Annotated in this window: 41 protein-coding genes, 3 pseudogenes and 1 riboswitch; of the genes and pseudogenes, 14 read left to right on the top strand and 30 right to left on the bottom strand. The window is 64.0% G+C overall.

The window, feature by feature from the left end; translation table 11 throughout:
• Positions 1-83: 83 nt before the first annotated feature.
• From ACK1U9_RS04895 to nfrB, 3 genes are read right to left on the bottom strand one after another with little or no spacing between them, the layout of a single operon-like run.
• The gene (locus ACK1U9_RS04895) at positions 84-923 is read right to left on the bottom strand and encodes a DUF4434 family protein (RefSeq protein ID WP_449109736.1); all 840 of its coding nucleotides are present in this window, start codon (positions 921-923) and stop codon (positions 84-86) included.
• Positions 923-3,928 (bottom strand): phage receptor, encoded by a 3,006-nt coding sequence (locus ACK1U9_RS04890; protein ID WP_449109735.1) that lies wholly within the window; start codon positions 3,926-3,928, stop codon positions 923-925. Before ACK1U9_RS04890 ends, ACK1U9_RS04895 begins: the two co-directional genes overlap by 1 nt.
• Positions 3,925-6,099 carry a cyclic di-3',5'-guanylate-activated glycosyltransferase NfrB gene (gene nfrB / locus ACK1U9_RS04885; protein WP_153670859.1) on the bottom strand — a complete coding sequence of 725 codons (2,175 nt, stop codon included), beginning with the start codon at positions 6,097-6,099 and terminating at the stop codon, positions 3,925-3,927. Before nfrB ends, ACK1U9_RS04890 begins: the two co-directional genes overlap by 4 nt.
• Positions 6,100-6,292: 193 nt before the next feature.
• Here nfrB and ACK1U9_RS04880 point away from each other — a divergent pair, with 193 nt between their 5' ends.
• Both ACK1U9_RS04880 and ilvA read left to right on the top strand, forming a co-directional pair.
• Positions 6,293-6,724, top strand: a complete 432-nt coding sequence (locus ACK1U9_RS04880) for a PACE efflux transporter (protein ID WP_003259966.1) — start codon at positions 6,293-6,295, stop codon at positions 6,722-6,724.
• A gap of 181 nt (positions 6,725-6,905) precedes the next feature.
• Positions 6,906-8,465 carry a threonine ammonia-lyase, biosynthetic gene (gene ilvA, locus ACK1U9_RS04875; RefSeq protein ID WP_449109734.1) on the top strand — a complete coding sequence of 520 codons (1,560 nt, stop codon included), beginning with the start codon at positions 6,906-6,908 and terminating at the stop codon, positions 8,463-8,465.
• A gap of 179 nt (positions 8,466-8,644) precedes the next feature.
• Here the strand turns inward: ilvA and ACK1U9_RS04870 are convergent, their stop codons facing one another.
• The 4 genes from ACK1U9_RS04870 to ACK1U9_RS04855 form a co-directional block, all read right to left on the bottom strand.
• Positions 8,645-9,826, bottom strand: coding sequence for a hypothetical protein (locus tag ACK1U9_RS04870; RefSeq protein ID WP_046614325.1), 1,182 nt, complete (start codon positions 9,824-9,826; stop codon positions 8,645-8,647).
• A gap of 63 nt (positions 9,827-9,889) precedes the next feature.
• On the bottom strand, positions 9,890-10,357 hold the full coding sequence (locus ACK1U9_RS04865) for a VOC family protein (RefSeq protein ID WP_449109733.1): 468 nt from the start codon (positions 10,355-10,357) through the stop codon (positions 9,890-9,892).
• Positions 10,358-10,466: 109 nt separating this feature from the next.
• Complete coding sequence (locus ACK1U9_RS04860; RefSeq protein ID WP_025339338.1) at positions 10,467-12,086, bottom strand: NADP-dependent glyceraldehyde-3-phosphate dehydrogenase; 1,620 nt, start codon at positions 12,084-12,086, stop codon at positions 10,467-10,469.
• Between the two features lie 148 nt (positions 12,087-12,234).
• Positions 12,235-16,062: a dermonecrotic toxin domain-containing protein gene (locus ACK1U9_RS04855; RefSeq protein WP_449109732.1), complete on the bottom strand. Its 3,828-nt coding sequence runs from the start codon at positions 16,060-16,062 to the stop codon at positions 12,235-12,237.
• Between the two features lie 161 nt (positions 16,063-16,223).
• On the opposite strand from ACK1U9_RS04855, the gene ACK1U9_RS04850 reads away from it, so the two are divergent.
• Positions 16,224-17,006 (top strand): AraC family transcriptional regulator, encoded by a 783-nt coding sequence (locus tag ACK1U9_RS04850; RefSeq protein ID WP_085600824.1) that lies wholly within the window; start codon positions 16,224-16,226, stop codon positions 17,004-17,006.
• Positions 17,007-17,125: 119 nt separating this feature from the next.
• Here the strand turns inward: ACK1U9_RS04850 and ACK1U9_RS04845 are convergent, their stop codons facing one another.
• On the bottom strand, positions 17,126-17,713 hold the full coding sequence (locus ACK1U9_RS04845; protein ID WP_135002916.1) for a LysE family translocator: 588 nt from the start codon (positions 17,711-17,713) through the stop codon (positions 17,126-17,128).
• Positions 17,714-17,995: 282 nt separating this feature from the next.
• Between ACK1U9_RS04845 and ACK1U9_RS04840 the strand changes: the two genes are divergently transcribed.
• A complete protein-coding gene (locus ACK1U9_RS04840; RefSeq protein ID WP_153670863.1) occupies positions 17,996-19,567 on the top strand; it encodes a TerC family protein in 1,572 nt (523 codons plus the stop codon).
• On the opposite strand, the gene rarD is transcribed toward ACK1U9_RS04840, so the two are convergent.
• Together rarD and ACK1U9_RS04830 are read right to left on the bottom strand one after the other, a co-directional pair.
• Positions 19,530-20,417, bottom strand: coding sequence for an EamA family transporter RarD (gene rarD, locus ACK1U9_RS04835; protein ID WP_046614319.1), 888 nt, complete (start codon positions 20,415-20,417; stop codon positions 19,530-19,532). The genes ACK1U9_RS04840 and rarD overlap by 38 nt on opposite strands.
• 32 nt (positions 20,418-20,449) lie before the next feature.
• Entirely contained in the window at positions 20,450-22,036 is a 1,587-nt protein-coding gene (locus ACK1U9_RS04830) for an EAL domain-containing protein (protein WP_108481332.1), read from the bottom strand.
• Between the two features lie 299 nt (positions 22,037-22,335).
• On the opposite strand from ACK1U9_RS04830, the gene hppD reads away from it, so the two are divergent.
• Positions 22,336-23,412 (top strand): 4-hydroxyphenylpyruvate dioxygenase, encoded by a 1,077-nt coding sequence (hppD, locus tag ACK1U9_RS04825; protein ID WP_025339331.1) that lies wholly within the window; start codon positions 22,336-22,338, stop codon positions 23,410-23,412.
• Positions 23,413-23,451: 39 nt separating this feature from the next.
• On the opposite strand, the gene ACK1U9_RS04820 is transcribed toward hppD, so the two are convergent.
• Together ACK1U9_RS04820 and ACK1U9_RS04815 are read right to left on the bottom strand one after the other, a co-directional pair.
• Complete coding sequence (locus tag ACK1U9_RS04820) at positions 23,452-24,144, bottom strand: CSS-motif domain-containing protein (protein WP_230384994.1); 693 nt, start codon at positions 24,142-24,144, stop codon at positions 23,452-23,454.
• Positions 24,145-24,363: 219 nt separating this feature from the next.
• On the bottom strand, positions 24,364-25,050 hold the full coding sequence (locus ACK1U9_RS04815) for a type 1 glutamine amidotransferase domain-containing protein (protein ID WP_108481331.1): 687 nt from the start codon (positions 25,048-25,050) through the stop codon (positions 24,364-24,366).
• 206 nt (positions 25,051-25,256) lie between these two features.
• On the opposite strand from ACK1U9_RS04815, the gene ACK1U9_RS04810 reads away from it, so the two are divergent.
• Positions 25,257-27,287, top strand: coding sequence for a hybrid sensor histidine kinase/response regulator (locus tag ACK1U9_RS04810; protein ID WP_153670931.1), 2,031 nt, complete (start codon positions 25,257-25,259; stop codon positions 27,285-27,287).
• Positions 27,288-27,293: 6 nt separating this feature from the next.
• On the opposite strand, the gene ACK1U9_RS04805 is transcribed toward ACK1U9_RS04810, so the two are convergent.
• The 6 genes and pseudogenes from ACK1U9_RS04805 to ACK1U9_RS04780 all read right to left on the bottom strand — a co-directional run.
• Entirely contained in the window at positions 27,294-28,910 is a 1,617-nt protein-coding gene (locus ACK1U9_RS04805) for a response regulator (RefSeq protein WP_449109731.1), read from the bottom strand.
• An 80-nt stretch (positions 28,911-28,990) separates the two neighbouring features.
• Positions 28,991-30,046, bottom strand: coding sequence for a tetratricopeptide repeat protein (locus ACK1U9_RS04800; protein WP_046614313.1), 1,056 nt, complete (start codon positions 30,044-30,046; stop codon positions 28,991-28,993).
• Between the two features lie 235 nt (positions 30,047-30,281).
• On the bottom strand, positions 30,282-31,697 hold the full coding sequence (locus tag ACK1U9_RS04795; RefSeq protein ID WP_449109730.1) for an efflux transporter outer membrane subunit: 1,416 nt from the start codon (positions 31,695-31,697) through the stop codon (positions 30,282-30,284).
• Positions 31,694-34,873 (bottom strand): efflux RND transporter permease subunit, encoded by a 3,180-nt coding sequence (locus ACK1U9_RS04790; RefSeq protein WP_039614707.1) that lies wholly within the window; start codon positions 34,871-34,873, stop codon positions 31,694-31,696. Before ACK1U9_RS04790 ends, ACK1U9_RS04795 begins: the two co-directional genes overlap by 4 nt.
• A gap of 12 nt (positions 34,874-34,885) precedes the next feature.
• Positions 34,886-36,127 carry a multidrug efflux RND transporter periplasmic adaptor subunit MexE gene (gene mexE / locus ACK1U9_RS04785; protein WP_046614310.1) on the bottom strand — a complete coding sequence of 414 codons (1,242 nt, stop codon included), beginning with the start codon at positions 36,125-36,127 and terminating at the stop codon, positions 34,886-34,888.
• 251 nt (positions 36,128-36,378) lie between these two features.
• A pseudogene (locus ACK1U9_RS04780) lies at positions 36,379-36,763 on the bottom strand (rhodanese-related sulfurtransferase); the annotation flags it as partial.
• 143 nt (positions 36,764-36,906) lie between these two features.
• On the opposite strand from ACK1U9_RS04780, the pseudogene ACK1U9_RS04775 reads away from it, so the two are divergent.
• A pseudogene (locus tag ACK1U9_RS04775) lies at positions 36,907-37,182 on the top strand (LLM class flavin-dependent oxidoreductase); the annotation flags it as partial.
• A gap of 107 nt (positions 37,183-37,289) precedes the next feature.
• On the opposite strand, the gene ACK1U9_RS04770 reads toward ACK1U9_RS04775, so the two are convergent.
• On the bottom strand, positions 37,290-38,480 hold the full coding sequence (locus ACK1U9_RS04770) for a type II secretion system F family protein (RefSeq protein WP_046614307.1): 1,191 nt from the start codon (positions 38,478-38,480) through the stop codon (positions 37,290-37,292).
• Between the two features lie 11 nt (positions 38,481-38,491).
• Positions 38,492-38,917, bottom strand: coding sequence for a type II secretion system major pseudopilin GspG (gspG, locus tag ACK1U9_RS04765; protein WP_046614306.1), 426 nt, complete (start codon positions 38,915-38,917; stop codon positions 38,492-38,494).
• A gap of 185 nt (positions 38,918-39,102) precedes the next feature.
• Here gspG and ACK1U9_RS04760 point away from each other — a divergent pair, with 185 nt between their 5' ends.
• From ACK1U9_RS04760 to ACK1U9_RS04745, 4 genes are all read left to right on the top strand, one after another.
• Complete coding sequence (locus tag ACK1U9_RS04760) at positions 39,103-39,687, top strand: lytic transglycosylase domain-containing protein (RefSeq protein WP_046614305.1); 585 nt, start codon at positions 39,103-39,105, stop codon at positions 39,685-39,687.
• 151 nt (positions 39,688-39,838) lie between these two features.
• Positions 39,839-41,296, top strand: a complete 1,458-nt coding sequence (locus ACK1U9_RS04755; RefSeq protein WP_108481098.1) for a sensor histidine kinase — start codon at positions 39,839-39,841, stop codon at positions 41,294-41,296.
• 300 nt (positions 41,297-41,596) lie between these two features.
• Complete coding sequence (locus ACK1U9_RS04750; RefSeq protein WP_108481097.1) at positions 41,597-43,090, top strand: sensor histidine kinase; 1,494 nt, start codon at positions 41,597-41,599, stop codon at positions 43,088-43,090.
• Positions 43,059-44,486: a sigma-54-dependent transcriptional regulator gene (locus ACK1U9_RS04745; RefSeq protein WP_046614302.1), complete on the top strand. Its 1,428-nt coding sequence runs from the start codon at positions 43,059-43,061 to the stop codon at positions 44,484-44,486. The genes ACK1U9_RS04750 and ACK1U9_RS04745 overlap by 32 nt, the downstream gene beginning before the upstream one ends.
• 178 nt (positions 44,487-44,664) lie before the next feature.
• Here ACK1U9_RS04745 and ACK1U9_RS04740 read toward each other — a convergent pair whose 3' ends face one another.
• The 3 genes from ACK1U9_RS04740 to ACK1U9_RS04730 all read right to left on the bottom strand — a co-directional run bounded on the left by ACK1U9_RS04740 (position 44,665) and on the right by ACK1U9_RS04730 (position 47,045).
• A complete protein-coding gene (locus ACK1U9_RS04740) occupies positions 44,665-44,958 on the bottom strand; it encodes a hypothetical protein (protein WP_108481096.1) in 294 nt (97 codons plus the stop codon).
• Between the two features lie 84 nt (positions 44,959-45,042).
• A complete protein-coding gene (locus ACK1U9_RS04735) occupies positions 45,043-46,395 on the bottom strand; it encodes a GntP family permease (RefSeq protein WP_015270532.1) in 1,353 nt (450 codons plus the stop codon).
• 110 nt (positions 46,396-46,505) lie between these two features.
• The gene (locus tag ACK1U9_RS04730; protein WP_085600851.1) at positions 46,506-47,045 is read right to left on the bottom strand and encodes a gluconokinase; all 540 of its coding nucleotides are present in this window, start codon (positions 47,043-47,045) and stop codon (positions 46,506-46,508) included.
• A gap of 205 nt (positions 47,046-47,250) precedes the next feature.
• On the opposite strand from ACK1U9_RS04730, the gene ACK1U9_RS04725 reads away from it, so the two are divergent.
• The 3 genes and pseudogenes from ACK1U9_RS04725 to ACK1U9_RS04715 all read left to right on the top strand — a co-directional run bounded on the left by ACK1U9_RS04725 (position 47,251) and on the right by ACK1U9_RS04715 (position 49,711).
• Positions 47,251-48,270 carry an HTH-type transcriptional regulator GntR gene (locus ACK1U9_RS04725; protein WP_046614299.1) on the top strand — a complete coding sequence of 340 codons (1,020 nt, stop codon included), beginning with the start codon at positions 47,251-47,253 and terminating at the stop codon, positions 48,268-48,270.
• 85 nt (positions 48,271-48,355) lie between these two features.
• Positions 48,356-49,174: pseudogene (locus ACK1U9_RS04720) on the top strand (PAS domain-containing protein); the annotation flags it as partial.
• A 78-nt stretch (positions 49,175-49,252) separates the two neighbouring features.
• On the top strand, positions 49,253-49,711 hold the full coding sequence (locus tag ACK1U9_RS04715) for a methyl-accepting chemotaxis protein (RefSeq protein WP_258229936.1): 459 nt from the start codon (positions 49,253-49,255) through the stop codon (positions 49,709-49,711).
• On the opposite strand, the gene ACK1U9_RS04710 is transcribed toward ACK1U9_RS04715, so the two are convergent.
• The 7 genes from ACK1U9_RS04710 to ACK1U9_RS04680 all read right to left on the bottom strand — a co-directional run bounded on the left by ACK1U9_RS04710 (position 49,686) and on the right by ACK1U9_RS04680 (position 56,180).
• Positions 49,686-52,955: a transporter substrate-binding domain-containing protein gene (locus tag ACK1U9_RS04710; protein WP_153670932.1), complete on the bottom strand. Its 3,270-nt coding sequence runs from the start codon at positions 52,953-52,955 to the stop codon at positions 49,686-49,688. The genes ACK1U9_RS04715 and ACK1U9_RS04710 overlap by 26 nt on opposite strands.
• Before the next feature lie 13 nt (positions 52,956-52,968).
• Positions 52,969-53,583, bottom strand: a complete 615-nt coding sequence (locus tag ACK1U9_RS04705) for a response regulator transcription factor (protein ID WP_108481094.1) — start codon at positions 53,581-53,583, stop codon at positions 52,969-52,971.
• A 230-nt stretch (positions 53,584-53,813) separates the two neighbouring features.
• On the bottom strand, positions 53,814-54,056 hold the full coding sequence (locus tag ACK1U9_RS04700; RefSeq protein ID WP_046614295.1) for a DUF1272 domain-containing protein: 243 nt from the start codon (positions 54,054-54,056) through the stop codon (positions 53,814-53,816).
• A gap of 66 nt (positions 54,057-54,122) precedes the next feature.
• Entirely contained in the window at positions 54,123-54,875 is a 753-nt protein-coding gene (cobM, locus tag ACK1U9_RS04695) for a precorrin-4 C(11)-methyltransferase (RefSeq protein WP_108481093.1), read from the bottom strand.
• 34 nt (positions 54,876-54,909) lie between these two features.
• Positions 54,910-55,296, bottom strand: coding sequence for a cobalamin biosynthesis protein (locus ACK1U9_RS04690; RefSeq protein WP_108481092.1), 387 nt, complete (start codon positions 55,294-55,296; stop codon positions 54,910-54,912).
• Positions 55,296-55,982, bottom strand: a complete 687-nt coding sequence (locus ACK1U9_RS04685; protein WP_075045338.1) for a CbtA family protein — start codon at positions 55,980-55,982, stop codon at positions 55,296-55,298. Before ACK1U9_RS04685 ends, ACK1U9_RS04690 begins: the two co-directional genes overlap by 1 nt.
• A 9-nt stretch (positions 55,983-55,991) precedes the next feature.
• Positions 55,992-56,180, bottom strand: coding sequence for a CbtB domain-containing protein (locus ACK1U9_RS04680; protein WP_025339304.1), 189 nt, complete (start codon positions 56,178-56,180; stop codon positions 55,992-55,994).
• 93 nt (positions 56,181-56,273) lie between these two features.
• Positions 56,274-56,496, bottom strand: a riboswitch (cobalamin riboswitch).
• Positions 56,497-56,566: the final 70 nt, after the last annotated feature.

Genomic DNA, 56,566 nt, shown 5'->3' with positions numbered 1-56,566 from the left:
CTCCCACAGGGACCGCACAGGTTTCCGGTGCGGGGGGGACCTGTGGGAGCGGGCGTGCCCGCGAAGAGGCCAGGCCTGGAGACTCAATTGGTGGGCAGAACACCCCGGGCCCATGGCCGGTAACGCAGGTCGAACACCGCCTCGGCATGGCACCCGCCGCCCATCTTCGGCTGGGCAGGCTCAGCCCGAAACGCCTGCCCTGGCGCGCTCACCTGGCGGAACGCCTCGCGCACCACGCCCACCCGGCACGGCAAGGCCTGCTCGTAACCCTGGCGTACCAACGCGGGCAAGCGCCCGGTCCCGGCGCCATCCTGCCACCACACAGTCAAGCCCAACCCGGCCAGTTGATCCAGCCATTCGGCATTGACCCGCGGTGAGAGTTTGCCGGCGCTGAAAGCGCTGATATGCAAGGGTTTGTCCAGCTGCCGGTTGAAGGCCTGCAACTGGCTGTACAGGGCACCGCGGCGCTCGGCCTCGCGAAAATGATGGTCGTCCAGCTCCATGGGCAGGTACCAGCCATCCACCGGCAACTGCCACGTCTGGCGCAGTTGCTGGTACTGGCTGAGCGAGCGCCCCAGTTGCGCCTTCCAGTAACTGTTCAGGCCTTCACCGTCCAGTTCGTCGAGGCGTTGGTAATAGGCCGGGTCCATGTACAGCCCCAGCACCAGTTGCAGGCCTTGGGCGCGCGCGCTGCGCAGGCTGTCGGCCAGCCAGCCCTGGGCACCACCGAAATCGCTGTCGCCATAGGTGCTCCATTGCACGATCAGGGTCTTGCCGCCCTGGGCCACGGTGGCGTGCCACAGTTGCTGCCACTGGGCGGGTGTGACCTTGGAGTCGCGGTTGAGGGGTTGGTAGAACAGGCGCTGGTCGGCGCTGGCCGGCAGGCACAGGGCAAGCAGGCAGAGGGCCAGGAACGTACGCATCAGAAGGTCATCTCCGCACCGAGCAGCACGCCGTTGGCGCGCTCGTATAGATTGCCGCCCAGCGATTGCTGGTACTCGGCACGCACTTTCAGCGTACCGCGGTAGGCGTTGTAGCGGTCGTCATCGAACCACCATTGCCAGCGCACGCCAACCCCGGCCCGGGCGTCCTGGCGCCAGTCGTTGCTCGGGTCCTGGCTGGAAAACTCGACAAAGCCATAGGGCATGATGGTTTGCGGCGAGCTGCCCGGCAGTTTCCAGGCATGGCCCTGCTGGTAGCGCGACAGCCAGGCGTGGTCGCCGGCGCGGGTCCACCAGGCAGCGTCGAGGTAGAGGAAGCGCTCGTTCCAGTCGTCTTCATCGACCCGCCAGTCGTTGCGCCAGTCACCCTGGTCGAGGAACGATGCGGTGGCACGCAACAGCAGGTCGTTGCTCGATTCGGCGTGGTGACGCAGATCGCCCCAGTTGCCACCGACCTTGGCCGGGCTCAGCAGTTGGCCCAGGCTCAGCCCACGGTAGTGCTCTTCGTCGATCTGACGCTGGTGGTACAGCTCGGCATACAGGTTGAGGTTGGCCTGGCCGAATGGCTTGTAGCGCAGGCCGACGCCGGTACCCATGCTTTGTGCGTAGTCGGTGCGGCTTTGCCCACCGAACAGTACCCGGCCATACACCGACAGGGTGCTGCCGTTGCGACTGGGCTCTTCGCCCAAGGCGTGGTCCCACATGGCCAGTTGTACGTTCTGCGATTGCGCGCGGCGCGAAGTACCGCTGCGCTGGCCATTGTCGAGGAACTTGTCGTTGGTCGAGGTGCCGGCCGGCGACCAGGTGCTGGCCAGGGTGATGGTGTCGCGCCGCGACAGGCTTTCGTGGGCGCGGCGCTGGCGGTACTTGCGGGCTTCCAGGCTACCGTATTCGTCGTCGCCGTCGACCAGGTCCTGCTCCACATCGAGGATGCGGCGCAGTTCACGGCGTGCCGAAGCGCTGTCTTCGGCTTCGTCGTAGCGCAAGGCCAGCGTCTCGCCAAGGCGATAGTCCTCGGGGAAGTCCTGGGTAGCGCGCTCCAGGTAGGGGATCGACTGGCGGCGCTGGGCCTTGTCCATCGAGCCGGCCAGGCGCATGCCGTAGTCGGCGCGGTAGCGTGGCTGGTCGGGGGCCAGGCGCACCGCTTCGGCCAGCCAGGCGCTGCTCTGGGCACTGTCGCCAGCCAGTTGCGCAGTGCTGGAGGCGGCGTAGTAATGGTCGGCCCGCGGGTTGTGCGCCAGGGCCTGGCGCTGGAAGCCCAGCGCTGCCTGGTAATCGCCTTGGCGCTGGGCGATGGCGGCACCCAGGGCCCAGTCGTCGGCGCTATCGTGCGCGGCGGCGTCCCAATAGCGCCGGGCCGCTTGTGCGTCGCCGGCGTTCAGCGCACCACGGGCGGCGGTGAGGCGAGCGTTGTCGGTCCAGGCGCTGTCCGGCTGGGTGCGCCAGATGGGCAGGGCCGCTTCGGAGTCGCCAGCGGCTTCCAGGGCATAGGCCAGGGGCAAGCGACTCCCGCTGTCGTCCAGGCGCTCGGCGGCCTGGTAGTAGACCACCGCTTCGCCGGGCTGGTCGGGCATGGCGCAGCGGCCCAGGGCGCGGTACTGGCCTGGCTCGCTCGGGGTGGCCGGTACGGCCCGGCGCACGGCATCGCACTGGCCAGCCTCGGCCAGGCGGCCGAGCAGCTGGGCCCGGGTACTGGCGTCGACTCGAGGGATCAGGCCGAGCATTCGGCGGCTGTCCAGCGGCCCATCATTGCGCGCATACAGGTTGCCCAGGCGCTGCAGCAGCGACGGTGCAAGGCGGCCTTGGTGGCGGTCGTAGGCTTGCTCCAGCAGTTGCCGGGCGTGTTCACCGTGGCCCTGTTGCATCAGCAGGAAGGTGGCTTGCTCCAGTGCGGCCATATCGCCGCTCTGTCGATAGCGCTGCTCCCATTCGGCGGCGGTGCGTGGTTGTGGGGGCTGAGGCGGATCGCCGTACAGGCGTTGCTTGAGCACGGCGTAGGCCCTGGGGTCGGTGCTGGCGGTACAGCCCTTGAGCTGCTCGCGCGCCAGCTCCGGGTCGCGGCGCGACAGCCAGTCGACGGTTTCCAGGCAGGGGCGTTGCAGTTCGTTGCTCAGGCGCTGGACCAGTGGTGCGTCGTCACCTTCGCGGGCCAGCTCCCACAGCTGCTGGCGTTGCTCGGGCTGATTCAGTTGCGCGGCGGGCAGTGTCTGCAGCCAACGCTGGGCCTGCTGGTTCTGGCCGACAGCGATGGCACGGTTGGCCATGGCCAGGCGGGCCTGGTTGGCTGCTTCGGGGGAGGGGGCGCTGGACAGCAGTGCGTTCAGCCCTTTTTCATCCACCTGCTGGATATAGGCATTGGCCAGGCGCTGCCAGTCCTGCGCGGGCAATTGGCCTTGTTCGGCCAGCGGCTGCAGCTGTTCGATGGTTTCTTTCCAGTCGCGCAGCTGTTCGGCGAAGTTGGCCCGGGCCAGGCGCAGCACCTGGCCGTCCCTCTGTGGCGGCAACTGATTGAGCCAGTCCAGCGCCCTGGCGGCGCCACCGAATTTGGCCAGGCTAAGGCTGTAGGCCTGCCACAGGCGCACCCGGGTGGTGCCATCGCTGGTGGCCAGCCATTGTTCCACCTGGCTGGCTGGCGGCGGGTCTTGTTCGATCCAGGTCAGGCGCAGTTCAAGCAGGGCGTTGGCGTATTCGGAGCTGCCGTCCAGCTGTTCGGCCAGGGCTTCGGCCTCCTTGTAGCGGCGCTGGTGCGCCAGGGCCTCCACCAGTAGCGCACGGGCTTCGTCGTTGTTCGGCACCCGGCCCAGCACATGGCGGGTCAGGCGTTCCACCTCGGCCCAGTTGTCCTTTTTCGCTTCGCGGTAGCTGCGCTCCATGAACGGGTAGCTGGTAAACCGCTGGAAGTCGGTCATCGGCGTGGAAGCGGCGCAGGGCAGGGCGGTGGAGCACAGCAACAAGCCAGTGAAGGTGAGGGAAAAACGCGGCTTCATGCCACCTCCCGGGTCAGGTCAAAGGCGGCCTGCTGTTCGCTGGCCTGTTCGATCAGGGCCTGCTGCAGCACCTGCTCGGTGATGATGCCGCGGGCGATCAGGTGCTCGCCGAGGCTCTGGTGTTCCGGGTCGAAGTCGATCAGCGCCTGGTTGAACAGGGTGACCGGGACCATGCCGCGCACCTGCAGCAGGGCGCCCAACATCACCTGGTGGTGGCTGACTTGTTCCAGCAGCACTTCGTCGTCCTGGTGGCGCTCGAGGATGGCGAGCATCTCGCGGGTTTCCGGCTTCTGCCAGGGGCTTGGATAGTGGTAGCGCAGGCCCAGGGTCACCCGGCCCTGGGGCGCCAGGCGGGCGCTGACCGGCCGCTTAAGGTGGCGGCTGATCACCCCCAGCGACACCTGGCTCACCGGGCTTTCGCTGGCCAGCACCAGCGTATCGCCGTCTTCGGCCACTGGCAGCACGCCATAGTGCGTCGCCAGTTTGCGCGGCAGTTTGGCGATCAGCTGCGGGTCGAGCTTGAACGGGTTGAGCGGTGCCCAGGGCAGGTCCATCTGCTCGGCCAGGGTGGCGACCAGCTGTTCGCTGTTCAGCCAGCCGCGCAGCAGCAGCTCGCGCCCCAGGCGCCGGCGTACCGGGCTGGTGATCGCCTGTTGCAGCTGTTCGTCGCTGATCAGGCCCTTGGCCACCAGGCGCTGGCCCAGCGGCGTGCGGGCGGGGGCGGCGATGGCGGGGAATTCGTGGGTGGTCTTGTCCCAGGCCACGCGCCGCGAGTCACCCATTTCCATCACCTGGCGCAGGGCACGCAGGTTGGCGAAGAAGTTGACGAAGTTGCTCCACATCATCCGCGGTGCCGACAGAAGCCCTTCGCCGATGCCGTAGAAGCGGGTGACGAACCAGGCACGCTGGAACAGGCGGTTGAACAGCATCAGCCCGTTCAGCCACAGCAAGGTGGTCAGCAGCCAGCTGTCGCTGAGGATCGACATGAAGCGCCACGACTCCGGCGCAATCACCGTGACCAGCCACATGGCCAGCAACACCAGCAGCAACAGGTTGACCAGGAAACTCAGCAGGTAGGCGAACAGGCCGCGGCGGTCACGCCAGAGGAAGTAGTTGAGCGCGCCCTTGCGGCTCCAACCAAGGTTGCTGGTGCCCTGGAACACGATGCCGACGATCCACCGCGACTTTTGCCGGATGGCATGCTGCCAGTCGCGCGGGAAATGTTCGCGCACGCAGATCACCTGGGAGAATTCGCGGCTCATGCCCGGGCGCCATTCCTGCTTCAGGGTCAGCGCCGGGTCGGTGATGGAGTAGCGGGCGAAAATGCACTTCATGCCCTTCTGCTTAAGACGGAAGCCGATGTCGTAGTCTTCGGTGAGGCTCTGTACGTCGAAGGCGATGCCGTCGCCGTCCTCGAGCAGCGCACTGATGGCGCGGCGGCTGAAGCAGGTGCCGACCCCGGCGCTGGGCACCTGGCCGGTCAGGGCCTCGCGCACGATCACGTCCTTGCCGTGGTTTTCGGCGAACTCGTCGACATAGTGGCCGGCGGTGAAGCCTTTCCATTCCGGTGCGTAGGGGTACACCGGGATCTGGATCATGTCCTTGTTCGGCAACAGGTAGTTGAACAGGCGCAGCTCCATGGGCGAGATCACGTCTTCGGCGTCGTGCAGGATGAAACCGGCGAACTGGATACCGGCGTCCTGCTGGAAGCGCAGCAGCGCGTCGATGATGTTGTTCAGGCAGTCGGCCTTGCTGGTGGGGCCGGGGCGGGCGCAGACCACCTTGTGCACGTTGGGGTAGTGCAGGCACACCGCGTCGACGTCGGCCTGGGTCTGCGGGTCGTTGGGGTAGGTACCGACGAAGATCTGATAGTTCTCGTAGTCGATGGTCGAGGCAGCCAGGCGCGCCATCTCACCGACCACGCCCACTTCGTTCCAGGCGGGGACCATGATGGCCAGGGGCTTCTCCGGTACCTCGTACAGGCGTTTTTCGTCGGCTTTTTCGTATTTGTCGTAGATGCGAAAGCGCCGGATCAGCTTGCGGCCCCAGTAGCAAAGGTCGATGAACAGGTCATCCAGGCCCAGCAAGAACATCAGCGTGGCCAGGACGATCGCGAGTATCTTCAGGCCGAACAGCACATAGGTGAGAAAATCGATGAATGCCAGGCTCATGTGCCGGTCACCGGCAGGAAGGGGTGGGCCATCGTCTATATCCTCGTTCGATTCCCTGGACGAAGTTGTACGACTTGTCGCCGTTTGCACTGGATAGATACAAGCAGCCGAACGCGGGGTTGTCCAAATTTCAGGCTTTTTCTTGTGGGCCACTTCTTGTAGCTTTGCAGGTCGTTTACCCAGGGAGCTGAACATGCAAGGCAAGGCACGCAAGATCGTCCAGGCCATACTTTACGAAGCCATCGCCGTCGCCTGTGTGGCGCCCGCGCTGGAACTGGCGTTCGGTGCCGGCATGGCGCAGTCGACCGTGCTGTCGGTGCTGATGTCGGGTATCGCGATGAGCTGGAACATGGCCTACAACTGGGTGTTCGAGCGCTGGGAGGCGCGCCAGCACCGCCGGGAGCGCACTTTCCTGCGGCGCCTGCTGCATGCTCTGGGCTTCGAGGGCGGGCTGGTGCTGATCCTGCTGCCGCTGGTGGCGTACTGGCTGGATGTCAGCCTGTGGGCGGCGTTGCTGACCAACCTTGCGTTGTTCGTGTTCTTCTTCGTCTACGCGTTTGTCTTCCAGTGGGGCTTCGACAAGGTGTTCGATGTGCCGCTTTCGGCGCAGCAGGCGAAGTGTTGACTTTGTGCCGCACTACCGGCTAAGTTCCTACCCCATGAATACTTTCCTGCACATCAACGCCATTATTATTGCCGCCATTATCAGCTTGGCGGGCTAGCGCGTACGTGCACCGAACCCGCCCTGGAGGCGGGTTTCTTCTCTCTGACTCCTGGGCAACGTGAACACAGCCAAGGAGTCACCGATGACCAGCTTCGTCAGCCCTCGATCTACCGTCACCCCCCAGCAACTGCTGTCGGAGCAGGTGCGACGCATTCTTGCCGCCCCGGTGTACGACCTGGCCATGGAAACACCCTTGCAAGCTGCGCCTGCGTTGTCTGCCAGCCTGGGCAACCAGGTGTTGCTCAAGCGGGAAGACCTGCAGCCTACCTTCTCGTTCAAGATCCGCGGTGCGTACACCCGCCTGTCACGGCTGAGTACGGTGCAGCGCGAGCGCGGGGTGATCACCGCCTCCGCGGGCAACCATGCCCAGGGTGTGGCCCTGGCGGCATCGCACCTGGGCATGAAGGCCACCATCGTCATGCCTACCACCACGCCATCGCTGAAGGTGGAAGGGGTGCGTTCGCGCGGTGGCCATGTAGTGCTGCAAGGCGAGAGCTTCCCCCATGCCTTGGCCCACGCTCTGAAACTGGCCGACAGCGAGGGTGCCACCTTCGTGCCACCGTTTGACGACCCGGATGTGATCGCCGGGCAGGGTACCGTGGCCATGGAGATCCTGCGCCAGCGCCCGGGTGCGCTGGACGCCATCTTCGTGCCGGTGGGTGGCGGTGGGCTGATTGCAGGCATTGCCGCCTATGTGAAGTACCTGCGCCCCGAGGTGAAGGTAATCGGCGTCGAGCCGGAGGATTCCAACTGCCTGCAGGCAGCCATGGCGGCCGGTGAGCGGGTGATCCTGCCGCAGGTCGGCACCTTCGCCGATGGTGTGGCAGTGGCGCAGATCGGCGCCCATTGCTTCGAGCTGTGCCGGCACTTCGTTGACGAAGTGGTGACCGTGAGCAGTGACGAGCTCTGCGCGGCGATCAAGGACATCTATGACGATACCCGCTCGATCACCGAGCCGTCTGGCGCGCTGGCCGTGGCCGGGATCAAGAAGTACGTGGCGCGCGATGGCGTACAGGGGCAGACCCTGGTGGCGATCGACTCCGGTGCCAACGTCAATTTCGACCGCCTGCGCCATGTGGCCGAGCGTGCCGAACTGGGCGAGCAGCGCGAGGCGATCATCGCTGTCACCATCCCGGAACAACCGGGCAGCTTCCGCGCCTTCTGCCAGGCCCTGGGCAAGCGGCAGATCACCGAGTTCAACTACCGCTACTACCCCGGCAAGGAGGCGCGGCTGTTCGTGGGTGTGCAGACACACCCGCTGCACGACCCGCGCGACCAGTTGCTGGCCAGCCTGCGCGAGCAGGGCTACAGCGTACTGGACCTGACCGACAACGAACTGGCCAAGCTGCATGTGCGCCATACCGTTGGCGGCCATGCCGCGTCCGGGGCTGACGAGCGGGTGCTGCGCTTCGAATTCCCCGAGCGCCCAGGGGCCTTGCTGGGCTTTCTGGAGCGGCTTGGCAAGCGTTGGAACATCAGCCTGTTCCATTACCGCAACCATGGTGCGGCAGAGGCCCGGGTATTTGCGGCGCTGGAAGTACCGGGGGATGAGTTGGCGGGGTTGCCGTTGGCGCTGGATGAGATGGGGTACCGGTACTGGGATGAGACCGACAACCCGGCGTACAAGCTGTTCCTGGGCTGATACGCAAACTTCATGATTAGGCCGCTCTCGTAGAACTGCACAAACTCATTGAATTGGCAGGGACCCTGTGGGAGCGGCTTTAGCCGCGAACACCGGCGCAGCCGGTGCCATGCACCGCGTTGGCTTCTTCGCGGCTAAAGCCGCTCCCACAAGGTTTTGTGTGTGCCCGCAAAGAGTGCTCAGCGCTCGCGCATGAAGAAGCCCGCTACGAACTTGCGGAAGGTTTCCAGGCTCTTGAAGTCGGCGTAGCGCTTGAAGTTCTCGGTATCTGGCTCGGGCCCGATGGGCTGTTCCAGCAACGATACCGACAATACTCGGTCCTGGTCCGAGGTCATTACCAGTTCATCCATCACCTGGCCGCCGATCACCGGGCGGCGCATCTGTACTTTCACACCCTTGCCAGCCATCCAGTCGACCAGCGATACCAGGGCCTTGAGCGGCTCGCGTTCTTCGTCGCGATACACCGGGAACAGGTGGGCGCGGGACAGCACCGGTACGCTGGCGACATGAATCAGCTCGTAGAAATGGCTGCCGGCACTGGTCGGCGAGTACAGCGCCAAGGCCAGCAACGGCCCGGCGGTGCGGTTGCCGCCCCAGTACAGGTGGTGGCCCTGGAAGTCGAAGCCGTCTTCACTGCGGTTGTTGAACAGCTTGCGGCCTTTGATCTGGTCCACGGTGTCCAGCAGCAGGCCGTGCCGGCGGTGATTTCCGAACACCGTGGCTTCGCGCAGACGGGACTTGAGCATCATCATGTGCTTCATGTCCAGGCGGGTTTCCAGGTAGTTGCTGGCGGGCACCCGTTCCAGCAGCGGGTAGCGGCTGGCAACGCTGCGCAATTCGGCAAACTGCCCGGTCAGGTCCTTTTTCAGGTGCGTGGCATACAGGTTCAGGCCGCTGGTCTCGATCCAGGTCAGCAGCAGCGACAGCAGGCGCTGTTGTTCGCGCCGTTCGCTGCCATCGCTGCCGCCACTGGTGGTGCCGCTGCGGAAGTCGCCGATCAGGCGCAACGGTGTGTCGGGCGGCAGCCAGGCAGCGGGTGGCGCGGGGTCGTTTTCGCGCTCGGCCGCCTCTCGCTCGTCCTTGGTGAACGGGCAGCCGGGCGCGTGTTCGGCGGTACCCGGGTTGTTCTTGAGAAACAGCGTACCGGTGCTGCCGTTGAGGGTGACGTTGAGTACCGGCAGGGCATCGTTGCGGCAGTCGCAGGCCAGCCACTGGTTGGCGTTGCGCACTTTCATCAGCAACTGGTTGGCCTGCAGCAGGCGCGGGCCGGTGAGGCTGCCGGTGGCAAAGCCGACCAGCAGTTCCTCTTCTGCGGGGGTCAGGCTACGGACCTGTGCGGCGGTTTTGTCGATGATTCGCATGAAGCAGCTCCCAGCTACGAGCTCCAAGCTTCAAGCAAAGTCGCGCCGCTTTCAACTTGCCGCTCAGTTGCCACCGAACATCTTCGCCGCGCGGGCGCGAATTTCGTCGGGGGTCAGGTCCTCCTTGTGGGTCGAAACGAACCAGATGTTGCCGAATGGGTCTTTCAGGGAGCCGCTGCGGTCGCCATAGAATTGGTCCGTCACCGCATGCAACTGGGTAGCGCCGGCCGCAAGGGCCTGGGCGTAGACCTTGTCGCAGTCTTCGACATACAGGTGCAGGCCCACGCCTGCGCCGCTGAGTTTCTGGCTGGCTGTGAGGCTGCCTTCCATGTCGCACGGGTCGCCCAGCATCAGCGACGAATCGCCGATTTTCAGTTCGGCATGGCCAACGCGGCCGCCAGGGGCATCGAGGCGGAACATTTCCACCGCGCCAAAGGCCTTCTTGTAGAACTCGATGGCCTTGGCGGCGTCATTGATGGCCAGGTAGGGCGTGATGCTGTGCTGGCCTTCGGGAATGGGTTTGGCTGCCATGTTCGACTCTCCTTGGAAGTGGGCGCCGGTGGCGCCCTGTTGCTTAAAGTCGTTTGCGCGGATGGAAAATCGACAGGGGTGATAGACCGATTTTCTATAAGCGCGCCGATCAGAAGATGTAGTCGGTGGTCAGGAAGCTCGACTGCCGGTTGCGGATGATCTCGCTGATCAGTTCCTTGTTGGCCTCCTGGAAGCGCGTCGCGACCAAGGTGCGGATCGAGAACACACGCAGGGCATCGTGTACCGACAGGGTGCCTTCGGCGCTATTCTTGCGGCCATTGAACGGGTAGGTGTCAGGGCCGCGCTGGCATTGCGCGTTGATATTGATGCGCCCGACCTGGTTGGCGAAGATGTCGACCAGGCTGCCGATGGTCGCCGGGTCATTGCCGAACAGGCTCAGTTGCTGGCCGTAGTCGGAGTCCAGCACATAGTCGATCACCGTCTGCAGGTCGCGATAGGGCACCACCGGCACCAGCGGGCCGAACTGCTCCTCGTGGTACACGCGCATGTCGCTCTTCACCGGGTACAGCACGGCAGGGTAGAAGAACGAGCCACGGCTGTGTCCGCCGCCTTCGTTGAGCACGCGTGCGCCCTTGGCGGTGGCATCGGCGACCAGGCCGTCAAGGTAATCGACCTTGCCGGGCTCGGGCAGCGGTGTCAGCGCCACGCCAGGCTCCCAAGGCATGCCGGGCTTGAGCGCGGCCAACTTGCGCTGGAACTTGTCGAGGAAGGCGTCGACCACGTCCTCATGGACGAACAGGATCTTCAGTGCCGTGCACCGTTGGCCATTGAACGACAGCGCACCGGTGACTGCTTCTTCGACGGCGTTGTCGAGGTCCACCTGGGGCAGCACGATGCCCGGGTTCTTGGCATCCAGCCCCAGCGCGGCGCGCAGCCGGTGCGGGCGCGGGTGCAGTTTCTTCAGGTCGCTGGCGGCCTTGTGCGTGCCGATGAAGGCGAATACATCGACCTTGCCGCTGGCCATCAGCGCGCTCACCGTTTCCCGGCCACGGCCGTAGATGACGTTGATCACCCCCGGCGGGAAGCTGTCACGGAAGGCTTCGAGCAATGGCCTGATCAGCAGCACGCCGAATTTGGCCGGTTTGAACACCACGGTGTTGCCCATGATCAGCGCCGGGATCAAGGTGGTGAAGGTTTCGTTCAACGGGTAGTTGTATGGCCCCATGCACAGGGCCACGCCCAGTGGTGCACGGCGGATCTGCCCCAGCGTGCCCTGTTCCAGTTCGAAGCGGCTGGAACGACGGTCGAGGTCCTTGAGGGCGTTGATGGTGTCGACGATGTAGTCGCAGGTGCGGTCGAATTCCTTTTCCGAATCCTTGAGGTTCTTGCCGATCTCCCACATCAGCAGCTTGACCACGGCCTGGCGCTGTTCACGCATGCGCGCCAGGAAGGTCTCGACGTGCTGGATGCGCTCGGCCACGCGCATGTTCGGCCAGGCGCCACGGCCTTTGTCATAGGCCTGTACGGCGGCATCCAGTGCGGTGAGCGCGGTGTCGGCATCGAGCAGCGGAGCGCTGCCCAGCACCACCTGATGCTCATCGTTGCCTTCCTTGAGCCAGACCGGGCTGCGCACCGTGGCAAGTGGGCCGTCCCAACGCCTGAGCTCGCCGTTCACCAGGTAGTCGCGTTGTTCCAGGGGAGCTTCCAGGCGCCAGGTTTCCGGGATGTTCTCGGCGCTGGGGAAGAGTGAATCGAGCAGACGGTCCATGGGTACTGCACCTCACATTGCTGGGCGGGTTTCGAGCCGGGGTGAAACGCTTCAGCCAGGAGCATGCACCGGCCACCGGAAAAACACCAGTCTGGCTTAACATGGCCACGAATGCCTGCCTGTTGTGCAGGCAGGCTCCCAGGGGCTGTCAAAGCGGAAGGTTGAACAGGTCATACGGTGGGTGCGTCAACCATTGCTGACGCAGGACGGGGTCTGCATCGATCAGCGCCAGGCGCCGCCAGAATTCTGTACGGGCATATCGAGGGCGGGACAGGAACGGTTCCAGGTCCAGCAAAGCCCTGAGGTCGCGCCGATACTGCAGCGGTAAACGCTGCCACAGGGCCATTTCGGCCGGACCGGCCTGCTCGAAAAATTCCTGATAGTCACTTGCGCATACCATCAGGTCCACCTGATGCGCAGCGTTGTAAGCTTCGATCTGTGCAACCACGGGGGCGCCCAGCCATTCGCTTTCCAGGCGCAGTGCCTCTGCGACTGGCCTTGGCAAGTTGAAACCGTCTGGTAGCCGCAGCAGCTGGTTGTCGGCAACATCCACGATGATGGGCTCGACCATCTGGTCCAGGCCTTGCGGCAATTCGCTGAGCGCACAGTCGTTCAGGAACAACGTCCTCAGGTTGGCCAGCCCACGCAGATCTGGGGCCTGCAGCAGCGGGTTGCCCGAAAGGTCCAGCACTACAAGTCCGGCGCAGCGGTTCAGTGCCTGTTGGGCCTGAGTACTCCAGGTAATGCGGTTGCCTTCCAGATCCAGCCAGGCGAGGTGCTCAGGGCTACCCAGACGGGGTACGGTATCGAACCGGCAGTCGGTCAGCAGCAGGCGGTTGAGATTGGGAAAGCGCTCTTGGAACCCGGCTGGCAACTGGCTGAGCGAACGGTTGTAGCTGAGTGACAGGTGCTGCACATGGGTGAAGTCGTCGGGCAAGGCCAGGCTGGCCAGGTCCTGGTTGTCCAGCTCCAGGCCGGACAGGTCCAGGCTGTGCAGGCGGCCACCCCCTTCAAGCGCTACGGTCGACAGCCGCCGCCAGGCGTTGATGATGGGGCGGATGGCCAGGTGCCGCTGGTGAGGGCGTTGCGGATCGGGCCGAGCCCATTCATGCAGGTCGTGGCGCAAAGTATCCAGACGCTGTTGCAGGTCGTGCAGCCGTTGTGTGGGCGAGCGAATGTCATCGATGTACGGGCTGTCCTCGTCATTGCCGAGCCAGTTTTCGAACTCCCAGTCGGTGGCGTTGGGGAACAAGCGCCGATAGGCCCCGGCCAGCGAGCCTGCCAGGCGTGGCTGAGGCGGTTCGGGGTCAAGCGGGCGACCGCCGCGCAAGCTGACCATGGGCTTGCGCAGCAACGCGCGATGCCCCCAGAGGCGTTGGGCCAGTGTCTGTCTGTGCATTTCGACCCAACCCAGTACGCGCTGGCGTAGCGAGCTGCCATCGGCCGTCGGGATACCCAGCGTATCGCGATGCGAGCCTGGCAGTGCCTGCTCGATGGCACGGCAGAGGTCCGGATCACGCAGCCCAGGCGCAGGGCGCTCGCCCCGGTCGACTTCATAGCCTTCGGCCAATTTGATCACGCGGCGCAGGGTGCTGGCCTGCCCGCTGCCGACCTGCTCCAGCAAGGGGCCTTCAGGGCTTGCGCCGCGCAGCTCCAGGCGCAGGTCCGCAGGCCAGTCGGGCATGGCATCCAGGGCGCTGAACAGCAGGCGTTCGCTGTCGCTGCTGGCCCGGGCAGGCTGAAGCACACCCTCCAGGGCGCGTACCAGGGGCAGCTCGCTGTGCACCTGTTCCAGTGCCTGGCGAAGCTGAATGGGTAGCAGGCCCTGCTGTTCCCAGGCGAGCGATTCAGCCTCGCCCAGCGGCGCCAGCAAACGCGTGGCCAGGGCAGGTGAAAGCCGCGGATAGGCAGCGAGCAGTTTCTGCGTTGAAGGGGTAGTGGGCACGCTGCCGTTGTAGAGGTGCTCGAACAGGCCCGGCGGGGCCCTGTCAGCCAACGCCTCGACCTCGTCTTGTGCCGCAATGCGTTGCAGGGCATCGAGCAACAGTGGGGGCGTTGCTCGGCCTTCCAGGTGCACCCGGCGCAAGTAGTCGGCGTCGATGCCGCAGAGGCGGCCGGCCTGCGTAAGCTGTTCTGGCGTGAACGCGGTATATGCCTGGCCAAGACGGCGTGCCAGCTGCGCGAATGGCCACTGGCCGGGCTGTTCATGCTGGCCGCGCCAGGCACCTTGGGCATTGTGCGTCAGCGGGGGCTGCCAGGCATCGGGCGTGTTGGGGTGAATGACCCGCCATTGCTGCAGGTCGTGATCGAAGCGTTGTTCGAAGAGTTGACCATCCATGCGGATGAAATGCCGGCCCTCGTACAAGTACTGGCCAAGCGCATTGGGTTGCAGGGTTTCGGGTAGTGTCACGGCACTGCGGTAGGGGGTGAGGTCTTCATTCCAGAGCCGGTAGCGCCCGTCATTGCCACGTACTTGTTGCAGGCTTTCCATCAACGGGCTGTTGAACAGCTTGGGCACGACCTTGCCCGCTGCCACAAACCCTCCGATCAGGGCCAGGTTCAGGCCGACCGCCTCCAGGTGGCGCAGCGCCAGGTGGCGGTCGCCTTCATGCCAGGCCTGGTAGCCCTCGAAGGCCTCGCCGAGCAGTTGGCAGGCAGTGACGGCCAGCATCAGGGTGCCTGCACCCGGAACGAAGAACGCGGCAATACCGAGTGCATCCAGGCCAAGGCTTTCCCATTCCTCCAGGCGCCTGGTTCGCGCGTTGGCATCGGCCATGGCTGTCGGAACCGCCAGCAGGCTGGCTTCGTGCTTGAGGCGGGCCAGGTGCAGGTCCTGGTAGTGGCCGAAAGGCTCGGCTGTGATGGCCATGCGTGTGGGGCGCAGGTCCGCTTGCCCAGCGCGCTGCCAAGGGCGGTCAAAGGCCGTGTTGCCCGCAGCGTCGAGGTTCTGCTGCAACAGGTCGAAAAAGTGCGTGCGTTGGTCCTGCCTGATGTAGGCCGTGAAAGCCTGGCGGGCATCGGGCTCCAGCAGCAAGGTCGCCAGCGTGTCGTGTACCGCGTTCAGGTTGCTGCATTGACGCAGGGCCGGGTCATGGCCGGGCAGGTAAAGCGCCAGCCCCGCGCTGCCGGCATCGATCAGCATGACCTCGTGCAGAGGCGTGCCGAACAGCGACAGTTGCCAGCACCTGACGGCGCCACCCTGCAACAGCTGTTCGATCTGATCGCGCGTGCTGCCGTCGAGCAGGTGGCGCAGATAGGCAAGGTCGGCTGCCAGGCGCAGGCGGCCTTTCTGTACCCTGATGGCCAAGGCTCGAGTGGCGGGCTGGGCAAGGTGTTGTTCCAGGTGTGCCTGGTAAGCCTTACCCAGGTCCAGGTCACGGCACAGTATGGCGAAAGCGGCCGGCTCGAGTGGCAGCCGCTCTACCTGGTAGTGTTCCGACTTCAATGGAAAGTGCGCCAGGGGGGCTTGCATGCCCAAGGGAGTGGAGCCTTGTACCAGGATCGGTGTCACCTGAATGTCTTCGTTCAGGGCAATGGCGCTTTCAGCAGTGAACACCTCGTCGCTGGCGAAGTTTTGCAGGGCGGCCTGTAGCAGGTTGTCGCGACGATGGCGGTAAAGATAGCGCAGGGCGGCCCATTGCCAGCTGCGCTCGACCCGCAGCAGTTGGCTATTGCGCAGCGGCGCGTGAAAGCCGTGTTCGGCAAGACGCCGTTGCAGCAATGGCTCGGCGAATTCAGTGATCTGTTTCAGGCCTTTGAGCGAGCCGGCCAATGCCGCTTGCGCCTGCGTCAGGCGCGCCTGGCTGGCATGCACTGTTTCACGCAGGTCGGGGGCGGCATTGGCGAACCAGGCCTGTGCCTGCCATGGGGCGGTCTGGGTTCGCTTCAACGCGGCCCATTGATTGGGCGTTACCTGGCCTGCCCAGTGCGGCAGCTGCGCCTCGAGCAAGGCTTGATGAGGGTTGATGGCTGGCATGTCGATGCTCCTTTCATGCAAAGAGGGGCATCAAACGTTATTTCTCGAAGGCCAAGTGGTAATGGGATAACGCGGGTTGGATAGATGACCTGGGGTTGCCTGCTGACACCGTGATAAATGTGTAGTATCCAGGCGCATGGCAACGGCGAGCGGGGTGAGGGATGATTGAAGTATCACGGTTCTGGCGCGACCCGGCGTTGCCCTTCGTCGAAGCCCGGCGGGTAGGGGATGGGCGCCAGGTGTGCTACGCCGCGCATTCTCACGAAAGCTTTTCCATCGGGGTGATAACGGGTGGGCGCAGTTCCTACCTGTACGGTGACCGGTGTATCGAGGTGGCGGCGGGTACCACTGTGCTGATGAACCCAGGTGTGGTGCATGCCTGCAACCCCATCGACGATGAACCCTGGTCCTACCTGATGTTGTTCGTCGATATACCCTGGTTGCAGGCGCAGGGGTTCGCCTTGCCGGCCCAGGCCTGGAGTGGCTCGCCGGCGTTGTACCAGCGCCTGTTGCAGGCCTTTGCCGACCTGTTCGACGCCAGGGTGCCAGACCGGGAAGGCCGCCTGGCGGCGCTGTTCGGTGCACTGCCGGGCTTGCTTGGTGGTAATGCCAGCAAGAATGAAGAGGGCAACCCGCGGTTGGACATGGCAGCAGCGTTCATACGCGCCCATCGTGGCGACCCGCTGCGCCTGGACGACATCTGCGCGGCCTGTGGGCTGTCGCGTTCCTACCTGATTCGCGCGTTCCGCCAACGCTTCGGCCTGACGCCGCATGGCTACCTGCTCGACCAGCGCGTGCAACTGGCCCGGGCGCAACTGCGACAGGGGCGGGCAATTGCCGAAGTTGCGCAGGAGGCCGGGTTTGCCGACCAGGCGCACCTGCAGCGTGCCTTCAAGCGGCACCTGGCGACGACACCGGGGCACTACCGAAATGCATTCGGCTGAATTGCCATGTTGGCTGTGGCCCTGTCACCGGCAAGCCAGCTTTCACAGGTACAGCGTTGCTCTCGAGATTGTCGCTGTACCTGTGGGAACTGCTTTGTGTCGCGAAAGGGCCGGTGCAGCTAGCCTGTAATGACCAGATAAACCGCACTGCCCACGAGCAGCAACGCCAGGCTCCGATTCAGCAGACGCATGTGCCGTGGGTTGCCCAGGTACTGGCGAATCACGCTTCCGGCCCACGCCCAGCTGGCCACCGAAATGAAACAGATCGGCCCGTATATCCAGGCAAACAGCCACAGCAACTGCTGCTCGCCGCCGGTGTAGGCACCAACCCCGGCCACCGCTGCCAGCCATGCCTTGGGGTTGAGCCATTGCATCGCCGCGCCGTGCCAGGCCGAGGGGGCCTGGGCTGGATGGGCACTACCCAGCTGCCCATCGTCGCTGGCCAGCTTCCATGCCATGTACAGCAGGAACGCCACGCCGCCCCAGTGCAACAGCAGGCCCAGCAAAGGCCAGCGCAGCAACAACTGATGCAGACCCAGCCCGACCAGCACCAGCAGCAGGCAGAAGCCCAGCGTGGCGCCAGCCACATGCGCCAGGCTGGCACGCAGGCCATGGCGGGCACCGCTGCCCAGCGCGACGATGTTGACCGGGCCGGGGGAGATCGAGGCCGCCAGTGCGAAAGCGGCCATGGACAGGGACAGGCTCATGAAAGTGATCCGTTTGGTTGAGGGTGGCCCCCATGCTCTGGCATCGACAGCCTGCGGTATTGAAGAAAAGTACCTCATGCCCGGCCAGCGTATTTTTGTGCAGGGTTGTTACAGGTTTTGTAATAGTTTTGCACTATTACGGAAAGCTGCTGTGCTTGTAGGATCATTTTCCCAATTTGCTATCAAGGTCTATATGAGCACCTTCGCGGAGCCCCCCAGTCCCCGGCCTTCAAGGCCTTCCTTCTTCCGTCTTCGTGACGCTGCCCTCGTGAGTACCCGCTAATGGAATGGCTAGCCGACCCCACGGCCTGGCTGGGCCTGTTGACGCTTATCGTCCTCGAGCTGGTGCTGGGTATCGACAACCTGGTGTTCATCGCCATCCTCGCCGACAAGCTGCCGCCGCATCAGCGCGACCGCGCGCGGGTCATTGGCCTGAGCCTGGCCTTGATCATGCGTCTGGGCCTGTTGGCCAGCATCTCGTGGATGGTCACCCTGACCGCGCCGCTGTTCGAGGTGTTCGACAAGAGCTTCTCGGGCCGCGACCTGATCATGCTGTTCGGTGGCGTGTTCCTGCTGTTCAAGGCCACCATGGAACTGCACGAACGCCTGGAAGGCCACGTGACCCAGGCCAGCGGCGCGGTGCGCCATGCTGCCTTCTGGCCGATCGTCGCGCAGATCGTGGTGCTCGATGCGGTGTTCTCGCTGGACGCGGTGATTACCGCGGTGGGCATGGTCGAGCATTTGTCGGTGATGATGATCGCGGTGGTCTTCTCGATCGGCATCATGATCGTTGCCAGCAAGCCGCTGACCCGCTTCGTCAACGCCCACCCCACGGTGATCATGCTGTGCCTGGGCTTCCTGATGATGATCGGCTTCAGCCTCACCGCCGAAGGCCTGGGCTTCCATATCCCCAAAGGCTACCTGTATGCGGCCATTGGCTTCTCGATCCTGATCGAGCTGTTCAACCAGTTGGCCCGTGCCCGCCGCAAGCGCAGCCTGCAGCAGCACCGGCCGCTGCGTGAGCGTACCGCGCATGCCGTGCTGCGCCTGCTGGGTGGTCGCCGGGTCGAGGCTGACGAGGTGGGCGAGGAAATCGCCGACCTGGTCGAAGGCGGTGAGGAACAGGTGCTGTTCGACCGCCGTGAACGGGTGATGATCAGTGGCGTGCTGAACCTGGCCGAGCGGCCGATCCGCACGGTGATGACCGCCCGCGCCGAGGTCGATGTGATCGACCTGGCGCAACCGGCCGACGCCATTGCCCGGGCCCTGGCCAATTCGCCGTACTCGCGCCTGCCGCTGATTCGCGGTGGCCGAGTGGACGAGCCGCTGGGCTTCGTACACAAGAAGGAGCTGCTAAAGGAGCTGCTGTCGGGTAACCAGCCCGATCTGGAAGGCATGGCCCGGGTACCGCTGAACCTGCTGGACAGTTTCAGCATCCTCAACGCCCTGGAGCAGATGCGAGGCCAATCGACGCACATCGCCTTCGTTGTCAATGAGTTCGGTGATTTCACCGGCCTGCTGACCATGACCGATATCCTCGAGTCGATTGCCGGCGAGCTGCCCGATGCCAGCGAGGTCGAGGGCCCGGGCATCGTCCAGGAAGGTGAAGGCTTTGTGGTCAGTGGCGCGTTGAACCTGAGCCAGGTGCAGGCGCGTACCGGCTTCAGCGCCCGCGCCACCGAAGACTACCAGACCCTCGCGGGCCTGGTTATGAGCCTGCTCGACCGCCTGCCGATGGTTGGCGACCGCCTGGCCTGGAATGGCTGGACGCTGACAGTGGAGGCAGTCGAGGAGCGGCGGGTGCGCCAGGTTCGGCTTACACCGAGCGGCGACGTTGACGCAGCAGGTGCTTGAAGCCCTCGATCACCAGCACCAGCACCGCGGCCCAGATCGGCAGGTAGGTCAACCACTGATCCGGGCCGATGGTTTCGCCCAGCAGCAGCGCCACGCCCACCAGCAGCACCGGTTCGACGTAGCTGAGCAGGCCGAACAGGCTGAACGGCAGCAGGCGGCTGGCCAGCACGTAGGCGATCAGGGCCGAGGCGCTGATCGCCCCGAGGATCGGGATCAACGCATACAGCCCGGGGTGTGCCTGCAGGTCGGCAGGGGAAAGCGGGCCCTGGATCACGAAGTACAACGCCCAGGGCAACAGCAGGCACATGTCGCACCACAGGCCACCCAGATGGTCGGTGCGGCAGCGCTTGCGCAACACGAAGTAGATCGGGTAACCGATCGTCACCACCAGGGTTTCCCAGGCGAAACTGCCATGCTGGTACAGCTCGTGGCCCACACCCAGCGCGGCGCAGGCCACGGCCACCTTCTGCAGGCGTGACAGGCGCTCGCCATACACCAGCCGCCCGGTCAGGACCATGGCCAGCGGCAGCAGGAAGTAGCCCATCGACACTTCCAGGCTGCGCCCGTGCAGGGGGGCCCAGAGGAACAGCCACAGCTGCACGCCCATCAGCCACGATGTGCCGACCATGCCCAGCAACAGCAGCGGCGTGCGTTTTACCCGGGCGAGCAGTTCGCCCACCCGCTTCCAGTCTTTCGAGACAAGCATGAACAGGGTCAGGCAGGGCAGCGTCAACAGGGTGCGCCAGCCAAAGATCTCTTCGCCATCGAGCGGCGTGAGCAAAGAGGTGTAGAAGTACATCACGGCGAACAGACAGGACGCCATGACCGACGAAAGAATGCCTTTTGACACGAATGCCTCGGATAGGGAATTGAGCGGGTGAATCAGCCGCGCATGATCTCAGGGGGCGAGGCTTGCGGCAACCGCGACGCAGCCGGGCGTGCCGCCAGTGCCTCGAGGAACTGCGCAGCCGGCATCGGCCTGGCGAACAGGTAACCCTGCTGGAAGTCCACCTCGTGACGGGCCAGGTAATCGCGCTGTGCTTCGGTTTCCACGCCTTCGGCAACGATGCCAAGGCCCAGCTTGGCCGACAGCTCTATGATGGTCTCGAGGATGTGTACCGACAGCGCGTCGGCACCGATCATGGCAACGAAGCTCTGGTCGATCTTCAGGTAGTCGACCTTGAACTGGCGCAGGTAGTTGAGGCTTGACTGACCGGTGCCGAAATCGTCCAGGGCGATTTTCACACCCATGGCGTTGAGCTTCTCGAACAGTTCCAGGGCTACCGGTGTGGCCTCGATCAGCTTGCGCTCGGTCAGCTCCAGGGTGAGCACCACCCGGCCTGGCGGGAAGTGCTGGAGGAAGGTGCGGCAGTCGTCCAGCAGGCTGAAGTCGCGGCAGTGGTCGGCAGTGATGTTGATGCCGATATGGAAACCGTCCTCCAGCAGCCCGGCATAGGGTGCCAGGTTCTGCGCGGTGTGCATCATCAGCGCACGGGTCATGGCGACGATCTGCCCACTGTGTTCGGCATAGGGGATGAACAGGTCAGGGCGTACCAGGCCTTCGCGCGGGTGGTTCCAGCGCATCAGCACTTCGGCGCCGGCCCAGCGGTAATCGCCCTTGCGCACCACCGGCTGGAAATACGGCAGGAACTCGTCGGCTTCCAGTGCCCTTTGCAGCTCGGCGCGCGGCGAGGTGGCGCGACGAACCTGCCAGCGGCACACCAGGGCGGCCACCACGCCCAGTACCAGCAGCAAGCCAAACAGGGCGGGGTAATGGCTGCGCCAAAGCAGCCCCTGCTGGTCGGCGCCATAGCCGCCCTGCACGCTGAACGGGTAGCGGGTCGAGCCCAGCAGTACATTTGCGCTGGCCGCCGCAGGTGGCACGCCCTTTTGCACGATGCCATCCTTGCCCATCCAGGCATCACCCACGCGGATCTGCAGGACTTCATCGGGGCCTATCAGGCGCAGCGCGGTCAGCAGGTGTTCGCCATCCACCGTACTGATCGCGCCGCGGTCGCCGTCGCTGGCCCGATACACCAGCAGCGGGTGGCCTGGGGTGACCGAGTTGCCGTCCATCAGCCACAGCTTGCCGTCGATGTAGTCGCCAGGGTTGACCGGCTCCTCGAATGCACCAAACAGCGAGGTGCAATAAAGGGCGTTGTGCCGGAACAGGTTGGTCGAGCGCACGAAGGCGTTGCGCGTGACCTGGGCACGCAGCATGAGCTGGGCCTCGTCGCACGGGCTGTCGACAAGTGGCAGCAGGGCATTGGCAGCGCTGGACAGGTTGTCGAGAATGCGCTCGACGTGCTCCACCACCTGGCGGGCGGTGGCCTGGCTGCTGGCCTGCATTTCGCGCTCGATCTGCCAGTTCATCACGGGCAGGCCGCACGCCACCGGCAGCACGCCGACGACCCAGGGCAACAGGGTGCGCCAGCCGAGGCCGGCGCGGCGTTTGACGGTAAGGGGCATTCTGACCTGATCTGTAGAATGGATTACGAGAGGATAGCCGCTTGTCGGAACCCGTGAGCAACTAAAGCGCGACAAACCATTTTACGCAATGTAGAATCGATTTACGAATACAACAATAAGGTCCTTCGATACCGAAGGATCAAGCCCGCCGAGAATGGGTCCATATGACATACCATGGGTTCAAGCTGATAATAGGGGACTTCCTCGCCCGCAGCGTGCGGGGTATCCCGTGCTCACCGCCGTTTCCGTGCCACATCCTACGCAATCAATAATTTTTCGCTGCAGATGAGGACACGAACATGGCTGATATCTTCGACAATCCAATGGGCCTGATGGGCTTCGAATTCATCGAACTGGCTTCGCCGACCCCTGGCGTACTCGAACCGGTATTCCAGATGCTGGGCTTCACCAAGGTGGCTACCCACCGGTCCAAGGATGTGCACCTGTATCGCCAGGGTGACATCAACCTGATCCTGAACAACGAACCCAAGAGCATCGCCTCGTACTTCGCCGCCGAACACGGCCCGTCGGTATGCGGCATGGCGTTCCGCGTGCGTAACGCCCACGAGGCCTATGCCCGCGCCCTGGAACTGGGCGCCCAGCCGGTGGAAATCGAAACCGGCCCGATGGAGCTGCGCCTGCCAGCGATCAAGGGCATCGGCGGTGCGCCGCTGTACCTGATCGACCGTTTCGAGGAAGGCAGCTCGATCTACGACATCGACTTCAAGTTCATCGAGGGTGTGGACCGCAACCCGGTCGGTGCCGGCCTGAAGATCATCGACCATCTCACCCACAACGTTTATCGCGGGCGCATGTCGTACTGGGCCGGCTTCTACGAGAAGCTGTTCAACTTCCGTGAAATCCGCTACTTCGACATCAAGGGTGAGTACACCGGCCTGACTTCGCGTGCCATGACCGCACCGGATGGCATGATCCGTATTCCTTTGAACGAAGAATCGTCCAAGGGCTCCGGGCAGATCGAAGAGTTCCTGATGCAGTTCAACGGCGAAGGCATCCAGCACGTCGCCTTCCTGACCGATGACCTGCTCAAGACCTGGGACGCCCTCAAGGGCTTCGGCATGCGCTTCATGACCGCACCACCGCAAACCTACTACGAGATGCTCGAAGAGCGCCTGCCAGGTCACGGCGAGCCGGTAGACCAGCTGAAAGCGCGCGGCATTCTCCTTGATGGCGCCTCCCAGCCTGATGACAAGCGCCTGCTGCTGCAGATTTTCTCCGAGACCTTGCTCGGCCCGGTGTTCTTCGAGTTCATCCAGCGCAAGGGGGATGATGGCTTTGGCGAGGGCAACTTCAAGGCCCTGTTCGAATCCATCGAGCGTGACCAGGTACGCCGTGGTGTGCTGAGCACCGACTGATCCCCGAATTACCGCCGTCACGATTCGATGGCGGCGGTATCAATCTTTCTTCTTGGCCGAAATGGTCAGGCCCAGGTACATGATGAACATGCTGGCGACCCCGACCAGTACCAGCGAAGGCAGTACCTGATGCAGGGATAGGCGAAACTCCTGGGCGGCGTACCCTTTGGGGTAACCGCCGATCACCACGTAGCCATATTTCTGGGATATCGTTCGCTCGGTGAATTCGACCTGGGAGGGGCGTTGTGCGTCGCGGCTGTCTCCCTCGCTCCAGATATACAGGTCGTTGAATTCAAGAAGTAATGTCAGGCCGTCCTGGAAAGCACGCAGTTCGTCACGCAACTGCCGACCGTACGCTGTTGCGATTATTCCGGGATCGTTGTGCGGCCTTTGGATCTTGATGATCGCCGCGTTAGGCGACGATGGCGCGTCGAATGCCAGCTCCGTCTGCCGTCCGGACTGGGAAAAAGCCGAGATGTATGGCAAAGGGTCCATGTCCGTCGCGCAATACGCCTGTTGGTCGCGGGTGAGTATCAACGAGCGAAGATGCGGGCTGTTGGCGACTCTCTGTTCCAGCGTATCGAGCACTTGGTCACAGGGCTTGCCTGCCAAGGGCAGGATCATGTCCAGATCGGCCTCCATGCGGCCCAGTGCCTGGTCGATGCTGAAAACCGCTTCCTGAACGGAGACCTTGGCATTCTCCTCGAGTTTTCTTTCAAGTTGATAGTCCATCATCAATAACCCGGATAGGACCGGTATTGAGCCGATGGACACTATAAACAGTAGTTTCCGCCAGTTGATGCCGAGACTTGGTATTGCTGCCATAGGACCGCCGCTCCGTTGAACCTTGCTGTTCGGGTTGAACAGGTCAGCGCTGATCCTATGTGCTTGATGACACTCCGGCTGTAGGCCAAAAGGGTTGCGGTTTTACAGAAAAGCAGAACCTCGCTGTCAGCCTCCCTTCAGTCTGGCGAGCACCTTTTCGGCCAGCAGGGCCGTGGAGGCAGGGTTCTGCCCGGTGATCAGCCGATCATCGGCCACCACGAACGGCTGCCACGGGTCATCATGCTTGCTGTAGATACCGCCGCGGGCGCCCAGTTCGTTTTCGGTCAGGAAGGGGACCACCTTGTCCAGTTCGACGAGCTTCTCCTCGATATTGGAGAAGCCGGTCACCTTACGGTCCTTGAGCAACAGGCTGTTGTCGCTGAGCTTGATGTTCAGCAGCCCGACAACGCCATGGCAGACCGCTGCGACTATGCCGTTGTTCTCGTAGACCCGGCGCGCCAGGTCTTGCAGCGGCTGGTTGTCGGGGAAGTCATACATTACTCCATGCCCGCCGGTGTAGTAGATGACGCGGTACTCTTCGACCTTCACCTGGCCAGGGCTCAAGGTGTTGCCCAGGCAGGTCATGAAGCGCTTGTCGTCATACCACTGCCAGTCCAGGTCGGGAGCCATTTGCAGGCTATGCGGGTCGACGGGTACGTAGCCGCCCAGCGGGCTGACATAATCGACCGTATAGCCGGCTTTCTCGACTTTTTCGACAAAGTGCACCGCTTCCCCAAGCCACAAGCCGGTTGCCCGCTTGAGGGCCGGATACTTGGCTGTATTGGTCAGCACCACCAGCATTTTCTTGCTCATGACCACGCTCCCGTCGGCAACCTGAATGGGCCGTTGCTCCCTGGCCCGAGGGAAAACCTAATGAGCATAGCTCTCAGACGCCAGGACGCCATATTGCGTGGCGTGTGTTGTGCTAACGTGAATCACATCTACGGGGGCCCCCGTACTTGAACCATGCTGGAGTCACGATAGTGGTCGAAAATGGTACGCTGCGCGAGCCTGCGTCGATGGTCATCCTGCAGGCGCCCGTGCTGGCACCGGTCGACACCATGGGCGAACGTATTGCACGGTTCGACTGGGGGTGTACATCGCTAGGGCCGCTGCCGCGCTGGTCGGCCTCGTTGCGCATTGCAGTCGACATGATGCACCTGTCACCGTTCCCGTGTGCCGTGGTCTGGGGGCCAGACCTCAGTGTGGTCCACAATGAAGGCTACCTGGCGTTGCGGCCGGTTGCCCCGGATGCATTGGGCATGGCCTTCGATGTGCTGTGGAGCGATGTATGGCCGACGATGGGGCCCTGCGTGTTCAAGGCGCTCGAAGGGCGCTCGAGCTTTGTCGAGGACCTACCACTGCGTATTGCCTGTGGCGAAGGCGGGGAGCCGTTGCGGTGTGCGTTCGGCTACACACCGTTGCGCGACGAACTGGGCAGCGTGGCAGGGTTTCTGCACGCGGTGATCGAGACCACGGCCAGCGTCGAGGCGCACCGCCATTGGCGCGAGCAGGTGCAAGGCTTCGAGCGGCAGGTCGAGCGACACCTGGTAGAGCGCGAGCAGTTCTGGCAATTGTCGCGTGATGCAATGATGACGGTTTCGCCCGAGTTGAAGGTGCAGGCCGCCAACCCTGCCTGGTACCGCATTCTGGGCTGGGCCGAGGAGGAGGTACGGGATATTCCGGTACTGGATCTGGTGCATCCGGCGGATCGTGCAGAGGTTGAGGTGGCCGTTACCGGGTGCCTGCAATACCACAATGCCGAGCAGATAGAAACGCGCCTGCGCCACCGCGATGGCCATTACCACTGTTTTCGCTGGAGCGCACGGTTCGATGGCAGCCAACTGACTGCCGTTGGCCGCGACATCACCGAGGAACGTGAAGAGGCCGCGCGTCAATCCGAAGCCCTGATGCGCAACAACGAGCGCTTGGAGGTGGTTGGCCAGTTGGCCGGGGGCATGGGCCACGAGCTGAACAACTTGTTGTCCGGCATCGGCGGCAGCCTGGAGTTGCTGCAACGGCGCCTGCAGGAAGGACGGCTGGAGCGGGTAGAGACCTATGTCGAGGTGGCGCGTGATTCGGTGCAGCGTGCCATGGAGCTGACCCATCGCCTGCTGGCGTTTTCCCGCCATCAACCTTTGGCGCCCAGGCCGTTGGACCTCAACCGGCAATTGCGATTGAGCGAACCACTGCTGCGCAGCACGCTGGGCTCGGAGATGCGGTTGCATTGGCAGCTGGATGTCACGCCGTGGGCGGTGAACCTTGATGTTTCCCAGCTTGAAAATGCCTTGATCAATCTTTGCACGAACGCCCGTGAAGCGTGCCTTGATCGCGGCAATGTCACGCTGCGCAGCGTCAACCAGCGGCTGACGACATGTTTCCCGGATGAGGGCGGACTGCCGCCGGGCGACTACGTGGCCTTGCAAGTGGAGGATGATGGCCACGGCATGGCGGCGGTGGACATTGCCAGGGCCTTTGAACCGTTCTTCACAACCAAGCCGGTCGGGCGCGGCTCAGGGCTTGGCTTGTCGATGGTATATGGGTTTGTCGGCCAGTCGGGGGGCTACGCCTGGATCGAGTCGGAGCCGAGCCAGGGCACCAAGGTCTGCATGCTTTTCCCAAGGTGTCATGACCCGGTACCCGAGGCGCCCGCGCTGGTACAGCGCTCCCAGCGCATGGCCGTGGGACAGCGCCTGTTGCTGGTCGATGACGAACTCGGTTTGCGTGCGGTGATGCGCGAGTACCTGACCGAGCGTGGTTTCGAGGTCATTGATGTGGGCGACGCCAATAGTGCGCTGGAACGCTTCCGCCATGACGGTCCGTTCGACCTGGTAATCACCGACATCGGCTTGCCAGGCGGTTTCAGCGGCCGCCAGGTGGCCAAGGCCATGCGCATGCAGCTGCCGTTGCAGAAGATCCTGTTCATCACCGGCTATGCCGGTCAGCCGATCGAAGCGCAGTTGCTCGAGCAGCCGGGCACCGCATTGATGAACAAGCCGTTCCCGCTGGCGGACTTGGTGGATGAGGCGCTACGCATGCTCAAGGAGTGATGTGGTTCAGGGCTTGCCCAGTATCTGGGTCACCTGGGCCTGCAGTTGCTTCAGCTCGAAGGGCTTGCAGATCAGGTGCATTCCCGCCTCCAGGAACCCCTCGCGGGCCATGGCCGTTTCCGCGTAGCCGGTGATGAACAGCACTGGCAAACGTGGGCGCAGGTTGCGTGCAATCTCGGCAAGCTGGCGGCCATTCATGCCGGGCAAGCCGACATCGCTGACCAGTAGGTCCACCGGCTGTGTCGAACGCAGTACCTTCAGGCCCTCATTGGCGTCTGCAGCACTGTGGCAGGCAAAGCCATCCTCGCGCAGCGCCTGGCACAGCAATTGGCGCACATGCGGGTCGTCCTCGACCACCAGCACGTGATGGCCCTGGTAGCCTCGCACGGGCTGCACGGGTTTGTCCGGCGCCAGGCCCTGGTCGACATGGCGTGGCAGGTACAGGTCTACCCGGGTCCCTTGGCCAATCTGGCTGTGCAGGGTGACATGGCCGTGGGATTGCTTGCTGAAACCGTACACCATGGAAAGGCCCAGGCCGATGCCCTGGCCGATCGCCTTGGTGCTGAAGAACGGCTCGAAGGCATGCTCCAGCGTGCTTTGCGCCATGCCCTGGCCGTCATCGACGATTCGCAGGCGTACATAGTCGCCGGCGCACAGGGCACCGCCGGCGAACTGCCCGGCGCCGATGTGCTGGTTACTTGCCTCGATGCGCAGCTGGCCGCCATTGGGCATGGCTTCGCAGGCGTTGAGCAGCAGGTTGCCGAGGGCTTCCTGCAATTGCTGGTCATCGGCTTCGACCGACCACAGGCCCTTGGCGATTTGCACGTGCAGGGTAACGGCCGGGGTCATGCAAGCCTTCAGGCGCTTTGCCTGAAGCAGGTTGTGCAGGTCGACCTGCTGGCTGTGCAGCGATTGCCGGGAAGAGAAGGCCAGCAGGCGGTGAGTCAGGCGGGCGGCGCGTGACACCGCCTCGCGGCCCATGCGCAGCACGTTGTCCAGGCCATCGCTGCGGCCCTGGCGCAAGCGCCGGTCGATCAGCTCAAAGCTGCCGCCGATGCTGGTGAGCAGGTTGTTGAAGTCATGGGCGACGCCCCCGGCCAGTTGGCCGATGGCCTCCATCTTGCGCGTCTGGTTGCGTGCGAACTCGCTGCGCTGCTGGTCTTCGCCGGGAGTTGCGGCCTGGGCGTCAAGACGTTGCTGCAGGTCCAGAAGCTGGTTGCGTGCCAGGTACTGGCGGCGCCGGTTGCGCAGGGCGGATTGGGTCGTCTGCAGCAGCTGGGCGTTTTCGAACGGTGCGGCCAGCATTATCAGGTTGCCCACCGGGTAGTTGGCCGAACCCATGGTCGTTTGGCTCCCTTGACCGAGCAGCACGATGGGCAGGTCCGACCAGCACGGTTGTTGGTCGATGAATGCCTGCAGCAACGCGCTTGGGCCGTGCTTGAACACTTGTTCGGCAATGATCGCCAGGCCCGCGCCTTGGGCCAGGCAGCTCCGCAGGTTGGCCAGATCGACCGCGCAGAGGCTGTCGATGCCTGCTGAAGCGAGCAGGCGAGCAGTATCTGCGGCTATTGGCGGGGGCGCCAGGATCAATGCACGTTCGTCCAGCGCCAACGACCTGGCCAAAACGACTCTCCTGCAGGGTGGTCTGATATCCACTGGACCAAGGCACAGCCCCAGGGGTTCAACAAATTTTCGGACGTTGCCTACAGCCCCTGTTGCAGCACCGGGTCGTCCGGGTTCTGCCGCTCCAGCTCGGCCAGCAGCACTTGCACATTCTGCAACTGGCCGGACTCCTTCCAGTACTGGATCAGCAACACCCGTGCCCGGCGATTGGCAGGCTGGCGGCTGAGCACGGTTTCCAGTTGCTTTTGCGCGGCGTCGAGTTGTTCCAGCTCATGCAGGGTGACCGCCAGTGTATAGCGGTAGTCGGCGTTGTCCGGGTCCAGTTCGACGGCGCGGGACAAGGCCAGCAAGGCGTATTCGCGCTGCTCGTGGCGGTTCAACCAGAGCCCCAGCTCGTACTGCAGAAAGGCCGAGTCGGGGCTCAGCGCCAGGGCTTTGCCCAGTACCTGGCGCGAGGCGTCGTGATGGCCCTGGCGTTCCAGCAGGCGTACCTGGGTGGCCAGTGCGTCGAGGTTGCCTGGCGCTACCGTCAGGGCTCGTTGCAGGGCGGTGGCGGCCAGGGTGTAGTCGTTTTCGTGCAGGTACAGGCGTGCCAGGTGGACCTGGGCGTCGGCGTCTTCGGGTTGTTGCTCCAGGGCCTGCTGGTATTGCTCCAGGGCGACCTGCAGCGGGCCGAAATACAGGCCGATGTCATCCGGGGCAAGGCCGAGCAGGGCATCGACCGCAGCAAAGCGCACGCTTTGCTCGTCGTCATCCAGCAGCGGGCCGAGTACCAGGCTGCGCTGCGCCGCCGGCAGCAGGCGGCGGATGCCGGCAATGGCTGCACGGCGCACCAGCGGGTCGGCATGTTCCAGGTCCTGGCGAGCGAGTTTCAATGCCTGGGGCGAAGGGTAGTTGGGCAGTTCGGCATACAAGGCCGCCCGGCGGATGGGTGGCAGGTCGGTGCGCTGCAATTGTTGGTACAGCACCCGTGCGGCGCCGGGTTGGCCGTCATGCGCCTGGCGCAGGGCCTTGGCGTAGCTGTGCGCAGGCAGGGTTGGCGGGGCTGGCGGAGTGTCGCGCCACAGGTAGCCGAACAGGGCCGATACCAGGATCAACAGCAGCAGGGCGATCAGGTAGCGGTTGCGTCTGGGCATCGGACGATCCGTGGCGGCGGGAAGGGCAGAGCTTGGGCTAGCCGGGGGGTAATTGCAACCGAGTGAGGGCTGACAGGTGCTTGTCTCGGGTTATGCGGCGGCGCTCGATCTCAACGACAACGATGATGTCGTGGCGAACACCCCCAAAAAAACATAAAAAAGCCCCGCAAACCAAGGCCTGCGGGGCAAACGGTTGGGGGAGGAACCAACCAAAGGAGCCGTTGAAACGGGTGTATCAGCGCGCGCTGGCTACAGTCTCCGGTTGCCAGCCGCCGCCCAGGGCCTTGTAGATGGAGACGATGCCGCGGTACAGCTCGACCTCGCCCTGGGCCTGCGCATCTTCTGCGCTCAGCCGCTCACGCTCGGCATCGAGCAGCACCAGGTAGTCCACCGTACCCTCGCGATAACGAATCGAGGCCAGTTCCGCCGCCTTGCGGCTGGCATCGCTCTGGCGCATCAGCGACAACAGCCGCTGCTGGGTCTTGTCGTAGTCGCTGAAGGCGTTGGCCGATTCTTCCAGGGCCAGCAACACCTGCTGTTCATAGTTGGCCAGTGCCCCTTCGGCATCGGCCTTGGCACCGCGCAGGCGGGCGCGCACGCTGCCCAGGTCGAAGGCGGCCCAGGTGATGCTCGGGCCCAGCGCCCAGGCATTGGCTGCCGAGGAGCCGATCTGCGAGCCTCGGGCTGCGGTAAAGCCGAGGAAGCCGCTGAGGCTGACACGCGGGAACAGGTCGGCCGTGGCCACGCCGACGTTGGCGGTGGCAGCCGCCAGCTGGCGTTCGGCGCTGCGGATATCCGGGCGGCGGCGCAGCAGTTCTCCCGGGTCACCCACCGGTAGCGCCTTGGCGATGGCCGGCAGGGCCTTGGGCGACAGGTCGACGCTGAGCGCCTCGGGGCGCTGGCCGAGCAGGGTGGCGATGCGATGCCGGGCCCGCGCCTGTTCCGCCTGCAACTGCGGCACGGTGGCTTCGACCCCGGCCAGGCGCGCGTCGGCGCGCACCACGTCAAGATCGTTGCCCACGCCGGCATCGCGCAGGGTTTCAGTGATGGCGCGCGATTCCTGCTGGGTCTTGAGGTTGGCCAGGGCGATCTTCTCGCGTAATTGCGCGCCGCGCAGCTGGCCGTAGGCATCGACCAGCTCGGCGATCAGGCTGACCTGCAGCTGCTGAAGGTCGGCCGCGGCTACCGCTTCCTGGGCTTCGCTGGCTTCGATCTGGCGTTGGATGCGGCCGAACAGGTCAAGCTCCCAGGCCATGTCCAGGCCCAGGTCGTAGCGCTCGCTGTTCACCCGTTGCGTGGTCTGGCCGGGGACCTGGCCCTTGCCAATGTCGCTGCTGGCGCGGCTGGTGACCACCGGGAACTGATCGTTCTCGGCGTCCTCACGGATCGAACGGGCTGACTTCAGGCGGGCGAAGGCCACGCGCAGGTCACGGTTGCCGTCCAGCGAAGCCTGTACCAGCTGGTTCAGTACCGGGTCGTCGAACTGCCTCCACCACAGGCTTTCGAAACGGCTACGGTCGTAGGCCTTGGCCTGTATGTCGCTGGCCAGCTGCGCGGGCTCGGTGGCCGGTGCCTGGTAGTCCGGGCCTACTGCACAGGCCGCCAGGGCGAGCGCCAGCAAGCTCGGGGTCAAGGGTTTGAGCAGGTTCATGCATGGCTCTCCAGCGATTGGGCGCGTTCGGCCTTGCGGGCCTGGCGACGCTCGACGAAACGGCGAATCAGGAAGAAGAACACCGGGGTCAGGAACAGGCCGAACACGGTAACCCCGATCATTCCCGAGAACACCGCCACACCCATGGCATGGCGCATTTCAGAACCTGCACCGGAGCTGAACACCAGTGGAACCACACCCATGATGAAGGCGATCGAGGTCATCAGGATCGGCCGCAGGCGCAGGCGGCAGGCTTCCAGTACCGCAGCCAGCGGGTCGAGCCCCTTGGCCTGTTCGTCCTTGGCGAACTCGACGATCAGGATCGCGTTCTTGCACGCCAGGCCCACCAGTACGATCAGGCCGATCTGGGTGAAGATGTTGTTGTCACCCCCCGACACGATCACCCCGGTGATGGCCGACAACAGGGTCATCGGCACGATCAGGATCACTGCCAGCGGCAGGCTCCAGCTTTCGTACTGGGCGGCAAGCACCAGGAAGGCCAGCAGCACGCACAGCGGGAACACGAACAGCGCGGTATTGCCCGAAAGGATCTGCTGGTAGGTCAGGTCGGTCCACTCGAAGGTCATGCCGTTGGGCAGTTCCTCCTTCAGCAGCTTCTCGATGGCAGCTTCAGCCTGGCCGGAGCTGTAGCCCGGTGCCGCGGCGCCGTTGATCTCGGCGGTGATGAAACCGTTGTAGTGCATCACCCGGTCAGGCCCGGAGGTGTCGCTGACCTTGAGGAAGGTCGCCAGCGGGATCATCTCGCCGAGGTTGTTGCGCACTTTCAGCTGGCCGATCTGCTCGGCATCGAGGCGGAACTGCTGCTCGGCCTGGACGTTGACCTGATAGGTACGGCCAAAGCGGTTGAAGTCGTTGGTGTACAGCGAGCCCAGGTAGACCTGCAGGGTGTCGAAGATGTCGGTGATCGCCACGCCGTGGGTCTTGGCCTTTTCCCGGTCGATGGCGGCATCGACCTGCGGCACGTTGACCTGGTAGCTGGTGAACAGGCCCGCCAGTTCCGGCACGTTGTGGCTCTTGGCGATGATGTTCTGGGTTTCCTTGTACAGCGCCTCGTAGCCCAGGTTGCCACGGTCTTCGATCTGCAGACGGAAGCCGCCGATGGTGCCCAGGCCTTGTACCGGCGGTGGCGGGAAGATCGCGATGTAGGCGTCCTGGATGTCGGCGAACTGGGCATTCAGCGCAGCCGCGATGGCCGCCGCCGACTGGCTCGGGTCCTTGCGCTCGTCGAACGGCTTGAGCGGGGTGAACACGATGCCGCTGTTCGGGCTGTTGGTGAAACCGTTGATCGACAGGCCTGGGAAGGCTACCGAGTCGGCCACGCCAGGCTGCTTCAGGGCGATTTCGCTCATGCGCTTGATCACCGCTTCGGTGCGATCGAGGCTGGCCGCGTCAGGCAACTGGGCGAACGCCACCAGGTACTGCTTGTCCTGGGCCGGCACGAAACCGGTCGGGGTGGACGAGAAGCCGAGGTAGGTCAGGCCCATCAGGCCGGCATAGACGAACAGGGCGATGCCGCTGGAGCGGATGACCCGACGCACGCCGCCGACGTAGCGGCTGGAAGCGCGGTCGAAGAAGCGGTTGAACGGGGCGAACAGCCAGCTGCCCAACAGTTTTTCCAGGAACCGCGAGAAACGGTCCTTGGGCGCATGGTGGTCCTTCAGCAGCACGGCAGCCAGGGCCGGCGACAGGGTCAGCGAGTTGAACGCCGAGATCACGGTCGAGATCGCGATGGTCAGGGCGAACTGCTTGTAGAACTGCCCGGTGAGGCCGGAAATGAACGCAGCAGGTACGAACACCGCGCACAGCACCAGGGCGGTGGCGATGATCGGGCCGGTCACTTCGCCCATGGCCTTTTGCGTGGCTTCCAGCGGTTTCAGGCCCAGGCCGATGTTGCGCTCGACGTTCTCCACCACGACGATGGCATCGTCCACCACGATACCGATGGCCAGGACCAGGCCGAACAATGACAGCGCGTTGAGCGAGAAGCCGAACAGGTGCATCACGGCGAAGGTACCGATCAGCGATACCGGCACGGCCATCAGCGGGATGATCGAGGCACGCCAGGTCTGCAGGAACAGGATGACGACCAGCACCACCAGCACCAGCGCTTCGAAAAGGGTATGCACCACGGCCTCGATGGAGCCGCGAACGAACACGGTCGGGTCATAGACGATGCTGTAGTCCATGCCCTCGGGGAAGTCCTTCTTCAGCTCGGCCATCTTCGCCCGCACTTCGTCGGAGATCTCGATGGCGTTGGAGCCTGGGCGCTGGAAGATCGGGATGGCCACCGCCGGCTGGTTGTTCAGCAGCGAACGCAGGGCGTACTGGCTGGAGCCGAGTTCGACCCGGGCGATGTCCTTCAGGCGGGTGATTTCGCCATCGGCACCGGCGCGGATGATGATGTTCTCGAACTCTTCCTCATTGACCAGGCGACCCTGGGTGTTGATCGACAGCTGGAAGCTGGTCGAACCGGGGGCGGGTGGGGCGCCCAGCTGGCCGGCGGCCACCTGGCGGTTCTGCTCGCGGATTGCAGCCACCACATCACTGGCGGTGAGGTTGCGCGAAGCGGTCTTGTTCGGGTCCAGCCACACGCGCAGCGAGTAGTCGCCCATGCCGAACAGCTGCACATCGCCCACGCCGCCCAGGCGCGCCAGCTCGTCCTTGATGTTGAGGATGGCGTAGTTGGACAGGTAGAGCATGTCGTAGCGGTTGTCCGGCGAGGTCAGGTGCACGACCATGGTCAGGTCGGGCGAGGCCTTGTCGACCGTGATACCAATGCGGGTCACTTCCTCGGGCAGCTTGGGCTGGGTACGGGTGACGCGGTTCTGCACCTGCACCTGGGCGTTGTCCAGGTCGGTGCCCAGAGCGAAGGTGATGGTCAGCGTCAGCTTGCCGTCAGCGGTGGACTGGGAAGACATGTACAGCATGTTCTCCACGCCGGTAATCGCCTGCTCCAGTGGCGCGGCGACGGTTTCGCCGATGACCTTGGGGTTGGCGCCGGGGAAGTTGGCGCGCACCACCACGGTGGGCGGCACCACTTCGGGGTATTCGCTGATCGGCAGCTGGAACAGCGAGATGGAACCCGCGATCAGCAGCACCAGCGACAGCACCGCGGCGAAGATTGGCCGGGTAATGAAGAATTTCGAGAAGTTCATCGGTGTGGTCCCTTAACCGCGTGGCGCCTGGGCGCTGGCGACTTTCACGTTGTTGCCCGCCACCTTAGGCGCCGGGTTGCTGGCCTCCAGGGCCTGGCGCTGCTGGGCGAGGGCGGCGAGGGTCTGTTCGCTGGCCATCGGTGTCTCTTCCGGGGTGACCGGTGAGCCAGGGCGTACGCGTTGCAGGCCCTTGACCACGATGCGGTCGTCCTTGCCCAGGCCACTGCGCACGATGCGCAGGCCCTCCAGCTTCGGCCCCAGCTCCACGGCGCGGTAGGCGGCCTTGTTGTCCTTGTCCATGACCAGCACGAACTTCTTGCCAAGGTCGGTGCCGACGGCTTCGTCGTTGATCAGCACGGCCTGGTACTGGGCGCTGCCTACCAGCTTCAGGCGTGCATACAGGCCAGGGGTGAACTGGCCGTCGCTGTTGTCGAACACCGCACGGCCACGGATGGTGCCGGTGCGCGGGTTGACCTGGTTGTCGACGAAGTTCATCTGGCCCAGGTGCGGGTTGCCGGTTTCGTTGGTCAGGCCCAGGTACACCGGGGTGCTCTGGCCGCGCTGGCCTTCGCGGGCCAGCTGGGTGTACTTGAGGTACACGCGCTCGTCGGCGTCGAAGTAGGCGTAGACCTTGTCGGTGGAGACCACGCTGGTCAGTGGGGTGACATCGGCGGTAACGATGTTGCCGGCGGTGAACTGGGCGCGGCTGACGCGGCCGCTGATGGGCGCGGTGACACGGGTGAAGCTGAGGTTCAGGCGTGCCAGGTCGAGCTGCGCCTGGATCGCGTCAACCCCGGCGCGGGCTTCGGCGGCGGCGCTGCTACGCGATTCGGCCAGCTCTGCGGAAATGGCGTTGCTGTCACGCAGGCGTTCACCACGGCGGGCTTCGTTGGCGCTGCGGATGGCAGTGGCCTTGGCTTGCTGAAGCTGGGCTTCGAGGCGGCGGACCTCTGCCTGGAACGGGCGTGGGTCGATCTGGAACAGCAGGTCACCTTTCTTGACCTGGGCGCCTTCAGTGAAGGCCACCAGGTCGATCTGGCCGGAGACCCGTGGGCGTACCTCGACGGTTTCCGGTGCTTCGAGGCGGCCGGTGAACTCGTCCCATTCATTGATCGGTTGCTCGATCACCTTGGCCACGCTGACCTTCGGCGCCGCGGGAGCCTGCACGGCGTCGGGGGTTCGACCGCAAGCGCTGATCACCACCACTGCCAAGGCAGCGAGGGGAAAGCGCAAGGGTTTGAGTGATTGTTCCATGGAGAACTCCGCCAATGTATTAGTAGTGGGCGGAGTGTGAGTGTCTTGCGCGTGATGCACGAATCGAACGGGGCGAAGGTTATTATCACGATGAATGATATCTGTGGGTCGTTCATCGATTTGCGGCATGGTTGGGATTTCTGGGGCTGCGTTGCAGCCCATCGCGACACAAGGCCGCTCCTACAGCTTACGCGTTCCCCTGTAGGAGCGGCCTTGTGTCGCGAAAGGGGCGCAACGCGCCCCCGGCAATGTCAGCTCGATACGCGGAACCCATGGGTGCCATCGCGCTCCAGCTGGGCAATCCAGCCGAATTCCCAGTCCAGATACCCCTGCATCGCTTCACGCGGGTTGTCCGTCCCTTCATAAGGCCGGCGATAACGGTCGGTACGCGCCACGACCAAGCGCGTTTCGCGGCTCTCCAGCGCCTTGCCCGCTGCAATCCAGCGCGCCGTGCCACCGTCCAGCACGTACACCGGGGTTTGCGTCAGTGCCTGCAAGTCCAGCGCCGCAAAGCGCGCCAGCAGGCTGCTCGACATCGATTTCGGTCACCGCTGGCAACGCCGGCTGCGGCGCCTGCCACTCGCCGGCTGCTCTGAAGTCTGCCGCTGACAAACCGTCCAGCACTGCTACCTGCCAGCGATTACCCCTTTACTGGCCCTTTCGCGGGTGAACCCGCTCCCACAAGGGCAGTGCAGCACTCGAACACTGCGCAGTTCCGGTGGGAGCGGGTTTCCCCGCGAAGAGGCCGGCACAGCCACCACCGTTTCCGAGGAATACCCATGACCACCCGCAAGATCAAGCTCGGTGCCCTGACCATGGGCTGCGGCGGCCCCGGCCGGCACAACCAGTGGCTCGACCCGGAGCTGCCTGCCGACGCCAGCGTCAACATCGACTGGTACATCGACATCGCCCGCCAGGCAGAGGCGGCGTTATTCGACCTGATGTTCATCGTCGACAGCCAGTACATCACCCCCGGTTCGCCGCCCCATTACCTCAACCGCCTGGAGCCGCTGACCCTGCTCTCGGCGCTGGCGGTAAGCACACGCCACCCCGGGCAGTTCCGCCGTTTTACCGAGCAAGTGGTGCCGCTGCTGCGGGAGCGCGGGGTATATCGCACTGCCTACGAGGGCACCACCCTGCGCGAAAGCCTGGGGCTGGCCATTCAGTGAATGCTCGAGGCCAGTTCGAAGATCGGCATGTACATCAGGATCACGATCAGGCCGATCAGAAGGCCGATGAAGGTCATCAGCAGTGGTTCGAACAGTTTGACGAACCACTCTACCCAGCGGCCGATTTCCTGGTCATGAAAGTCGGCGCAGCGCTCCAGCATCTCGCCCAGGTTGCCGGACTGCTCGCCGGCCCGCAGCAGGCGCAGCGATACCGGCGTGACCAGTTGCCCGGCTTCCAGCGCGTCGGAAAGCGGCAACCCTTCGCCGACCCGCTGGCTGGCGTGCTCCAGGCCCTGGGCCGCCGCGCTGCCGAGCAGGCCGCGGGCCATGCCCATGGCGGTGAGGATGGGGATACCGCCTTGCAGCAGGATGCCCAACGAGCGGTAGAAGCGTGCCAGTTCGTACATCATCAGGCGTTGGTGCAGTGCTGGCAGGCGCCGCAGCTGGCAGGCCGCCCAGCGCCGCACCCGTGGTTGACGGCGCAGCAGCCACAGCGCCGTGACCGCACCTAGGGTGCCCAACGCCAGCGGCAGTTGCTGGGCGTGCAGGAACAGGCCGATCTGCATCAGCAACCGAGACAGCCAGGGCAACTCGGCGCCCATGCCCTCGAATACCTGGCTGAAGCGCGGCACCACGTAGCCAAGCAGGAAAAGCACCACGCCACCGCCCACCAGCAACAGCAGCAACGGGTACACCGAGGCGCCCACCAGCTTCTGCCGTACCAGGTCCAGGCGCTGGCGGTAGCTGATGTAGCGGGCGAGGGCGTCACCCAGCGCGCCGGTACGCTCGCTGGACTGCACCAGCGCCACGTACAGCGGCGGGAACACCCGTGGCTGCTGGCCCAGGGCCTGGGACAGCGAGCGGCCTTCGTACAGTTGGCGGACCAGTTCGGCGAGCACTTTGCGCGTTGCCGCTGCGGGGGCCTTTTCCGCCAGGCTTTCCAGCGCGTCGATCAGCGGCAGGCCGGCGTTGAGCAGGGTGGAAAGTTCCTGGCTGAACAGCACCAGGTCAAAGCTTGCTTCGCGGCGCCAGGCCATGCCGCGCAAGGCGCCGCCATGGCCACGCAGGCTGAGCACGCGCAGGCCCTGGTCCTCGGCCTGGCGGCGGGCCTGGTCGGCGTCCTCGGCGTCGATCTGCAACTGCACCACACCCTGCCTGCCCAGGGCCTTGAGGCTGTAGCGCATGGCCGTTCTCCCTACTGCCAACTGGTGATTTCGGCGTTTTCCCCGTCGCCGCCGGGCTGGCCATCCTTGCCCATCGACAGCAGGTCGTATTCACCGCCATTCTCGCCGGGTTGCCGGTAGATGTACGCGCGGCCCCACGGGTCTTGCGGCACGGCCTTCTGCAGGTACGGGCCGGTCCAGCGCGCTTCGCCACTGGGGGCGATCACCAGGGCCTGCAGGCCTTGCTCGCTGCTGGGGTAGTGGCCGACTTCGAGGCGGTAAAGGTCCAGGGCCTTGCTCAGCCCCTCTATCTGCGCCCGCGCTACCTTGGCCTCGGAGCGGCCGAGTTGGCTGAAGTACTTGGGGGCGACGATACCGGCCAACAGGCCGAGCACCACCAAAACCACCAGGAGTTCGAGCAGGGTGAAGCCAAGTTGAGGGTTGGTTCTGCGCTGCATGGTGAAGCCCTCCGCTGCATGGGGACAAGCTTTTGCAGGCTCCATGCAACAGCCGTGCACGCCGGCGCTGGCGCCTTGCACCACGCGGCATGCAAAGCGGCACAGTGCTTGCGTCGTGGTCCTCGACCCCGGGTTTTCCGGGGTATATCCCCCAACATCGGGGGTACCACGAAGAGGCGACCGACATGCGTGGACTCATTCTCGGTTTGATCTGGCTGGTGGCAGGTGCTGCCCAGGCCGATGTGTACATTTCCATCGACGCCAAAGGCAGCTACATACTGACCAACGTCCATCGACCCGGGCGCCTCTACGAAACGGTGATCAGCGAGACGAAGGCCCAGGCCGGCCCGGCCAACGCGCAACTGATCACCGGCCGCCCCTACGCCAAGCTGGTCGCCGCCGCGGCGCGCACCCACGATATACCCCCGGCGTTGCTGCATGCGGTGATCAAGGCCGAGTCCGGCTACAACCCCAAGGCCCGTTCGCCGGCGGGCGCGGTGGGGCTGATGCAACTGATGCCGGATACCGCTCGGGAGATGGGCGTGGAAAACCGCCTGGACCCGGAGGACAACGTGCAGGGCGGGGCCCGCTACCTCAAGCGCATGCTCAACCTGTTCGACAATGACATCACCCTGGCCGTGGCGGCCTACAACGCCGGCCCCGAAGCTGTGCTGCGCCGTGGCGCGGTACCGCCGTTCGCCGAGACCCGGCGCTATGTGCCCAATGTGCTGCGGGAGTACCGCAAGTTGCAGGGGTTGACGGGTGATTAGCCTTTGCAACCTCCCTGTGTGAGCGCCGGCAGCTGCAGGCACCCCACTAGGGTAGAAACAATACCCTTCGGCGGATGCCACCAAGCCGACCCGATGGTTTCCCCAACTCTGGGCTATAACCTTCTGAAGGTGCCCAGTTGTGGAGTCCGCCATGGACATCGCCCCTCGTTCCGACGCCATTGAATTACCCGCCGGTATCGAACTGGCCACCCCACGCAAGCCGTTCAACCTCCTGCGCTGGTACGCCTGGGTCAGTCTGGCCATCATCCTCTCGGTAGCTGTCGGGCTGGGGTTGATTTCCAGCCGTTTCATCATCGACGAGAGCATCGAGCGCGACGCCTTGCTCACCGCTCAGTTCATCACCTCCATCGCCGACGCCGAAGTGCGCCATGTGTCGATCCCCAATGTGCGCACCATGGGTGAACTGCTCGACCCGCGCATCGATCGCGCCAACCTGCTAGATGTCGACCCGGACGCTCGGCGCAGGGCGCGTGGCGAGTTCCTTGACCACATCGCTCACCTGCCCGACATGCTGCTGGCCAATATCTATGCCCCGGACCGTACGGTGATCTGGTCCAGCAACCCGGCCCTGGTCGGCAAGCTGATCGAAGGCGACGAAGACCTGGAGCAAGCCTTCGAGTACAAGATGCGAGTCTCGGCCAGCTACCACAACTTCGAGCAGGCCCGTGCCGAGCAGAAGTTCGTCACTCCACCCAAGCAGTTGTTCATCGAGAACTACATTCCGCTGTTCGATGCCGATGGCGAGCAGGTCACGGCGATGGTCGAGATCTACAAGGAGCCCCATGACCTGATCGTGCGCATCGAGCATGGCCTGATCCTGATCTGGCTGGCGATCACCGTCGGTGCCGGCCTGGTCTACGTCGGCCTGTACGGCATCATGCACCGCGCCGCGCGCCTGCTGTCGGTGCAGCAGAAGCGGCTGATCAGCAACGAAACCTATGTGGCACTGGGCGAGGTCTCCTCGGCGGTAGCCCACAGCCTGCGCAACCCGCTGGCCAGCATCCGTTCCAGTGCCGAACTGGCCCAGGCGTTCGACGATGGCCCGGCGCAGCGCAATGTCAATGACATCATCAGCCAGGTCGATCGCATGTCGCAGTGGATCCGTCAGATGTTGCAGTCATTGCGCCCGTTCAACGATGAGGCAGTGGCAGTGGATCTGCCGCTGGCATTGCAGGAAAGCCTGCAGACCTACGCGGTGCCGCTGGCGCGCGGCGGAGTGAGCCTGGACCTGCACCCGTTACCGGCGGTACAGGTGCTGGGGCACCCGGTGTTACTGCGGCAGATTTTCAGCAGCCTGATCGCAAATGCCCTGGAGTCGATGGAGCAGGGTGGGCGGTTGCGTGTCGAGGTGGTGCGTCATGACCGGCGCAGCCTGACTCTGCGCCTGTCCGACAACGGCAAAGGCATGAACGAAGAGCAGCAGCGCATGGCCTTCCGGCCTTTCTTCACCACCAAGCAGGGTGGGTTGGGCGTGGGGTTGGTATTGGTGAAACGCATCATGGAACGCTTCGGGGGCAGTGTCCGGCTCAGCAGCAGTGAAGGCCATGGCACCCGGGTTTCGTTGAGTTTCCGACTGGTCATGGAGTGATTATTGACTTTAATAAACGACCATATCTACTTGTTTATAAAGGTTTTTATCATTTTTGGGTGAAAATCCCCAAAAATGGGGAATTATCCTCCAGGCTGGTTTAGGAAAATTCAGTAACCTGTTGATTAGTAATGATTAATACAATAGGTAAAGTTACTGGCTGGGTTTTTGCTTCATTACAGGCAGAGCGCAATACACGACAAATGGCAGCTGCGGCTGCACGAGTGGAGTGCTATCAATTGGCTACTGTTCGTCGCCTTGATGCATTTCTGAACGGACGCCCTGCGCGGGAAGCACGCGATGCAGATGCTGGATAATGAAGTGCCAGACAAGGCCCGTACTACCGCCAGCGGTGTGGCCGTGCCATTGCGCGAATTCAACCTGCTGCGCTGGTTCTCGGTGATCAGCCTGCTGATTATCGCCTCGGTGGCAGGCGGGCTGGGTTATGTGTCGACGCGTTTCGTGGTGCGCGACAGCGTCGAGCGCGATGCCATGCTCACTGCCCAGTTCATCCAGGCCATGGCCCAGGCCGAAGTCCGCCATTCGCAGTTGCCGCCGGGCAGCACCATGGGCGAGTTGCTTGACCCGCGCCTGGACCAGCAGCACCTGCAGTTCACGCCAGACCTGGCTGAATCGACCCGGGTCGAGTTCCTCGACCATGTCGAGCACCTGCCGGACATCTTGCTGGCTAATGTCTATGCACGCGACCGTACCATCGTCTGGTCGACCAACCGGGAGCTGATCGGCAAGCGCATCGCGGCGGATGGCGACCTCGACCGCGCCTTCCGCTCGCGCAAGGCGGTGTCGGCCAGCTACCACCAGGCCGACGATGACCGCGAAGAGCAGAAGTTCCAGCGTGAACCGCGCTACCTGTTCATCGAGAACTACATCCCGCTTTTCGACAGCCAGGGCGAGCAGGTGCTGGCCATGGTGGAGATCTACAAGGAGCCGCAAGACCTGGTCCGGCGTATCCAGCGCGGCTATGTGCTGATCTGGGCCTCGACCCTGGTGGGCGGGGCGCTGGTCTACTTCGGCCTGTTCTGGATCGTGCGCCGTGCGGCGCAGCTGCTGCACTTGCAGCAGGACCGGCTGGTGGCCAGTGAAACCTATGTGGCATTGGGCGAGATGTCCTCGGCAGTGGCGCATAGCTTGCGCAACCCGCTGGCCAACATCCGCTCCAGCGCCGAACTGGCCCAGGAAATCGCCAACCCCGCGGCGCAGAAGAACATCACCGACATCATCAGCCAGGTCGATCGCATGTCGCGCTGGGTGCGTGACCTGCTGGTGTCGCTGCGCCCGACCAGTGACGACGCCGAGGCCGTGGACCTGGTGACGGCCATCGAGGACACCCATCTGGCCTTCGCCCAGCAGATCGAACGCAACGGTGTGCGCTTCTGCTACGAAGGCCCTGGGTCACAATGGGTGGCCAGCCAGCCGCTACAGCTCACGCAGATTCTCAACACCCTGTTCTCCAATGCCCTGGAGGCCATGCCCGAAGGCGGCATGCTGCGCGCTCAGGTCAATGTGCAGGATGGGCAGCGTGCCGAATTTGTCCTCACCGATACCGGCAAGGGCATGAGCCAACAGCAGGAGCGGATGGTGTTCAAGCCGTTCTACACCACCAAGCAGGGTGGCCTCGGCGTAGGCCTGGCCCTGGTCAAACGCATCATGGAGCGTTTTGGAGGCTCGGTCAGCCTGAGCAGCCGCGAAGAGGAAGGAACCCGCGTCAGCCTTACATTCAATATCGCAGCGGGAGGGGACCATGGAGCACAGCATCCTGGTAGTCGAGGATGATGAAATTCTCGCCGACAACATTCGCACCTACCTCGGCCTCAAGGGCTTCGAGGTCACCGTTTGCCACAGCGCGGAGTTGGCGCTGGAGCAGATCAAGCGGGGCCAGCCCGATGCGGTGCTGACCGACAACTCGCTGCCGGGCATGAGTGGGCACGACCTGCTGCGTACCTTGGTGGCGCAAGTGCCGGACCTGAAAGTGATCATGATGACCGGCTACGGCAATGTCGAAGATGCCGTGCAGGCAATGAAGGAGGGCGCCTTCCATTACCTGAGCAAACCGGTGGTGCTGGCCGAGCTCAAGCTGACCCTGGACAAGGCGCTGGCTGCCGAGCGCATGGAGCGCACCTTGTCGTTCTACCAGGAGCGCGAGGCGCAGAAGTCCGGGTTGCAGGCGTTGATCGGCGAATCACCGACGATGCTCACCCTCAAGCACACCCTGCGCCAGGTGCTGGATGCCGAGCGGCGCATGGCCAGCGATGATTTGCCACCGGTGCTGATCGAAGGCGAGACCGGTACCGGCAAGGAACTGGTGGCCCGCGCCCTGCATTTCGATGGTTCGCGCAGCAAGGGGCCGTTCATCGAGTTCAACTGTGCCTCGATTCCGGCCAATCTGCTGGAAGCGGAGCTGTTCGGCCACGAAAAGGGCGCCTTTACCGATGCCAAGGAACGCCGGGTGGGCCTGGTGGAGGCTGCCGATGGCGGTACCTTGTTCCTCGACGAGATTGGCGAGATGGACCTGGTGCTGCAGGCCAAGCTGCTCAAGTTGCTGGAAGACCGCACTATCCGCCGGATCGGCTCGGTGAAGGAGCGCAAGGTCGACCTGCGGGTGATCAGCGCCACCAACTGCAACCTGGAGCAGATGGTGCAGCAGGGCAAGTTCCGCCGCGACCTGTTCTTCCGCCTGCGCATCATTGCCCTGAAGGTACCGCGCCTGTATGCCCGCGGGCAGGACGTATTGCTGTTGGCGCGGCATTTCCTGGCCCATCATGGCCGGCGTTATGGCAAGCCGAACCTGCGCTTTTCCGCCGAGGCGGAAAACCTGATGCTCGGTTACAGCTGGCCAGGCAATGTGCGCGAACTGCGCAACATGCTGGAGCAGACCGTGCTGCTGGCACCGAACGAGGTGGTGCAGGCGCATCAGCTCAACCTGTGCATGACCCTGATCGACGAGCCGCTGGTGCAACAGGCGGCGCCTGCGGTGTTCGAAATGCCTCGCCACGAACCCGAGCCCGGCACCAGCCTGCCGGACATGGAGCGTGACCTGGTATGCAAGACCCTGGACCGCACGGACTGGAACGTGACCAAGTCGGCGCGCATGCTCGGGCTATCGCGGGACATGCTGCGTTACCGGATCGAGAAACTGGGGCTGACCAGGCCGGACAAGCGCCAGTGGTGAGGCCCCCACCTGTGGGAGCGGCATTTGTGGGAGCGGCCTTGTGTCGCGAAAGGACCGCAAAGCGGCCCCGGGATTGATGCGCAACAGTTGAAATTGCTGGGGCTGCTTTGCAGCCCTTTCGCGACACAAGGCCGCTCCTACAGGGATTGCGGCAACTTTTGGAATTTGAGGGCATTGATCAACGCTGATTATCGGCTGCTCCCTGCCGCCCGGTACCTTCCGAGCCACTGCCATCCATACCGGGCAAATCCCGGTTGTCATTCTGTTCAGCGGGCGGGCTGTCCGGGTCGTTGCCTTTTATGCGTGGGTCGGTGTCCCGCGGCATGGGCTTTTCGATCGGGTTGAGGGTGCTGTCCGCGCCCGGCTTGGGCGCCGGGTTGTGCGGGTCGTCGGGGTAGGTGGGGCCAGTGCCGGCAGCCATGGCCAATGGCGCGGCGAGCAGGGCAATCAGAAGGATGCTTGAGCGGTGCATGGCAGGCTCCTTTGCTTCGGGTAGGGTTGATACTTCTGTTCGGCCCTACCCGAAGCTTCAAGGTGCCATTACCCCGATCAACGGTTACACCACCAGCGACAGCAACATGATGAAGATGATGCCGACGATCGACAGGATGGTCTCCATCATGCTCCAGGTCTTGAAGGTTTCCGCCACGGTCATGTTGAAGTACTGCTTCACCAGCCAGAAGCCGGCGTCGTTGACATGGGACAGGATCAGCGAGCCGGCGCCGGTGGCCAGCACCAGCAGCTCGCGGTTGACCCCTGGCACCAGGTCGATCACCGGTGCAACGATGCCCGCGCCGGTGATGGTGGCGACCGTGGCGGAACCGGTGGCAATGCGGATTACTGCCGCTACCAGCCAGGCCAGCATGATCGGCGAAATCTCCGCCTGCACGGCCATCTGCCCGATCACGTTGCCCACGCCGGTATCTACCAGCATTTGCTTGAAGCCGCCGCCGGCACCAACGATCAGCACGATCGCCGCAGTCGGTGCCAGGCTCTGGTCGAGCATCTTCATGATCTGCTGGCGGTTGAAGCCGCGGGCCGAGCCGAAGGTATAGAAGGCCAGCAGCAGGGCAGCGAGCAGGGCGGTAATGGGGTGGCCGATCAGGTCCATCCACTGACGCACGATGTGCTCGGCTGGCAGCACCACGTCGGCAAAGGTCTTCAGCAGCATCAGCACCACTGGCAGCAGCACGGTGACCAGGGTGATGGTGAAGCTCGGCAGGTTGCCCTGGTCGGACTCCTTGGCGATCTGGTCCATCAGCTCCTGGGATGGGGTGCCCGGGATGTAGCGGGAAATGAAGTTACCGAACAGCGGGCCGGCGATGATGGCGGTAGGCAGCGCCACGATCAGGCCATAGAAGATGGTCTTGCCGATGTCGGCATGGAAGATGCCGATCGCCAGCAGCGGGCCCGGGTGTGGGGGCACCAGGCCGTGCACCACTGACAGGCCGGCCAGCAGCGGAATGCCGATCTTGATCAGTGACACGCCAGAGCGCCGGGCGACGATGAACACGAGCGGAATCAGCAGCACGAAGCCGATCTCGAAGAACAGCGGAATGCCCACCAGGAAGGCGGCGAACATCATTGCCCAGTGCACGTTCTTCTTGCCGAAGGCGCGGATGAGGGTTTGCGCGATCTGGTCGGCCCCCCCGGAGTCGGCCATCAGCTTGCCAAGCATGGTGCCCAGGGCAAGCACGATGCCGACGAAGCCCAGCACGCCGCCAAAACCGTCCTGGAACGATTTCATGACCTTGGCCACCGGCATGCCGGAGGTCAGGCCAAGGAAGCCGGCCGCGATGGTCAGGGCGACGAAGGGGTGGACTTTGAAGTGGGTGATCAGCAGGATCAGCCCGACGATGGTAACCAGCGCGTCGAGCAGCAGGAAGGTATCAGTAGCCAGTCCGAACATGGTTTGAAGGCCTCGGTCTTATCGTTGTTTTGGCGTAGCTTTTTGGAACTTTGCTTGCGCTCGTGGGGCAGGGTAGCGCTGTCTTGGGTAACCCGGGTAAGCCGCCAGGTTCAGGCGGTTTGTGCCAGGCCCGGCTCACCGCGGCCCTTCAGCCAGCTGTCCACCGCTTCGGCAAGCGCTTCGATGGGCTGGGTGGCGTCAAGCGCGATGGTCAGTGGTTCGCCGTGTGGCGGCTCAAGGGCTGCGAACTGGCTGTCGATGAGGCTCGCCGGCATGAAATGCCCGGGGCGGGCCAGCACGCGTTTTTCCGCTTCGGCCGGTGACAGTTCGAGGAATACGAATACCAGCCCGGGCATGGCATCGCGCAGGGAATCGCGATAGCGGCGCTTGAGCGCGGAACAGGTCAGGATCGGACGTTCCCCGGCCTTGGTCGTGGCTTGCAGTTCCTGGCCAAGACGCACCAGCCAGCCGGCACGGTCGCTGTCGTCGAGGGGTATGCCAGCGCTCATCTTGCGGATGTTTTCGGCAGAGTGGAAAGCGTCGCCTTCGATCAGGCGGCCGCCGCTTCGGGCGGCGATGGCAGCACCGATGCAGCTTTTGCCGCAACCGGCCACGCCCATCACCACGATGGCGGACAGGGGAGAATTCATCAGTACCTCCTGCGGGTGAGATAGCGCTGTCTCGTCGTCGACGAACAGTCACCTCCCCGGTGTTATTGATCTTGTCCTTACGCAGTATGGACGCTTGGCGGCCAGCGCGCGGCGGCGGCTACAAAGATTACATTGCCTGCGTCCTGAGACAGCGCTACCTTAGTGGCCGTTCCCTTTCCTTGCAAGTAGTAAAATTACAACATCCATGTCCCGCACCGGCTCCCGCACCACAGGTCGTCCCACTCTGGCAGAAGTGGCCAGGCTTTCCGGGGTTTCCCCGATTACCGCCTCGCGCGCCCTGCGCGGGGTCAGCACGGTTGCGCCAGAGCTGGTGGAAAAGGTCGTTGCTGCCGCGGCGAGCCTCGGCTATGTGGCCAACCCGGCGGCCCGTGCCCTGGCTTCGGCGCGCAGCCAGTCGGTGGTGGTGTTGATCCCGTCGCTGTCCAACCAGCTCTTCATCGACACCCTGGAAGCCATTCATGAGGTCATGCGCCCGCGCGGGCTCGAAGTACTGATCGGCAACTATCACTATGATCTTGCCGAAGAAGAGAACCTCATCCGCAACTACCTGGCCTACCAGCCCTGCGGCATGCTGCTGACCGGTTTCGAGCGCAGCGAGGCATCGCGGCAGATGCTGGCGGCCAGTGGGGTGCCCTGTGTGCACATGATGGAACTGAATGGCGAGGCCGGGGCGTTGTCGGTCGGCTTCTCGCAGCAGCAGGCGGGGCGCGCCGCGGCCCGCCACCTGATCGAGCGCGGGCGCAAGCGCCTCGCGTTCATTGCCGCGCAGCTCGACCCGCGGGTGATGCAGCGTGCCGAAGGGTTCCGCCAGGCGTTGGCCGAGGCCGGCTTGCAGGCTGCCGAGCTGGAAGTGCTGGCGCCGGAGCCTTCTTCCATTGCCTTGGGCAGCACGTTGTTCAGCCAGCTGCTGCAGCAGGCGCCGGATGTCGACGGCATCTTCTTCTGCAACGACGACCTGGCCCAGGGCGCGGTGCTGCAGGCATTGCGCCAAGGGGTGGAGGTGCCGAGGCAGGTGGCGATGGTCGGTTTCAACGACCTGCCGGCTTCGGCGCACATGGTGCCGCGGCTGACCTCGATTCGCACGCCTCGGGCCGCCGTGGGGCGCGGTGCTGCACAGGCGCTGCTGGCGTTGCTCGATGGCAAGCGGGTGCCGAACGCGCAGCAGGACCTGGGCTTCGAGTTGATGGTGCGGGAGAGCTCGTGAGTTTGTCCTGAGGGGGGCGAGCGCCGCGCGGGCGGCGCTCGATCTCACAAGCGCCACAAGAACCACGACTTACGCCAGGCGATCTATGCTCAGGACACCGTGCATAAAGGAGCCCGGCGTCATGTTCGATTTCCACCGCAAGTCCGATCTGGTCGAGATTCAGCGCAGTCATCAGGCCTTGGCCAGCTTGCAGGCCAAGCTGGCGGCTATCAGCCGCTCCATGGCAATGATCGAGTTCACCCCCGACGGCACAATTCTCGATGCCAATGAGCGCTTCTGCCAGGCCATGGGCTACAGCGCCGAGGAGTTGCGCGGCAAGCACCACCGGCTGTTCTGCGACCCTGGCTACGCGAAGAGCGCCGAGTACCAGCAACTGTGGCGTGAACTGGGGCAGGGCAAGGCCATCAGCGGTACCTTCGAGCGCATCGACAAGGCCGGCCGCGAAGTCTGGCTGGAAGCCAGCTACATGCCGGTACTGGACGAGCAGCGCCAGGTCACCAGCGTTATAAAGGTGGCATCCGACATCAGCCAGCGGGTGATGGAGGAGCACGAGAGCGAAAGCCTGCTCAAAGCCATCAGCCGCTCCATGGCGGTGATCGAATTCACCCCGCAAGGCCGGGTGATCAAGGCCAACCAGAACTTCCTCGACACCATGGGCTATCGCCTGGACGAGGTGGTCGGCCGCCATCACGGGCTGTTCTGCCTGGCGCATGAGCGCGAATCGGCCGAATACCGCGAGTTCTGGGCTTCGCTCAACCGCGGCGAATACCACTCGCACCGTTTCGAGCGCGTCGACAAACATGGCCAGACGGTCTACCTGGAGGCTTCCTACAACCCGATCTTCGACAGCAAGGGCCGCCTGTACAAGGTGGTGAAGTTCGCCAGCGACATCACCCGCCAGGTCAGCACCCAACAAAGCGCCGCCGATGCTGCCCATGCCAGTTCGGTACAGACCGATGCCTGCGCGCGCAAGGGCACCGAGGTGGTACAGCAAGCGGTGCAGGTGATCGAACAGATTTCCAATGAACTCAACGACGCGGCACGCAGCATCGATGCGGTGAGCAAGCAGTCGGATGTGATCGGGCAGATCGTGCTGACCATCCGCGGCATCGCCGACCAGACCAATCTGCTGGCCTTGAACGCAGCCATCGAGGCTGCCCGAGCCGGTGAACATGGGCGCGGTTTTGCCGTGGTGGCCGACGAGGTGCGCAACCTGGCGGCGCGAACCAGCAAGGCCACACTGGAAATCGTTGATGTGGTGCGGCAGAACCACGACCTCTCGCTGTTGGCTGTGGCCAGCATGCAGTCGAGCCTGAAGCGTACCGGCCATGGTGTTGCGCTGGCCAACGAGGCTGGCACCGTGATCATGGAAATCCAACAGGGTTCACGGCACGTGGTAAACGCCATCAGCCAGATCAGTTCGACGCTGCAATTGCATTGAGCGCATCGCCCAGCTCGTCCAGCAGGGTCTCCAGGCTGGCTTGTAATTGCAGGCGCAGGTCAACCGTCGGCAGGCCCTGATCCTGGGCCTGCTCGATGGCTTCGCAATCCTTGACCACCGTGCGTACCTTGAGCATTTTCGCCCCGCCCTTGATCCGGTGAGCCAGGGCGCGCACAGCCTCGCCGGGGGCGTCTGCTGCCAGTGTGCGCAGGGTGGCCAGGTCTTCGCTGACGCTTTGTGTCAGCTGTTCCAGCAAATTCCGCGTCAGTTGCTGGTCGTCCTGGGTCAGGTGACGCAGTTCGCCAAGGTTGAACCCGCTGGCGCGCCGCGCTGGCGGTTGTTGCCGGGATTGAGTGTGGGGCAGGTGGGTCTTGAGCGTACGCAGGCCAATGGGTTTGAACAGGCATTCGTCCATGCCGCTGGCCAGGCAGCGGGCACGCTCCTCAGCCTGGGCGTTGGCGGTGACACCGAGAATGCGGCAAGGCGCCAGGCCGCGTTCGCCCTCGAAGCTGCGGATGCGGCGGGTCAGCTCGTGGCCATCCATGACCGGCATGCTGCAGTCGGTGATCACCAGGTCGAAGCGCGCGGCCTGCCAGCGTGCCAGCGCGATTTCCCCGTTCTCCGCCAGCGTGACCCGATGCCCCAAGGTATGCAGTTGCCGCTCCAGCAGCAGCAGGTTGGCGGGGTAGTCGTCGACTACCAATATGTTCAGCGGGCTGCTGTTTTCCAGCACCGGCTCATGCTGTTCGACCTGTACCGGTGCTGCGCAGGCGGGCAACTGCAGGCTGACCTGCACCTTGGTGCCAACGCCTTCGACGCTCTGCAGGTTCAATGTACCGCCCATCAACTCGGCCAGGGTGCGGCTGATGACCAGCCCCAGGCCGGCGCCCTGGCGTGCCCGTGGGCCGTCGGCCTGGACGAAGGCGTTGAACAGCCGGGCCTGGTCGGCTGGGCTGATGCCGATGCCGGTGTCTCGCACGTTCAGTTCCACTGCCAGGCTGTCAGTGTCGGTGGGCGAGGGCAGCAGCAGGCTTGCCTGGACTTCACCGCGGTCTGTGAACTTGATGGCATTGCTGATCAGGTTGGACAATACCTGCTTGAGGCGCAGTGGATCCGCCAAAACCCAGATCGCTGCAGCGGGCAGTTCGCTGTGCAAGTGCAGGCCTTTGGCCCGTGCATTGCCTTCGAATACCCGCACGGTGGCGCGTACCAGTTCGACCAGGTTGGTGGGCACCGGCTGCAGGGTGATGTGCCCGGATTCGATGCGGGAAATGTCGAGAATATCGCCGATCAGCTCAAGCAGGCCGATGGCCGAATCGTGGGCAGTCTGCAAGGTCTGGGTGTCGCAACGGCCGCCGCGGCTGTCTTCCAGGGCCAATTCCAGCAGGCCGATCACGGCATTCATCGGTGTACGGATTTCATGGCTCATGGTGGCCAGGAAGGTGCTTTTGGTCTGGCTGGCCTGTTCGGCGTCGTCCTTGGCCTGGCGCAATTGCTCCAGCAGGCCGCGGCTGAGCGCAAGCTGTGCCTGCAGGGCATGCTGGGCCTCGGTGCGCTGGTTGATCAGCTTGCGCAGGTAGCTGTTCCAGAACACCACACCGGCCAGCAGCAAGGCCGACAGCACCAGTACCTGCAAGGCCAGGGTGCGATAGTCGCGCCAAGGGCTGTCACTGACCATGGTGGTGATGCGCCAGCGGTTGATCAACTGGTCCAGTTCTTCGGGTGGAATGCTCAGCAGCGCCTTGTCGAGGATTGCCTGCAGCTGCGGCTGGTCTGCGGCCACGGCGAAGGCGGCGATGGCCGGGTCGTCGTCGAGCACGCTGGCAATGCGCAGGCGGTCCTTGAAAACATGGCTGATGTAGTAGGCGGCATTGATATGGCTGCTCAAGGCGACGTCCGCGGCACCGTTGGCCACGGCTTCCATCAGGCCGAGCGGGTTGTCCACTTCGACCATCCTGGCCTTTGGGTAGCGTTGTTGCAGCACGGCCCGTTGCGGCGAGCCACGCACCAGGGCAATGCGCTGGCCATCCAGCACCATGGCCTGCGCCGGTAATGCATTGTCGCCACGGGTGACCAGCACCCGCGGGCTGACCAGGTAGGGGCGGGTAAAGCGCAGTTTTTTCGAACGGTCCGTGCTATAGCCCAGTGCGCCGATCATCTGCGCATCGCCGCGCGCCAGGCGCTCGACCATTGCCTGTGCCGACGGGCTTTCGACCGGCTTGAAATGCAGCCCTGTGCGCAGCGAGATCTGCTTGAGCAGGTCGAGGGTGATGCCGCTGGGGCGGTGCTGGGTATCGTTGAAGGTGAGCGGTGCCAGCGAGGTGTTGACCAGCACGCTGACGCTTGGGTTGGCGGCGATCCAGGCTTCTTCTTCGGCGGTGAGGGCGGTGAGGTGGCGCTGCAGCAGCAGGCTGGTGTTGCCACTGCTCCAGCGGCGCAGGATGTTCAGGCGTTCGCTTTCGCTGATGCGCGCCAGCGCCTTGTCGATCAACTGACGCAGGCGCGAGTTGTCATTGGCCAGGGCAAAGGCAAACGAACCAGGGGCGACCTGGCAGAAGTGGTCGATCTTCAGTGTGCCCTGGTAACTCTTGCCAATCGCGAAGTCGGTACTGATGGCATCGCCCAGATAGGCGTCGGCCTCGCCCAGTTCGACGGCAGCCAGCCCGGCCAGCGTCGAGCGATACAGGCTCAATTGCGCCTTTGGGTACAGGCTGCGGACGCTGCTGGCCGGCAGGTAATGATCGACCATGGCCAGGCGCAGGCCGGCGAGGTCGGGGGTGTTCTTCAAGCTGTGCCCCTCGCGGGTGACGATGACCGGCAGGTCTTCGGCGTAGCTCGCACTGAGGCTGAGCTGAGCATCCGCTGCCTCGAAGGCGTTGGAGCTGCCCAGCAGGTCGATACGGCCGTCGCGGAGCGCAGCGATGGCTTCGTGGCGGCTGTCGAAACGTCGGACTTCGATGTTGATGCCCAGCTGTTCAGCGATGATGCCTGCGTAGTCTGCGCTGAGGCCTTCGTAGTCGCGCTGGCTTACATTGATTTCCAGCGGTGGGTAGTCGGGCCGTGAGCTGCCCAGCACCAGGTGTTGGCGCTGCTGGAGCCATTGCCGCTCTTCGCTGGACAGCGCGAGCGGGGCGGTGGCGCTGATCGAGCGTGCCAGTAACTGGCGGGGTTCGCTATTGGCCAGCAGCGCGCCGGAACCGGCCAGGCCGATGACCAGAAGGGCGCTTGCCAGCAGGCGCTGCATTGCCACCGAGCGCTCAGTAGACGCTGTTGCGTTTGGCCAGGTCGACCATCTCAACCAGCGATTCTGTCTTGAGCTTTTCCATGATGCGGCCCCGGTAGGTGCTGATGGTCTTGGCACTGAGGTTCATGCAGGTGCCGATATTCTTGTTGTTCTCGCCGCGTGACAGGCGCCTCAGCACTTCCATTTCCCGGTTGGACAGGCTCGCCAGGCGCATAGGCTCGCTTTCCAGCGAGTTGCTGTTGACCGACATCTGCGGGAAGGTCGAGTAGCCCTTGACCAAGGCCTTCAGAGCGAACAGCAAGGCCTCGTGGTCCTCGTCCTTGGTGACGAAGGCGCCGATGCCGGCATCCAGGCAGCGCCGTACATACAGGTCGGTGGCCTGGCCGGTCAGTACCATGATCTTGGGGGCCGGTTCCAGGCTTTGGAGGCGCTTGATGACTTCCATGCCGTCCAGGCCCGGAAGCCCGATGTCAAGGATGACCACGTTCGGGCGCAGTCTGCGGACCACCTGAGTGACTTCACTGCCATCGCCAACTTCGCCGACGACCTGAAAGCGCTCGCGTTCGAGCAACATTTTCAAGGACAATCGCACTATGGGGTGGTCGTCGACGATGAGCACGGTAGTCATGAAGAAAACTCCTGTCAGGATGTGGTCCGCTTCCTGGATCACTCAGGAATACGTCTGCAAGTAGGGTTATCGGAAGCGCTGCACGATACGACCATTCCCGAAATTTGGTAATGCCGAGTATAGAAGTGTTGAAAGTCCCCGGGCTAGTTGTTGAAAAGTCCTACAAAAAGTGGGAAAGACATCACCCTGACAAAGCGGCGATGTCCGTTTTCTGAATGTTCTGAAACAGCTCACGCGCAAACCGAGTGTGCTTTGCTGACACGCTGGGTCGAGGCAGGGTTGTTGACCAGCGCCTGGCCGACCCGTGTCGGGCGTGCCACCAACTGGCCGGTGCAATTCGGGCAGCGGCCCTGGAAACGGGTTTCGGCGCAGGTGCGGCAGAAGGTGCATTCGAAGGAGCAGATCAGCGCATCGGGGCTGTCACCGGGCAGGTCGGTATCGCAGCACTCGCAGTTTGGGCGTAGGTCCAGCATGGGCATGACTCCTGTTTGCAGGCGGGAAACCGGAGTCTGCTACGCCCGTGGCGAACCTGGCAATGCTCAGTCGCCAGTGCGATACAGGTGGGCGTGCCCGGCGCGGTACAAGGCAGAATCGGCAAACGGGGCGTCGCCCAGCACATGGCCCACCAGGATCAGCGCCGTGCGCCGAAAGCTCTTGGCCGCGACGCGTTCGACGATATCGCCAAGAGTGCCGCGCACCCAGTCCTGGTCCGGCCAGGTGGCGCGGTGCACCACCGCCACCGGGCAGTGCGCGCCGTAGTGCGGCAGCAGTTCATCGACGATACGCGACAGATGCTTGACCCCCAGGTGAATTGCCAGGGTGCTGCCGTGGCGCGCCAGGTCGCCCAATTGCTCGCCGGGCGGCATCGGCGAACTGTCGCCATAGCGGGTGAGGATTACTGTCTGCGCTATCTGGGGCAGGGTCAGTTCGCAACCGAGCAGGGCGGCGCTGGCCGCCGTGGCGGTGACCCCGGGGATGATCTGGTAATCGATGCCCAGCGCCTGCAGGTGGCGGATCTGCTCGCCGATGGCGCCGTACAGGCTGGGGTCGCCACTGTGTACCCGGGCCACATCCTGGCCTTGCTCATGGGCATTGCGCATGGCGGCAATGATCTGCTCCAGGTGCAGTTCGGCACTGTTGATCACGGTCTCGGCCTGGTGGCCCTCGAGCACGGCTGCCGGTACCAGCGAGCCGGCATAGATGATCACCGGGCACTGACGGATCAGCCGTTGGCCCTTGACCGTGATCAGTTCCGGGTCGCCGGGGCCGGCGCCGATGAAATAGACCGTCATGGAAAGTCCTTGCAAGAAAGAGGGGGGGAAACCTTCAACAGGCCAGGGCGAGGGTGGCCGGGCCCAGTACCTGGCGCGTCAGCAGCAACCTGGCCGTGCCAAGCCGCTGGCTAGCCAGGGCCAGGGCCGCACTCTCGGCCACGCCCCAGCAGCCGCTGTGGGCATGGGCTGCGGCGGAACGGTGGCTGAGTTGGTGTTCGTAGGGTTGCAACTGCGCGGTATCGTACAGCACCAAGGGCACGTCGAGGCGTTCGGCCAACTGCTGCAAGCCGGCTTCGTCGGCCTTCAGGCTGATGCTGGCGATGCCGTGCAGGTCGGCCAATGCCAGGCCCTGGTTGTCCAGGGCCTGGTGTAGCAGGGTTTCCAGCGTATCCGCCGGGCAACCCCGGCGGCAGCCGAAGCCGGCGTAAAAGGCTGGCATCAGGCCTGGCTGGAGCGCCGGAACAGCCAGGCGCTGAGCAGGCCCAGGGCCAGCCAGAAGGCGGCGTTGGTCAGCCAGGACGCCACTTTGAACTGGGTTTCCAATGCGGCGGGGGCCAGGCTCTCGTGCACTTCTGGTTGCGGCGCACCGATCACGTGGGGAATCACCAGCAGCACGGCGCCCAAGGCCTTCAGCAACCAGTGGCGGGCGAATACCAGCAGGGCGAGGCCCAGCGCGGTGGCGCTGGCGGTGCCTATCCACCAGGCCTGGCGCTGTCCCAGGTCGGCGGCTGCGGTACCCGGCAGCTCCGGCGGCAGGCCCAAGGTTGGGGCCAGGCAGAACACGGCGAAACCGGCCAGGCCCCACAGTGCGCCGGTGCCGGCACGTTTGGGTTCGCGCAGGCTGTACAGGGCGGTGAGGATCAGGGCGAAGCCGACCGCGACCACCAGGTTGCCGCCAGTGGTCGACAGCACACGCTGCCAGCCGTCTTCAGGCGACCAGGCTTCGGCGCTGTGTTCATGCGCGGCCACTTCGCCGGCATGCTCGTGCTGGGCAACCGGGGCCGAGGATTCGTAGGTTTCTGCCTCGAGGATAAGCGGGGCGACCCAGAAGCTTTGCAGCAAGGTCAGCAGCAAGGCCGCCAGCAACCCGCTGAAGCCCGCGGTACGGGCAATGCGTGTGATCATCGGGCGTACTCAGTGGCAGGGGAAGGCGGCGCTGTGGCGGGTGTCGTGGGCGGCGTTGTGCACGGCCTCGATGTGCGAGAAGCCGGCGAAGTACACCAGGCACAGGCCCAGCAGGCTGGCGCCGACGGCGATGACGACACGCTGGCTGAGGGTGACGGGGGTAGTGATGCTGTGTTGCTTGGCGCTGGTGACGGGCATGACGCGTTCCTCTGCTTTTTGTGGGCAATGGGCAAGCGCGGCAGCCCCGAGCATGACGGCCCAGGGGAATGCAACAGCGCCCGCCCTCCGCGGGGTGTTCATGAACGCCAGGCCGGTCTCCGGGCTTGCGAGGAGGAGCCAGGCTCCTGGAAGGCGTCACCTTCCCATGCCGGGTGATCGGGCACAGTGGTACAGACGCTTCGCTCGCTTACCGTTGCGGGGGCAGCACCGGCCTTGTCCGGCCCTGCTGGAGGGCCTGCGACGCACCGGTTTCCCGTTTCACCCCCATGGGGGCACCTGAACGCGAGGCATAAGGAGACCATGGGGCGGGGCTGCCGTCAATTGCCAGAATCGAGTTTGCGGGCGCTGCGGGTACTCTGTGCATG

The sequence above is a fragment of the Pseudomonas sp. XP1 genome, assembly GCF_053557675.1.
This window is presented reverse-complemented; position numbering and strand designations above follow the sequence as displayed.

Bases quoted from the DNA above. Each gene is read 5' to 3' on its own strand.
- mexE (WP_046614310.1), bottom strand. From the start codon at position 36,127: ATGGAACAATCACTCAAACCCTTGCGCTTTCCCCTCGCTGCCTTGGCA.
- ACK1U9_RS04890 (WP_449109735.1), bottom strand. From the start codon at position 3,928: ATGAAGCCGCGTTTTTCCCTCACCTTCACTGGCTTGTTGCTGTGCTCC.
- ilvA (WP_449109734.1), top strand. From the start codon at position 6,906: ATGACCAGCTTCGTCAGCCCTCGATCTACCGTCACCCCCCAGCAACTG.
- cobM (WP_108481093.1), bottom strand. From the start codon at position 54,875: ATGACGGTCTATTTCATCGGCGCCGGCCCCGGCGACCCGGAACTGATC.
- ACK1U9_RS04750 (WP_108481097.1), top strand. From the start codon at position 41,597: ATGCAGATGCTGGATAATGAAGTGCCAGACAAGGCCCGTACTACCGCC.
- ACK1U9_RS04755 (WP_108481098.1), top strand. From the start codon at position 39,839: ATGGACATCGCCCCTCGTTCCGACGCCATTGAATTACCCGCCGGTATC.
- ACK1U9_RS04830 (WP_108481332.1), bottom strand. From the start codon at position 22,036: ATGCCCCTTACCGTCAAACGCCGCGCCGGCCTCGGCTGGCGCACCCTG.
- ACK1U9_RS04880 (WP_003259966.1), top strand. From the start codon at position 6,293: ATGCAAGGCAAGGCACGCAAGATCGTCCAGGCCATACTTTACGAAGCC.
- ACK1U9_RS04840 (WP_153670863.1), top strand. From the start codon at position 17,996: ATGGAATGGCTAGCCGACCCCACGGCCTGGCTGGGCCTGTTGACGCTT.
- ACK1U9_RS04815 (WP_108481331.1), bottom strand. From the start codon at position 25,050: ATGAGCAAGAAAATGCTGGTGGTGCTGACCAATACAGCCAAGTATCCG.
- ACK1U9_RS04895 (WP_449109736.1), bottom strand. From the start codon at position 923: ATGCGTACGTTCCTGGCCCTCTGCCTGCTTGCCCTGTGCCTGCCGGCC.
- hppD (WP_025339331.1), top strand. From the start codon at position 22,336: ATGGCTGATATCTTCGACAATCCAATGGGCCTGATGGGCTTCGAATTC.
- ACK1U9_RS04705 (WP_108481094.1), bottom strand. From the start codon at position 53,583: ATGACTACCGTGCTCATCGTCGACGACCACCCCATAGTGCGATTGTCC.
- ACK1U9_RS04800 (WP_046614313.1), bottom strand. From the start codon at position 30,046: ATGCCCAGACGCAACCGCTACCTGATCGCCCTGCTGCTGTTGATCCTG.
- ACK1U9_RS04810 (WP_153670931.1), top strand. From the start codon at position 25,257: ATGGTCATCCTGCAGGCGCCCGTGCTGGCACCGGTCGACACCATGGGC.
- ACK1U9_RS04730 (WP_085600851.1), bottom strand. From the start codon at position 47,045: ATGAATTCTCCCCTGTCCGCCATCGTGGTGATGGGCGTGGCCGGTTGC.
- ACK1U9_RS04860 (WP_025339338.1), bottom strand. From the start codon at position 12,086: ATGGACCGTCTGCTCGATTCACTCTTCCCCAGCGCCGAGAACATCCCG.
- ACK1U9_RS04795 (WP_449109730.1), bottom strand. From the start codon at position 31,697: ATGAACCTGCTCAAACCCTTGACCCCGAGCTTGCTGGCGCTCGCCCTG.
- ACK1U9_RS04740 (WP_108481096.1), bottom strand. From the start codon at position 44,958: ATGCACCGCTCAAGCATCCTTCTGATTGCCCTGCTCGCCGCGCCATTG.
- gspG (WP_046614306.1), bottom strand. From the start codon at position 38,917: ATGCAGCGCAGAACCAACCCTCAACTTGGCTTCACCCTGCTCGAACTC.
- ACK1U9_RS04870 (WP_046614325.1), bottom strand. From the start codon at position 9,826: ATGCGAATCATCGACAAAACCGCCGCACAGGTCCGTAGCCTGACCCCC.
- ACK1U9_RS04735 (WP_015270532.1), bottom strand. From the start codon at position 46,395: ATGTTCGGACTGGCTACTGATACCTTCCTGCTGCTCGACGCGCTGGTT.
- ACK1U9_RS04845 (WP_135002916.1), bottom strand. From the start codon at position 17,713: ATGAGCCTGTCCCTGTCCATGGCCGCTTTCGCACTGGCGGCCTCGATC.
- ACK1U9_RS04855 (WP_449109732.1), bottom strand. From the start codon at position 16,062: ATGCCAGCCATCAACCCTCATCAAGCCTTGCTCGAGGCGCAGCTGCCG.
- ACK1U9_RS04850 (WP_085600824.1), top strand. From the start codon at position 16,224: ATGATTGAAGTATCACGGTTCTGGCGCGACCCGGCGTTGCCCTTCGTC.
- ACK1U9_RS04685 (WP_075045338.1), bottom strand. From the start codon at position 55,982: ATGATCACACGCATTGCCCGTACCGCGGGCTTCAGCGGGTTGCTGGCG.
- ACK1U9_RS04690 (WP_108481092.1), bottom strand. From the start codon at position 55,296: ATGCCAGCCTTTTACGCCGGCTTCGGCTGCCGCCGGGGTTGCCCGGCG.
- ACK1U9_RS04790 (WP_039614707.1), bottom strand. From the start codon at position 34,873: ATGAACTTCTCGAAATTCTTCATTACCCGGCCAATCTTCGCCGCGGTG.
- ACK1U9_RS04745 (WP_046614302.1), top strand. From the start codon at position 43,059: ATGGAGCACAGCATCCTGGTAGTCGAGGATGATGAAATTCTCGCCGAC.
- ACK1U9_RS04770 (WP_046614307.1), bottom strand. From the start codon at position 38,480: ATGCGCTACAGCCTCAAGGCCCTGGGCAGGCAGGGTGTGGTGCAGTTG.
- nfrB (WP_153670859.1), bottom strand. From the start codon at position 6,099: ATGAGCCTGGCATTCATCGATTTTCTCACCTATGTGCTGTTCGGCCTG.
- ACK1U9_RS04820 (WP_230384994.1), bottom strand. From the start codon at position 24,144: ATGGACTATCAACTTGAAAGAAAACTCGAGGAGAATGCCAAGGTCTCC.
- ACK1U9_RS04725 (WP_046614299.1), top strand. From the start codon at position 47,251: ATGTCCCGCACCGGCTCCCGCACCACAGGTCGTCCCACTCTGGCAGAA.
- ACK1U9_RS04700 (WP_046614295.1), bottom strand. From the start codon at position 54,056: ATGCTGGACCTACGCCCAAACTGCGAGTGCTGCGATACCGACCTGCCC.
- ACK1U9_RS04865 (WP_449109733.1), bottom strand. From the start codon at position 10,357: ATGGCAGCCAAACCCATTCCCGAAGGCCAGCACAGCATCACGCCCTAC.
- ACK1U9_RS04680 (WP_025339304.1), bottom strand. From the start codon at position 56,180: ATGCCCGTCACCAGCGCCAAGCAACACAGCATCACTACCCCCGTCACC.
- ACK1U9_RS04760 (WP_046614305.1), top strand. From the start codon at position 39,103: ATGCGTGGACTCATTCTCGGTTTGATCTGGCTGGTGGCAGGTGCTGCC.
- ACK1U9_RS04710 (WP_153670932.1), bottom strand. From the start codon at position 52,955: ATGCAGCGCCTGCTGGCAAGCGCCCTTCTGGTCATCGGCCTGGCCGGT.